This is a genomic window from Streptomyces sp. NPDC037083 (assembly GCF_055606485.1).
Genome location: NZ_JBVJSQ010000001.1, coordinates 340581 through 397211, shown reverse-complemented (window position 1 = coordinate 397211; position 56631 = coordinate 340581). Strand labels below are relative to the sequence as shown.

Sequence of the window (56631 nt, the reverse complement as noted above, 5' to 3'; positions counted from 1 at the left end):
CGACCACGCCGTTCATCGACACGGTGGAGACGAGCGTGCGCATGGCGCGCACCGCGGCGCCGTCGGCGCCGTTCTTGTCCCCGCGCCCCACCCAGCGTCCCGCGGCCATGGCGGCGGCCTCGGTCACCCTGACCAGTTCCAGGGCGAGGTTGCGGTCGGGGGCCTCGGAAGGGACATCGAGTTCGGACGGCAAGTGATGATGCTCGGTCATCGGAGCGCACCTTTCTGATACGACGACGGCCGGATGAGGGTTCGAGCCCGACTCTATCGTCAGTCCGACAAAATGAGCAGGGGACCCCACGGATGAGCGGCCCGGGCACCTGCGACGATAGGGGGCGTGGCAGGTTCGAACGGCAAGCAGAAGACGGCCCGGGACATGATCCTCTCCCTGGGGCTGATCATGATCGCGGCGTGGGTCATATACCTCTTCGTCCCGCACGAGGACCACGCTCCTGACGTCAAGCGGGTCGACTACCGCGTCGAGCTCCTCACGGCGCGCCGCGCGGCGTCGTACCCGGTGGCCGCGCCCGAGGGCCTGCCCGACACGTGGAAGGCGACCTCCGTGCGCTTCCAGGGTGACGCCTTCGATGCCTGGCACCTCGGTTTCCACGCCCCCGACGGGGAGTACGTGACCATCGAGCAGTCCACTCAGCGGCGCTCGCAGTTCATCGACGAGGCCAGCCAGGGCTCGACCGAGACCAAGGTCACCGAGCAGATCGGCGGCCGCACCTGGACCCGCTACAGCGGCGGCCGCTACGACGCGCTCGTCCTGCAGGGCGCCGAGGGCTCCACCACCGTGGTCGCGGGCACCGGCGGCTTCGGGCAGCTGGCGACGATGGCCGGTGCGCTGAAGCTGGCGTGACCGCCCGCAGACACGTCATGGGAAGGGCCCCCGGCGGTGATCGCCGGGGGCCCTTCCCATGACACGCGCGGGTGACTCACCCGGTCGGTTCGCGCCGTCAGACGGTGGTGACGACGTCGTCGTAGGCCAGTCGCGGGGAGCGCGGGTACCAGGCGCCCTCGCCGGGCCTGCCGATGTTCACGACCATCAGCGGGGTGTGGTCGTCGTCCAGGAACTCCTTGCGGACACCCTCGAGGTCCACGCCGGTCATCGGGCCGGCGGCGAGGCCCGCGGCGCGGACGCCGATGATGAAGTACGCGGCCTGGAGGGCGGCGTTCAGCGCGGCGGCGCCCTCACGGGCCGGACGCTCGCTGAAGAACAGGTCCTTGGCCTGCGGGAAGGCGGGGAAGAGGGTCGGCAGCTCCTCGTGGAACTCGTTGTCCGCGGAGAGGATCGCGACCAGCGGGGCGGCGGAGGTCTTGGCCTGGTTGCCCTCGGCCATGTGCTGCACCAGACGCTCCCGGGCCTCGGCCGAGCGGACCAGGGTGATGCGCAGCGGGGTCTGGTTGAACGCCGTCGGCCCGTACTTGACCAGGTCGTAGATCGCCTGGACCTGCTCGTCGGTCACCGGCTCGTCGGTGAAGGTGTTCGCGGTGCGGGCCTCGCGGAACAGCAGGTCCTGGGCGGCGGGGTCGAGAGCGAGAGACATGCGTGGACTTCCTCGGGTGAGTCGGATCCGCGTACCGGACCGTGGTCCGGATCGGCTGACGGGGTCGACGGTACGCGAGTGAAGTTCAAGGTTCAACAAAGGTCGGGGCGTGGTGATCCGCTTCACATGACCCGGCTTCACAGCCGCTCCGGACCACCGGAGCAGATCACTCCCGGCCCGCGCCCCCCGAGCCTCCCGAGCCTCCCGCGCTCCCCTCGTCCTCCTCGGCCAGCGCCGCGTCCAGCCGCGCCCGCGCACCCTCCAGCCAGCGCCGGCACACCTTGGCCAGCTCCTCGCCGCGCTCCCAGAGGGCGAGGGACTCCTCCAGCGTCGTACCGCCCGCCTCGAGGCGCCGTACGACCTCGATCAGCTCGTCGCGGGCCTGCTCGTACCCGAGCACCTCGTCCGTCCTGCTCGTCATGCAGCCATTCCCTTGCTCGTTCCTGCCTGGTTGCCGGCCCTGCCTAGCCGTCGACGCCGCCGTCCGCACCGCCTCTGCCGTCCGCACCGCCCCCGCCGTCCGCTGCGGCGACCCGGACGGTGAACTCGCCCTCGGCGACCCGGGCGCGCAGCACCTCGTCCGCCGTCACGTCCCCCGGGTCCCGGACCACGTGCCCGTCGGCCCGCTGCAGCACCGCGTACCCGCGCTGCAGCGTCGCGGCCGGCGACAGGGCCACCACACGCGCGCGTGTGTGCGTGAGCTCGGAGTCGGCGCGGTCCAGCAGGTGCCCGAGCGTGCGCCGGGAACGGTCGACGAGCGCGGCGACGTGATCGGCCCGTTCGTCGATCATCCGGTGCGGATCCTGTATCGCGGGCCGGGCGAGGGCGTGAGCGAGCCCGCGCTCCTCCCGCTCCAGATACGACTCCGCGCACCTGCGCGCCCGCCCGCGCAGCATCCGCACCCGCTCCAGCTCCTCGCCCACGTCCGGGACGACCTTCTTCGCGGCGTCGGTCGGCGTCGAGGCGCGCAGATCGGCCACATGGTCGAGCAAGGGGCTGTCCGGCTCGTGCCCGATCGCCGAGACGACCGGCGTGCGACAGGCCGCGACCGCGCGGACCAGCTGCTCGTCGGAGAACGGCAGCAGATCCTCCACGCTGCCCCCGCCCCGCGCGACGATGATCACGTCCACGTCCTCCAGGGCGTCCAGCTCCTTCACCGCCTGGACGACCTGCGTCACCGCGTGCACGCCCTGCACGGCGACGTTGCGCACCTCGAAGCGGACGGCCGGCCAGCGGTGCCGGGCGTTCTCCAGGACGTCCCGCTCGGCGGCGGAGGCCCGCCCGCACACCAGCCCGACGAGCTGCGGCAGGAACGGCAGCGGCTTCTTCCGCGCCGGGGCGAACAGCCCCTCCGCGGCCAGGGACTTCTTCAGCTGCTCCAGCCGGGCCAGCAACTCCCCGACGCCGACCGGCTTTATCTCCACGGCCCGCAGCGACAGCTGCCCGCGCGGCGCGTACCACTCCGGCTTCGCGTGGACGACGACCCGCGCGCCCTCGCCCACGACGTCCGCGACCGCGTCGAACACCTGGCGGTAGCAGGTCACGCCCACGGAGATGTCGTGCGACGGGTCCCGCAGCGTCAGGAAGACGACGCCCGCACCCGGGCGCCGCGACAACTGGGTGATCTGCCCCTCGACCCACACCGCGCCGAGCCGCTCGATCCACCCGCCGATGAGCCGCGAGACCTCGCCGACGGGCAGCGGGGCGTCCGCGGACGTGTTCACAGCCATGCCGACGAGAGTATCGGCCACGACCGACAAGCCCGGTCGGCGTGCGGGCGCCGGGGGTGCGCCCCCCGGTACGCGGGCGGCGGCCGCACCCGGCCTTACGATGGGACGCATGACTGCTTCGCCTGGCCGCCGCCGTGTCCTGCTCGCCGCTCCCCGGGGCTACTGCGCGGGCGTCGACCGTGCCGTGATCGCCGTCGAGAAGGCGCTGGAGCAGTACGGGGCTCCGGTCTACGTCCGGCACGAGATCGTCCACAACAAGTACGTCGTGCAGACCCTGGAGAAGAAGGGCGCCGTCTTCGTCGAGCGGACGGAGGAGGTGCCCCCGGGCAACATCGTCATGTTCTCCGCGCACGGCGTCGCCCCCGTCGTCCACGAGGAGGCCGCGCGCGGTCGCCTCGCCACCATCGACGCGACCTGCCCGCTGGTCACCAAGGTCCACAAGGAAGCCGTCCGCTTCGCGAGCGAGGACTACGACATCCTGCTGATCGGGCACGAGGGGCACGAGGAGGTCATCGGCACCTCCGGCGAGGCCCCGGACCACATCCAGCTCGTCGACGGCCCCGAGGACGTCGCCAAGGTCGAGGTCCGCGACCCGTCGAAGATCGTGTGGCTCTCCCAGACCACCCTCTCGGTCGACGAGACCATGGAGACGGTCGACGCGCTGAAGGAGAAGTTCCCGCAGCTCATCTCCCCGCCCAGCGACGACATCTGCTACGCCACGCAGAACCGTCAGCTCGCGGTGAAGCAGATGGGCGCGGAGGCGGAGCTGGTGATCGTGGTCGGCTCCCGCAACTCCTCCAACTCCAAGCGGCTCGTCGAGGTGGCCAAGCTCGCGGGCTCCCGCGAGGCGTATCTGGTGGACTTCGCCGACGAGATCGACGAGGCCTGGCTGGAGGGCGTCACCACGGTGGGCGTCACCTCCGGCGCGTCCGTCCCGGAGGTCCTGGTCGAGGACGTCCTGGCCTGGCTCGCCGAGCGCGGCTACGGCGACGTCGAGCTCGTCAAGGCCGCCGAGGAGCACATCACCTTCTCGCTGCCCAAGGAACTCCGCCGTGACCTGCGCGAAGAGGCCGCGGCACTGGTCGCCGAGCGCGGCGGAAGCGGAGTCGCGGGCTCCTCGGCTGAGTGACTGTCAGCCGATCGTCGTAACGTGGGGCCATGCAGATCTTCGGCGTGGACATCGGCGGATCCGGGATCAAGGGCGCCCCTGTGGACCTGGACAAGGGCGACCTGGCTCAGGAGCGCCTGAAAGTGCTCACCCCGCAACCGGCGACGCCCGAGGGCGTCGCCGACGGCGTGCAGCAGGTCGTGGAGCACTTCGGCTGGAGCGGTCCCGTCGGCCTGACCTTCCCCGGCGTGGTCACCGGTGGATCCACCATCCGCACGGCGGCCAACGTCGACAAGAGCTGGATCGACACGGACGCGCGCGCGTTGTTCAGCGAGCGCCTCGGCGGCCTGCCCGTGACGGTGGTCAACGACGCGGACGCGGCGGGCGTCGCCGAGATGTCGTTCGGCGCCGGCCGCGACCGCAGCGGCACGGTGATCCTGCTGACGTTCGGCACGGGCATCGGCAGCGCCCTCTTCGTCGACGGTGCCCTCGTTCCCAACACCGAGCTCGGCCATCTTGAGCTGAACGGGCACGACGCGGAGAAGCGGGCCAGCAGCAAGGCCAGGGAGGACCACGAGCTGACGTGGGAGCACTGGGCGCACCGCGTCCAGAAGTACCTCGCCCATGTCGAGATGCTCTTCTCGCCCGAGCTGTTCATCATCGGCGGCGGCGTCAGCCGCAAGTCCGAGAAGTTCCTGCCCTTCATCGAGGACATCAAGGCGGAGATCGTCCCGGCCCAGCTCCAGAACAACGCGGGAATCGTGGGCGCGGCCATGCGGGCGGCGAAGGCGGAGTAGACGCGGCGTGCCCGGCTCGGACCGGCCCCTGCGGTCCGGCGGGGTGGACGGCAGGGCGGCGCAGGTCCGGCGGGGTGGGCAGCCGGGCGCCGCATCCGCCCGGGTACCGGGCGTACCCCGGGCGATGCGGCGCGGATGCGCCGTCACGACGTGGCGAGGCGCGTCGTGCCTGGGTGTGCGCGGCCGGGGCCGCCGCGCGCACCGGCGACCCGAGCGGCGGCCCGCTAGCGGCGGTTCAGGGCTCGTCGGCGGGCCGTGGCGCGGCGAACGCCGCGCGCCAGGATGGTCAGTCCGGCTGCCAGCGTCCCCCCGTACAGCCAGCCGACCTGGGTGGCCAGCGCGGTCACCAGACCCGTCAGCCACTCTCCGGCCCCGTCGCCGCCCTTGGCCACGGGCAGGAGCCCCACGGTGAAGGCGATCGGCACGACCACCGGCGCGGCGAGCAGCTCGGCCCCGCGCACCCAGAGGCCGGTGAGCAGGCACACCGGCAGGAACAGCACGCTGTACACCGTCAGCGAGGCCCCGAACAGCAGCTGGTCCAGGCACCCGAGCACGAACATCAGCCCCGCGCTGAACAGGGCCCCGCCCAGCCCGGTGAGCCGGGGGTTCGGCAGCCGTCGCACGGCCCGCACGGCCCGCAGCACAGGCGGCTCGGGCCGTCGCCCGAAGGGGCCGGCGCCGGGACCGCCGGCGGGACGGGCGGGGTGTGCCGGCATCGGGCCGGGCCCCGTGCCGTCCCCCGCGCCCGGGTGCGCCGGCCTGCGGCTTCTGTCCCGGTCGTGCTGGGACGGCAGGGGCGGTGTGCCGGGTCGGGTGCCTTGGTTCGGGGGGCGCGTCCTGTGTTGCTCCACCGGACCAACCTAGGTCGTTTTATGTGCTGAATCGGGTGTCGGACACGCCGTGGAGCAGCGCTTGGGCGTCCGATCGACAGGTCCGCCGGGCCGCGGCCGGGCACGCCGTAAACTGGTGGACCGGTCAGCCTTCTGGCCCTGGCCCTCTCACTCCGGGAACGGGCCCTTTGGCCCTCTCACCACGGGAAGTCGCAACGTGTCGCTCACGATCGGAATCGTCGGTCTGCCGAATGTCGGCAAGTCGACCCTGTTCAACGCCCTGACCAAGAACGACGTGCTGGCGGCCAACTACCCGTTCGCCACGATCGAGCCGAACGTGGGCGTGGTCGGCGTCCCGGACGCCCGTCTGACCAAGCTGGCCGAGATCTTCAGCTCGCAGCGGATCCTCCCGGCGACCGTCGACTTCGTCGACATCGCCGGCATCGTGCGCGGCGCGAGCGAGGGTGAGGGCCTGGGCAACAAGTTCCTGGCGAACATCCGTGAGTCCGACGCGATCTGCCAGGTCATCCGCGCCTTCAAGGACGAGAACGTCGTCCACGTCGACGGCAAGGTCTCGCCCAAGGACGACATCGAGACGATCAACACCGAGCTGATCCTGGCCGACCTCCAGACGATCGAGAAGGTCCTGCCGCGCCTGCAGAAGGAGTCGCGGATCAAGAAGGACGTCGTCCCGAAGGTCGCGGCGGTCGAAGCGGCGAAGGAGATCCTGGAGAAGGGCGACACCCTCTTCTCCGCGGGCATCGCCCAGGGCTCCGGCAAGGAGGAGCTGCTGCACGACCTGCACCTGCTCACCACCAAGCCGTTCCTCTACGTCTTCAACGTCGACGAGGACGAACTGGTCGACGAGGACTTCAAGGCCGAGCAGCGCGCCCTGGTCGCGCCCGCCGAGGCGATCTTCCTGAACGCCAAGCTGGAGGCGGACCTCGCCGAGCTGGACGAGGACGACGCGATGGAGCTCCTGGAGTCGGTCGGCGCCGAGGAGCCCGGCCTCGCCACCCTGGCCCGCGTCGGCTTCAACACCCTCGGCCTGCAGACCTACCTCACGGCCGGTCCCAAGGAATCCCGCGCCTGGACGATCAAGAAGGGCGCCACCGCCCCCGAGGCCGCCGGTGTCATCCACACCGACTTCCAGAAGGGCTTCATCAAGGCGGAGGTCATCTCCTTCGCCGACCTGGTGGAGACCGGCTCGGTCGCCGAGGCCCGCGCGAAGGGCAAGGCCCGCATGGAGGGCAAGGAGTACGTGATGCAGGACGGCGACGTCGTGGAGTTCCGCTTCAACGTGTAGCCGCTCCGCTATCGCACGCTAAGTGATCCGTCAAGCGTGCAGGTGGGAATCCGTCAGAAGTGTGCAGGTGGCAAGGGGTCGGCTCCTCCGGGAGTCGACCCCTTCGTCTTCACCGTGCTGGATGGGTGCTGAATATTCTGACGCCGGATCAGCCGGCGTCAGGTGTCGTAAACGGTGGAGCGATGCCCGACGTGTACGACCCACACCACGAGCTCCCCGTTGTCGATCGTGTAGACGACGCGGTAGTCGCCGACTCGCAGTCGACGGCGTTCCGGCTGCGACACGAGCGCAGTGGTGTTGAAGCCGAGGGGATCGCTCTCCAGCTCGGTCAGCTTGGCCAGGATGCGCAGGGCCATGTCGCGAGGGAACTTCCGGAGCTCGGCCTGCGCCTCGGGGCGGAAGACGGTTCGGTACTCACTCACCGCGTGCCAGCGTCTCCCTCATGATGTCCTCGATCGGGATGCCGGGTGCGGGGTTGGCCATGCGCTCGTCGATGATCCGGTTGATCTCGCGCTCTTCCCACTCCTGGTACTTGCGCAGCACCTCGATGGAGACGACGGCGGCGACTTCCTTGCCTCGGCGGGTGATGACTGTGGGTACGTCGTCGCGGTCCGCGCGCTCCACGACTTCCGCCAAGTGGGCGCGCACGTCGCGGATGGACTCTGTGGGCAGCGGCTGCGTCATGCGTACAAGTGTACCGAGTGTCCCATGTGTACACAGCGGCTGGAATCCGCAGTGGCCCTCCGCTCGCGCTGGATGAACTCGCACCGTGCTGGATTGGTGCTGGGTGAGAGCGGCGGGAACCACATTTCCGCAGGTGGGGGTACTGCACTAGAGATCCCGCTTCAACGTATGGGCGCGTATCCACCACGTCGCCATTGTTGACTGCGCAGGCCAGAGGGGCTCGACTCGTCGGAGTCGAGCCCCTGCCTCTTTCCCGGGCCGGGATGGCGCCGGGATGTCTGATGGGTTGTCGCTTATTCGGCCCCGCTTCGGCGGCCACCCGTGGGCAGTTCGAGCATCGGCTCGAAGGAGGAGTCCTCCTCAGCGGGCGCGTACGGGAGGAAGCCGTCGGGGACGGTGCGGGCGGCAGTGGCGAGGAGGCGGTCCAGGACCTCCCGGTCGGTGGCCGGGGGAAGCCCCAGGGCGGCGAGGAGACGGTCGCGGACGACGGGGTGGCCCGGGTGGTCGTCGAGATAGTCGGAGTTGAGGACCGGAGGCCGGAAGCCGGCCAGGGCGTCGTGCCAGGACGGGAGGGCGATGGCGAGCGTCAGGGCCTCGGCCAGGGACTCGGCGATCAGGGAGGCCTGGCCCTCGGAATCGGTGTAGAGGACCGGGCGGGGGCCGCCCGGGGACACCGGGCCGCAGAGGTAGTGGGTGCCGCCCGCGTTGCAGCCGGCGACGGGCTCCACCGGGAGGCCGTTGGGCAGGGCGATCGGCTCGATCGGGTCGGTGCGGGCAAGGTCGAACTCGCCGTCGCAGGCCAGGAAGGCGGCGACCTCGGGATGCGCGGCGATCCTGCGGAGCAGGGCGTCGTCCGAGAGGGCGTCCGGGTTGAGGGCCGCGACGATCGCCGGGGTGAGGGGTTGCCCGGCGAGGACGTGACGGACGGCTTCGAGGGGGACGGGGCGCTCGTAGTAGTCCTCGAAGTGGGCCCGGACAGCCTCGGGGGAGCGGTCGGTGAGGAGGCGGAAGAGGAAGCCGGAGCCGTCCGGGTCCTCGCTGCCGGAAGGGAAGGCGATGGCCGAGCCGGTGCGCCAGGCTGTGTCGCCGGTCTCCCGCCACAGGCAGGCGGTGACGCGAGTGGCGTCGATGTCCTCGTCACGGAAGGCGGGTGCGTCCAGGAGCGGGCTCAGCGAGGCGGGCACGTCGTCGATGACACCGGGCCAGACCTCCTCGTCGTCCGTCCCATACGGACTCATCTCCGACTCGTGGTCGAAGCCGCGTATGAGCACGCCGGCCGGCGCGAAGACGACGGAGAAGTCGTCCCCCGAGCCGTTCTCCATCAAGGCCGCTTCCTCGCCGGGGCCCCAGGCGGCGTCGAAGGTGTGGCGGCAGAACCGCGGATCGTCGCCGATCGTGGCGTCCAGCACTGCCAACGCGCGCACATGGGTGCGGAGTTCGGCGGGCTCCGGGAGGAGGGCGGCGGTCTCGTGCACAGTGCTCATGAAGTCATGAAAGCAGCCACCACCGACAACCGTGCACGGCCGGTCCGGACGGGGGCGCCGCTCCCGTCCGCGGCGGCTGCCGGGGCCGCCGCGGAGGTGGAGAGCGGGGTGCTCCGTCGCGCGGCTCGCGTCCCGCTTACGATGCGCCCAGTCGAATTCCGGTCGTTCGCCGGTCGAGCACCGGACGCGCATTCGCCGTGCGCAGGTTCGATCCGCTGTCAGAACCCCCTGCCAGACTGACCGGAACGCCTGAGCGGTCGGGTGCGCGACCTCCCGGGCGACCGCCTCGACGCCTGCCCGACCGTCCGAACCGCATGTCAACCGCCCGAGCCGTCCGCACCGCGTCCCGACCGCCCGAACCGCGCCCGAACGGCGTCTGAAAACCGACTGATCCGTCTGAACCAGGAGCACGGTACCCGTGTCCATACCTCCGCCGCCCGGGCCCCAGCAGCCCCAGGACCCGTACCAGCCTCCGCAGCCGCAGAGCCCGTTCCCGCAGGACCCGTTCGCGGCGCCCGCGCAGGACCCCTACGCGCAGGGGCCGTACGGCCCGCAGGGCTTCCAGGGGGCTCCGGGCCCCCAGGGGCCGTACCCGCAGGCTCCCTACGGGGCGGCCCCCTACCCCGCCTGGGGGCAGGGTTACAGCCCCTACGGCCGGCCCTCGCCGGTCAACGGTGTGGCCATCGCCGCTCTCGTGCTCGGCATCCTGTGCTTCCTGCCGGCCGTGGGTCTGGTCCTCGGGATCATCGCGCTGGTGCAGATCAGGAAGCGGGGGGAGCGCGGCAAGGGGATGGCGGTCGCCGGCGCGATCCTGTCCTCCGTCGGGCTCGCGCTGTGGATCCTGCTCCTGGCCACGGGTGGCGCGTCCGACTTCTGGGAGGGGTTCAAGGACGGCGCGCGCGGCAACTCCAGTTTCTCGCTCGCCGAGGGCGACTGCTTCGACGTGCCCGGTGACACCTTCGACGAGGACGTCTACGACGTCGACGAGGTGCCCTGCTCCGGTGAGCACGACGCCGAGGTGTTCGCGACGGTCCCGCTGCCCGGCAGCAGCTTCCCGGGCGACGACCGCGTCACGGAGGTGGCCGACGACAAGTGCTTCCAGCTCCAGGACGCCTACGCGATGGACCCGTGGGCGCTGACCGAGGAGGTGGACGTCTACTACCTCACGCCCACCTCGGAGAGCTGGAACTGGGGCGACCGGGAGATCACCTGCGTCTTCGCCAACGTCGACGAGAAGGGGACCCTGACCGGCTCGCTGCGCGCCGACGAGACGACCCTCGACGCCGATCAACTGGCCTTCCTGAAGGCGATGGCCGCCCTCGACGACGTCCTGTACGAGGAGCCGGAGGACTACGCCGAGGAGGACCTGCAGACCAACCGGACCTGGGCCGGGGACGCGGGGGACGCCACCGGTGAGCAGGCGGCCGCGCTGACCGCGCACACCTGGTCCGCGCGGGCCCGGGGGCCGGTCGCCGCCCTGGTGAAGGACCTGCGCAGGGCGAGCGCGGAGTGGGCGGCGGCGGAGAGGGCCACCGACGCCGACGGCTTCTACGAGCACTACGACGCCGCCTACGGATACGTCGACGGCGACTCCACCGTCACCGCCCGCGAGGCTCTGGGCCTGGCCACCACGCCGCCCACGTACGACGAGGACTCCGGCAGCGGGGACAGTGGCCCGGGCGAGGGCGACAGTGACAGCGGCCTCGATGTGTGATCACGCGCGCAGCGGGGAGAAAGTGCCTGGGTAAAGCGTTTCGCGGGCCGATGTCATCACATCGAGTGATTCTCTGGCCTTTGCTTGCATGGCACAACCCACGGTTGCCAGGCTGTAGCTGTCTGTACAACCTGATGGGAGTGGCCAGTGACATTCGGTGAGCAGCCGGCGTATCTGCGTGTCGCGGGTGATCTCCGCAAGAAGATCGCCGACGGATCGCTGCCACCGCACACTCGCCTCCCCTCCCAGGCGCGGATCCGCGAGGAGTACGGCGTCTCGGACACCGTCGCCCTCGAAGCGCGCAAGGTGCTGATGGCCGAGGGGCTGGTCGAGGGCCGATCCGGTTCGGGGACGTACGTGCGCGAGCGGCCCGTGCCCCGCCGGATCGCCCGCTCCGGCTACCGTCCCGTGAGCGGAGCGACGCCGTTCCGCCAGGAACAGGCCGAGGCGCACAGCCGGGGGACGTGGGAGTCCAGCAGCGAGCAGGTCGAGGCGGGCGTCGCCGTCGCCGAGCGGCTCGGCATCCAGCCCGGCGACCGCGTCATGTGCACCAAGTACGTCTTCCGGGAGGCGGGCGAGGCGATGATGCTCTCCACCTCCTGGGAGCCCCTCGCCGTCACCGGCCGCACCCCGGTCATGCTGCCCGAGGAGGGCCCGCTCGGCGGCATGGGGGTCGTCGAGCGGATGCGGGCCATCGACGTCATCGTCGACAACGTCACCGAGGAGGTGGGGGCCCGCCCCGGTCTCGCGGAGGAATTCCTCGCCCTCGGCGGCGTCCCCGGGCATGTCGTCCTGGTCGTGCAGCGCACGTACTACGCCTCGGGCCGCCCGGTCGAGACGGCCGACGTGGTGATCCCGGCCGACCGCTACCGGGTCGCCTACCACCTGCCGGTGAAGTAGCCGCGCCGAAGCGGGGGGAGGGGGGCACGGAAGGCCGAGGGGGCCGGCGGAGGCGGTGAGGCCGGGAGGCGGGGCGGCGGCGGGGCGCGCGCCCGGGCGGTGTGGGGGAGCGACGGCGGCGGGGCGCGGCCGGGGGCGGTAGCGCATTCGCTCGGGCGGCGCACACCCTTCCGGCAGTTGCCGCCGGAAGTCGCCCGCCCGGAACGCGCCCGCACAGCGTCGGAATCCGGTCGTTTCCGGTCGTTCCCGCAGGTCGCCCGCTCTGTGTCCCGAACCCCGCCGACCGGACGCGTTGTCGCGCACGTACGGCGCGTTCGGTCTCGTGCGCCCCCTGCGTCTTGGCTGGTTGCGTACCTCTTTGTGTAAAGCCGTGTTCGGTGCGTAAAGGTAAGGCGTACGCTCGGGCATATGCGGATTGCGGTTTCCTTGGCAGGCGGGGCGCGCGGCGCGCCGCGGACGGGATCCGGGCTGGGCGGGGCGGGAAGGGGGCGTGGGGCGCGATGAACGACAGCACCATCTCTCTGCCCTGGCTCGTCATACGGCAGGACGACAACGGCAACCGCTACCGCGTGGGCCGGTACGCGACCCGGGCCGAGGCCCAGAAGATCGCGGACAGCCTCGACGGTCGCGGGCACAAGCAGCTCTACTGGGTCGAGCGCGTGGGCCAGGCCCCGGCTCAGACCCAGGTTCAGGCGCAGGCGCAGAACGGAGAAGGCACCCTGAACTGACCTGCCCCCGGGTCCCGTAGGCTCCGCCGCATGACGGAACGGATCGTGGTGGTCGGAGCCGCCCTGCTCGACGGCGGCCGCCTGCTCGCCGCGCGGCGCAGCGCGCCCCCGGAACTCGCCGGACGCTGGGAACTGCCCGGCGGCAAGGTCGAGCAGGGGGAGAAGCCCGAGGCGGCCCTCGTGCGCGAACTGCGCGAAGAACTCGGCGTCGAGGCCGAGACCGTCGAGCCCGTCCCGGGGGAGTGGCCCCTGCGGCCGCCCTACGTCCTCCAGGTGTGGACCGCCCGCCTCCGTCCCGGCTCCGCCGCCCCCGAGCCCCTCCAGGACCACGACGCGCTGCGCTGGCTCACCCCGGACGAGATCTGGGACGTCGACTGGCTCGACCAGGACGTGCCCGCGGTCCGCGAGACGCTCGCGAAACTGGCCGCTGACGCCCGCTGACGCCCGCTGACCCCGATGGACGCCCGCTGACGCTTGTTGACCCCGACCGATGCCCCGCTGAACAGCGGCGGCCGGGCCCGAGGGCGTCGGTCGGACGGGCGGTGACACGGAGCGGGCGGGGGTACGCCGTTCGTGCCACTGTGCGCCCTGCGGAGCGGTACTGGCTCCTGCATATCGGGTATGTGCCCATTAACCCCACGAAAACGGACATGGGTGTACTTGCTGGGCTGGGAAGTGATCGGCGTGATCGACACCGAAGGCGACTGCGCCGAGTGGTCGTTCCCGGCTGAGCCCGGTGCGGTGCGCACGGCCCGCGGCGCCGTCCGCGCCCAGCTGCGCCGCTGGGACCTCGACAGCCTGGCCGACATCGCGGCCCTGCTGGTCAGCGAGCTGGTCACCAACGCCCTGCGCCATGCGACCGGTCCCATCGGTGTTCGTCTGGTACGCCCGGCCCGGCTGGAGGGCGTGCTGCTGGTCGAGGTGTCCGACCCGCTGCCCGATCCGCCGCGCGAGCGGATCGCCCGGCCCGAGGACGAGAGCGGGCGCGGACTGCAACTCGTGGCCTTTTCCTCGCGGCGCTGGGGTACCCGGCCCGGGAGTGACGGCAAGACGGTGTGGTTCGAGCTCGCGGTGCCCGGTTGACGTGACATGGCGCGGGGATGACCCCGGTGTACAGCACAGGTTCCGGTGTCGCTCTCCCGCCGCCCGTATCCGACCGGTGTCAGAAGGTGTGGTTCGACCATGTGTCCGCTGGTTAGAAGACTGGAAGTGTTGTCACGGGACGGGCCAAAAAACGCCTGGACCGTGCTGTGATCGTGAACATCGTGTCGTGCGGACCCGTAGTGCTGGATACTGCGGGCATCCGCCGCCGGTGACCGGTGCCGGACGCGGTGAGCTGGAGGGGACGGTTCGCGTGAGCGAGATACCAGCGAAGGCCACGGAGTCCGAGGACCCGTCGGGCGGCGCGAGGGCGAAGGCCACGGGTGCGCTCGCCGGCGACGCCGTGCACGGCCGCGCCGAGGACGACTACGAGGCGGAGCCGCCCGGTGACGCCATGTGGCAGAGCAGCCCGCCCGGCTCCATCTACGACTACATCAAGGTCGCCTCGTTCTCGATCGGCCCCGACGGCCTCGTCGACCAGTGGAGTCTGCGCGCCGAGCAGATCTTCGGCATCTCCGCCGAGCGGGCCGTCGGCATGGACCCCATCGACGCCTTCATCGACCCCGACCTGCGCGAACGCGGACAGCGCAAGATGGCCGAGATCCTCGACGGCCGCGAGTGGACCGGTGTGGTGCCCTTCCGGATGCCCGACCCGGTGCCCGGCGGCGGACGCGGCGAGAGGGGCCTCGCCGAGGTGTACGTCATGCCGACGCGCAGTCTGGACGGCGAGAAGGCCGCCGTGTGCATCGTCGTCGACGTCCGCACGCTCCGCAGCATCGAGACCGACCTCGCCGCCTCGCAGGCGATTTTCGGTCAATCCCCGTTCGGCTTCCTGCTGATCGACCCCGACCTGCGGGTCCGCCGCGCCAACCACCGGTTCGCGTCCATCTTCGGCGGCACCCCCGGCGATCACCGCGGCAAGGGCGTCCACGACTACCTGCCCCGGCCCGAGGCCGAGCGGGTCACCGCGACCCTGCGACGGGTACTGGAGACCGGCGACTCGATCACGGACATGCACGTCACCGGCTTCGTCCCGGGCTCCGACGAACGCCGGCACTGGTCGATCAACCTCTACCGCGTGCACAGCGGCAGCGGCCGTCCCATCGGCGTCGCCTGGCTCGGCACCGACATCACCGCCCGCCGCGCAGCCGCCCGGGAGGCCGCCGCCGCACGGCGCAATCTCGCCCTTCTGAACGAGGCCGGAGCCCGCATAGGGAACTCCCTCGACCTGGAGACGACCGCCCGCGAACTCCTCGACGTCGTCGTGCCCGGCTTCTGCGACCTGGCCACCGTCGACCTCTACCAGGGGCTCCTGGCCGGCGACGAGACCCCGCCCGGCCTCGCCGACGGCAGCGCCGAGCTGCGCCGGGTCGCCTTCTCCTCCGCCGTCTCCGACGCCCCCTTCGCCGGCGCGGGCGCGCCGGTCGCGGTCGGCGCGGTCCACCACTTCCCCTTCAACTCGCCCTGCGCGGACGCCCTGCGCACCGCCCGGCCGCAGACCATCCCCGGCGAGGAGGGCGGCCTCGTGCAGTCCACCCTCGCCGTCCCGATGGTCGCCCACGACACCGTCGTCGGCCTCGCGCAGTTCTCGCGGACCAAGGGCAGCGAGCCGTTCGGGGACCGCGACCGTGACCTGGCCGTGGAACTCGCGGCGCGCGCCGCGGTCTGCATCGACAACGCGCGCCTGTACCGGCGCGAGCACGAGCGGGCGTTGATACTGCAACGGTCGCTGCTGCCGCCCGGCGACCCGGTGGCGTCCGGTCTGGACATCGCCTGCCGCTACCTCCCCGGCAACGCCTCCACCGGACGCCCCAGCGAGGTCGGCGGCGACTGGTTCGACGTCATCGAACTGCCCGGCCACCGTACGGCGTTGGTGGTGGGCGACGTCATGGGGCGGGGACTGCGCGCCGCGGTCGCGATGGGCGAACTGCGCACCGCCGTCCGCACCCTGGCCCTGCTCGACCTCGAACCGGCCGAGGTCCTCTCCGCGTTGGACGAGATCGCGCGCGGCCTCGGCACCCCCGGCGGAGTCCAGCAGGCGACCCGGGCCGCCCGCCGTCCCCGCGAGGCCGACCTGTCCGAGGTCTACCTGGCGACGTGCGTGTACGCGGTCTACGACTCGGTGACCCGTCGCTGCACCTTCGCCAACGCCGGCCATCTGCCCCCGGTCCTCGTCGAGCCCGGCGAGCCCGCCCTCATGCTCGACGTGCCGCCGGGCATGCCGCTCGGCGTCGGCGGCGAACCCTTCGAGGAGGTGGAGGTCGAACTTCCCGAAGGCGCACTGTTGGCGCTCTACACGGATGGACTGGTCGAATCGCGCGACCATCCGCTGGACGAGGGCCTCAACGCGTTCGTCGGGGCGCTCACCGATCCCGCGAGGCCCCTGGAGGATGTCTGCGACCACGTCCTCAACACCCTCGACTCCCACCACGGCGAGGACGACATCGCGCTGCTGATGGCGCGGGTGCAGGGCCTCCCCGCAGACTCGGTCGGCGACTGGACGCTGCCGCGCGAGCCGCGCAGTGTGGGACGCGCCCGGGAGTACGCCCGCGGCCAGTTGCTCTCCTGGGACCTGGAACCCCTCGTCGACACGACGGAACTGCTGGTCAGCGAGCTGGTCACGAACGCGCTGCGGTACGGCGAGGGCGAGATCAGGCTCCGGCTGCTGCTGGACCGCACCCTGGTCTGCGAGGTCTGGGACGCGGGCCTCGTCCAGCCGCGCCGCCGCCGCGCCCGGGACACCGACGAGGGCGGCCGGGGCCTGCAGCTCGTGGGCCTGCTCTCGGCGGCCTGGGGCTCACGCCGCACCCCGCGCGGCAAGACGGTGTGGTTCGAACTGCCCCTGCCGGACGGCACGACGGCCCTGGCGGACCCGGCGGAGGCCCTGCTGAGCCTGTTCTGACGGAGGCTCACCCATGGGCGGGGGAGGGGCCGGCCGGGCCGCCGAAGCCCGCGGGCGTCCCGCCGTCCGGGTCCTCGGCCGGGACGACGCCGCCGAGGACCGCTCCGCCCACGCCCGCCGTGTGATCCGCCCCCGCGTAGGGGTTCCCGTGCGCCCGTACGTCGAGCTCTGCCAGCTCCCGGGCCTGAACGGCGAGGGCGTCGGCGGGCAGGCGGTCCGCCGGATCCTCCGTCGCGAGGAGCCGTCGCGCCTCCGCCAGCCGGGTGCGCGCCGTCGCGCCCACCGCGCCGCGGTGCGTCTCGACGTAGTCGTCGGCGGCGGCCGTGGCGGTGCGGGCGGTGAGAAGAGCGGCGGCCTGCAACACCCCGGCCGCCCGCCCCGAGGCGATCGGCACGATCACCCGCACGATCCGCCGCAGCACCCCGAGCGGGTCGTACGCCGCCCCACCGACCGCCTCTTCACCCGACTGCTCGCCGGAAGGCTGCGCGGGCTGTTCGACCGGGGCGTGCGGGACAGGGCGGCCGTCGTAGGGCGGTCCGCCGGTCCCCCCGCCGGAGGGCTGCCGGCCGGTCAGTTCCTGGCGCACGGAGTCCAGCACGGCGTCGGCGTGCAGCAGCCGGGCGTGCAACTCCCCCGGGGAGGCGTCCGGCGGCGGCACATCGGCCACCTGCCCCTCCGCCGGCTTCCCGACGCCTGCCCCTGCCCCCGCCCCTGCTTCTGACCCTGCTCCACCTCCTGCCGCTACTCCTGCTCCCGCCCCTGCCTCCGCCCGGGTCTCCGTCCCCCTTCGTTCCCGTTCGCCCTTCCCTCCTCGTTCCTGGTCCCGGGCCCAGGACACCTCCGCCTCCGCGCCCGCGAGGACGTCCGGCACCATCTGCTCGGCCGCTCGCAGCTCGGCGGCCAGCCGGTCGACGCCCTCGACGAGGACGGCGGCCTGGGCTGTCGCACCCTCGGCGGCGCGCAGTTGCCGGGCCGCCCGCTCCGGCTGCCCCGAGTCGGCGGACTGGCGGGCCTCGTTCAGTCGGACGGTGGCGAACAGGAGCCGGTCCTTGGCCTGTTCCACGTTCCCGGTGACGCAGGCGGTGGCGGTGGGCGCGTAACGGGCCCGGAGCCCGGCGAGGACGGCCTCCGCGGTCCCCACCCGTCCCGTCAGCTCCCGGAAGCGGCCCTCGGCGACCACCAGGGCCTCGCCCGACGCCCGTCCCGGTTCCCGCAGCCGTTCGAACGCACCGGACGCGGAGTCCAGCCGACGCTCCGCCTCGTCGCACCGTCCGACGATCCCGGCGAGCGCGTGCCCCCGCGCCGCCTCCTCCCGCGGCACCCCGTCGTCGTACCGCTGCCGCATCCGGAAGGCGGCGGCGAGTTCGGCCTCGGCCTCGTTCAGCGTGCGGCGGAAGGCGGCCTCGTCCTTCTCCTCGAACAGCTCCTTGGCGAAGCCGAGTTCGGTCCGCGCCGCACGGATCCGGTCGTCGGCCGTGACCAGCGCCGCGCAGGCCTGCTCGTCGAGGGCGGCGAGCGGCGGCGACGACTTCGGCGGCGGCGGGCTGCTCGCCCCGCCGGGGGTCGTCCGGCCCCGGGTGCGCCGGGCCCGGCGTATGTACCCGTAGCCGGCCAGCGCGCCGGCCGCACCGACGGCCACCAGCGGCAGCACGAGATCGACGGTGGACCTGCCGTCCGCGGTGACCGGGGCCGCCGGCACGGCCGCGGGGGAGCTCGCTGCGGGCGTCGGCTTCTTGATCGCAACCGGAACGTCGTCACCCGACGTCATCCCTGGCAACACCAGCCACACGACCCCGACCACACCGCCCAGCACGGCATGAGCCACCCGCACGGATATGTGCGGCCCGGCTCGCCGGGGCCGGCCTCGGAGCAAGGAAGAGGTCACATTTGGGAGCGTATGGCCGCGAATACGGCCACGCGAGCGGGATGCACCCGACATGGGGACCGTGGGGCGGAACGACACGGGAGGGGGAACCCCGATGGAACGAGCGCCGGGGCAGACGGCCGGGGACACCGAGGCCGACGCGGAACACGGGACGGCTCCCGCGGTCACCGAGGGGGGTGCGGGAGGGAGCCGGCCGGCGGTCACCGACGGTGACGCACCAGCGGGTTCGTCCTCGGTGGGCCCGGAGGGTACGCCCGCCGACGACACCGACGACACCGACGACACCGACGACACCGACGACACCGAGGGCGTCTCGGGCACCCGGGTCGCGAGCGGGCCGGCGGTCGCCGAAGCCGACGCGGGCGCCGACGGGGGCGGGGGAGAGCCCGTGGACGCGGGCGGCGAAGGAGACGGCGAAGGAGACAGGGGAGGGGAAGGGCGCGGAAGCGGGAAGCGGGGCGGGCGGTGGGTGCGGTGGGTGCGCCGGGGGGTCCTCGTCGCCGTGCTGCTCGTGCTCGTTCCGGTGCTCGCCGCCCAGGCCGCGCTGCGCGTGAACTACCTGGGCGACCCGGCCGACGGCACGTACACCCGCGGCAAGGACGCCGTCTGGCTGGGACACGCCTGGGTCGACGGCCGCAAGACCGACGCCGACGTCGAGGCCCTGGGCCGCCGTCTGCGAGACACCGGCATACGGGACCTCTATGTGCACGCCGGCCCGCTGGAGCACGACGGCACGTTGCCGGCGTCCGCCTATGCGAAGGCGCGCTGGTTCATCGACGCCGTGCACCGCGAGGCTCCCGGGCTTCGCGTCCAGGCGTGGCTCGGCGACGTGCTCGCCAGTGAGAGCCCGAACGGCATGCGGCTGGAGCGCGCGGCGACCCGGGCCGCCGTCGTGCGGTCCACCCGCGAGATCCTCGCGGCCGGCTTCGAGGGCGCGCACTTCGACCTCGAACCCCTGCACTCCGACGACGCCGACTACCTCACCCTCCTCGACTCCCTGCGCGCCGTCACCCGCGCCCGCGACGCCCAGCTCTCCGTCGCCGCCCACCAGATCGACCCGGTCCCCGGCTTCCACTCCTTCTGGAAGGCGACCACCGGTCACCCCAAGTGGTGGTCGCAGAGGTTCTTCGGCCAGGTGGCCCGCCGCGTGGACCAGATCGCCGTGATGTCGTACGACACCATGCAGCCGCTCGAGAGCACGTACGGCGGCTATGTCGCCCAGCAGACCTCCCTCGCCCTGGAGGTGACCCCTCCCTCCACCGACCTGCTGATGGGCCTGCCCTTCTACCACGAGAACCGGTTCGGCCACTGGGCGCACGCCGAGACCGTCGCCGCCGCGGTCCGGGGCGTCCGGCTGGGCCTGTCGCGGACCGACGCGGACCGCGCGAACTTCGGCGTCGCGGCCTACGTGGACTTCGCGGCGACGGAGACCGACTGGACGTCGTACGAGGAGGGGTGGGTCCGGTAGCCCCTGCCGGCCCGCCCGTCGGCCGGGGATTTCAGGTCGCCCCCGGCCGCACACCCCGCCCCGCCGCGCCGGCTACGACGACCGTCTCCTGATCTTCGACCCCAGCCACACCAGGGGGTCGTACTTGCGGTCGACCGCCCGCTCCTTCAGGGGGATCAGCGCGTTGTCCGTGATCCTGATGCCCTCGGGGCAGACCTCGGTGCAGCACTTGGTGATGTTGCAGTAGCCGAGACCGTGTTCGTCCTGCGCCGCGCGTTTGCGGTCCAGGCCGGCCTCCTCGGCCCCGTCCAGCGGATGCATGTCCAGTTCGGCGACCCGCATGAGGAAGCGCGGGCCCGCGAACGCCGTCTTGTTCTCCTCGTGGTCGCGCACGACATGGCAGGTGTCCTGGCACAGGAAGCACTCGATGCACTTGCGGAACTCCTGCGGCCGGTCCACGTCCTCCTGGAACATCCGGTACTCGCCGGGCGCGACCCCGTCGGGCGGCACGAACGCCGGCACCTCCCTCGCCTTCTGGTAGTTGAAGCCGACGTCCGTGACGAGGTCGCGGATCACGGGGAAGGCCCGTAGGGGAGTGACGGTGATCGTCTCCGCGCGGTCGAAGACCGACATGCGGGTCATGCACATCAGCCGGGGACGCCCGTTGATCTCCGCCGAACACGAACCACACTTGCCCGCCTTGCAGTTCCAGCGGACGGCGAGATCGGGGGCCTGCGTGGCCTGGATGCGGTGGACGATGTCCAGGACCACCTCGCCGTCGTTGACCTCGATCTTGAAGTCCTCCAGGTCCCCGCCGCGCACGTCGCCCCGCCACACCCTGAAGTGGGCGTCGTAGCTGCTCATTCGTACAGCTCCTCTTCGGTGAGGTACTTGACCAGCTCCTCCTTCTCGAACAGGGCGAGCAGGTCGGGGCGGATGGGGTCGGTGGTCTCGCGCACGAGGTGGATCTGGCCGCGTCCTGGGTCCCCGGCCGGGAGGCCCCCCGCCGCCGGGTTCCCGGCCGGATCGGCGAGCCGGCACAGCAGATTGACGTTGCGCCAGGCCCGGTCCATCGACGGGTGGTCCTCACGGGTGTGGCCGCCGCGCGACTCGGTGCGCTCCAGAGCCGCCCGTGCCACGCACTCGCTGACCAGCAGCATGTTCCGCAGGTCGAGGGCCAGGTGCCAGCCCGGGTTGAACTGGCGGTGGCCCTCGACGCCGGCCCGCCGGGCGCGTGCCCGCAGCTGCGCGAGCTTGTCCAGGGCCAGCTCCATCTCGCCCTCCCGGCGGATGATGCCGACCAGGTCGTTCATGGTCTGCTGCAGCTCCTGGTGAACGGCGTACGGGTTCTCCGCGGGGCCGGCCGCGGGCTCCTCTCCGGCCGTCTCGGCGGAGAAGGGGCGCAGGGCCTCCGCGGCCGCCGCGTCCACCTGGACGTCGTCCACCGGCGCACGCTCGTACGCCGTCGCCGCCGCGTGCTCGGCCGCGTGCAGGCCCGCCCGGCGGCCGAACACCAGCAGGTCGGACAGCGAGTTGCCGCCGAGCCGGTTGGAGCCGTGCATGCCGCCGGCCACCTCGCCGGCCGCGAACAGTCCCGGCACCCCGCGGGCCGCGGCCGTGTCGGACTCGACGGCGATGCCGCCCATCACGTAGTGGCAGGTCGGTCCGACCTCCATCGCCTCGGCGGTGATGTCGACGTCGGCCAGCTCCTTGAACTGGTGGTACATCGAGGGCAGCCGGCGCCGGATGACCTCGGCGGGCATCCGCGTCGACACGTCCAGGAAGACCCCGCCGTGCGGGGAGCCGCGGCCCGCCTTCACCTCCGCGTTGATGGCGCGGGCCACCTCGTCGCGGGGGAGCAGTTCGGGGGGACGCCGGTTGTGGTCCGGGTCCTCGTACCAGCGGTCGCCCTCCTCCTCCGACTCGGCGTACTTCTCCTTGAAGACGTCGGGGACGTAGTCGAACATGAACCGATTGCCCTCGGAGTTCCTGAGCACCCCGCCGTCCCCGCGCACCGACTCGGTGACGAGGATGCCCTTGACCGACGGCGGCCAGACCATGCCCGTCGGGTGGAACTGCACGAACTCCATGTTGAGCAGGGGGGCTCCGGCGAGCAGGGCCAGCGCGTGGCCGTCGCCGGTGTACTCCCACGAGTTCGACGTCACCTTGAAGGACTTGCCGATGCCGCCGGTCGCGATCACCACGGCGGGCGCCTGGAGGACGAAGAAGCGGCCGGTCTCGCGCTCGTAGGCGAAGACGCCGCTCACCCGGGAGCCGTCCTTGAGGATCCGGGTGACGGTGCACTCCTGGAAGACCTTCAGCCGGGACTCGTAGTCGCCGGTCTCCTTGAAGTCCTCCTGCTGGAGCGCGACGATCTTCTGCTGGAGGGTGCGGATCAGCTCCAGGCCGGTGCGGTCGCCGACGTGCGCGAGGCGTGGGTACTCGTGGCCGCCGAAGTTGCGCTGGGAGATCCGGCCGTCCTTGGTTCGGTCGAACAGGGCGCCCCAGGTCTCCAGCTCCCAGACCCGGTCCGGGGCCTCCTGGGCGTGCAGCTCGGCCATCCGCCACTGGTTGAGGAACTTGCCGCCGCGCAGGGTGTCGCGGAAGTGGACCTGCCAGCTGTCGTGCTCGTTGGCGTTGGCCATGGCCGCCGCGATGCCGCCCTCGGCCATCACCGTGTGCGCCTTGCCGAACAGCGACTTGCAGATGACGGCGGTGCGGGCGCCGCGCTCGCGGGCCTCGATGGCGGCGCGCAGCCCGGCGCCTCCCGCTCCGACCACGACGACGTCCCACTCCTGGCGGTCGACCACGGTCATCGGCGGGCCCCGCTCATCAGGTTCGGCAGCATCTAGAAAAACCTCGGATCGTCGAAGACACCGGACGCGACGAGATACACGTAGAAGTCGGCGAGCGCCACGCTCACCAGCGACGCCCAGGCCAGCAGCATGTGACGGGCGTTGAGCCGGCCGACGAACTGCCACGCCCGGTAGCGCACGGGGTGCCGGGAGAAGTGCTTCAGCTTGCCGCCGACGATGTGCCGGCAGGAGTGGCAGGAGACCGTGTACGCCCAGATCAGGATGATGTTGAGCAGGAAGACGAGGGTGCCCAGGCCCATGTGGCCCCACGCGTAGTGCTCGTCGCGGAACGCGAGCACGGTGTCGTACGTCAGGATCCCGGCGACGACGATCGCGGCGTAGAAGAAGTACCGGTGGACGTTCTGCAGGATCAGCGGGAAGCGGGTCTCGCCGGTGTACTTCGCGTGCGGCTCGGCCACCGCGCAGGCCGGGGGCGAGGCCCAGAAGCCCCGGTAGTAGGCCTTGCGGTAGTAGTAGCAGGTCAGCCGGAAGCCGAGCGGGAAGATCAGGATGATGATCGCCGGGGAGATGCCCCACCAGCCGCCGAACAGGTCCGCGTTCGGGCCCGCGTGCATGGGCCGGCAGTTCTCCGCCAGACAGGGCGAGTAGAACGGCGAGACGTACGGCGCCGCGTAGTAGTCCGCGTTCGCGAAGGCCCGCCAGGTCGAGTAGACGATGAACGCCAGCAGGCCGGCGGCGGTGGCGGCGGGGGCCAGCCACCAGCGGTCGGTCCGCAGGTGGGGCGCGGCGATCGCGGCGCGGCCGGCGCCGCGTACGCCGCTCGGGGGATGGGGGTCGGTGGGTGGAGGTTCCGTACCAGTGGCCAACGCAGGACTCCGGTCGGGTCAGGGGCTCGGGTCAGGGTGCGTGCCGGTGCCGGGCGCCGAGTCCCTCGTCGTCGGTGTCGATCCACAGGGAGTCGTCGTACGGGGTGTCGGGAATGGTGACGAGCTCGGGCCTGCGCGGCGCGCCGGGCTGGGACGCGGCCTCGCGCAGCAGCTCCACGCTCTCCTTCAGGTGACTGGCGTCGGCGCGGACGCGGCGCATCTCCAGGCCGCCGCTGCCGAGCTGCTGTTCCAGGCGGCCGACGGACCGGGAGAGGTCGTCGAGGCAGCGCTGGACCGCTGTCAGGTCGTCGTGCACGGACATGACATGACCTCGCTTCCGTGGGCGCGTGCGCCCGGGACGGCAACGTTCATGCGCCTGCGAGTGTTGCGCGTCACACCGGTGGATGTGAAGGCGTGTGCGGCGATTGGCGGATACGGACCGGGGGTGTTGCTCCGCTCGGGTGGCCTTGGGCCGCCCCGCCGCCGTGTCGCCGTCGGCAGGCGAACCGTTTCCCTTTCAGTGGGCCGTAGATCTGATCAACACCAAAATACCGCCAAATGTGATCAGAACGCACCGCCAGCGGCTCACCGGAGGTACCAGAGATGTCCCACGACGGCGTCGGCCCGCGCGCGGTGACGCGCTCGGTCGCCTTCCTCACCGCGGGTGTGCTCGCGGTGCCCCTGCTGGCCGGCTGCGCCTCCTCGGACGAGGCCGGCCGCCCCCTGGCCCGCCAGGACATCGCCCGTGCCGCCCGCGCCTCGGTCACCGAGGGCGGCACGCTGCGCTGGGCCGTGGACGCGGTGCCGGAGACCTTCAACGCCTTCCAGTCGGACGCCGACGCCACGACAGCCCAGGTCGCCCAGGCCGTGCTGCCGTCGATGTACCGCATCGACGCCAACGGGAGGCCGCAGCGCGACCCCGACTACCTGGAGTCCGCGAAGGTCGTCGACACCGAGCCCAAGCAGGTCGTGCTGTACAAGCTGAACCAGCAGGCCGTCTGGAGCGACGGCCGGGAGATCGGCGCCGCCGACTTCGCCGCCCAGTGGCGGGCCCTGGCCGGAAAGGACAGCGCGTACTGGACCGCTCGCAACGCCGGCTACGACCGCATCGAGAAGATCGAGCGCGGAGCGAACGACCTGGAGGTCAGGGTCACGTTCAGCCGGACCTACGCCGACTGGAGGTCGCTGTTCTCCCCGCTGTACCCGAAGGAGGTCATGGGCACGCCCGACTCGTTCAACGACGGGGCGCGGCGCAAGCTGAAGGTGACCGCCGGGCCGTTCGCCGTCAAGACGGTGGACCGCAAGAAGGGCCAGGTGCGCCTCGCCCGCAACCCCCGCTGGTGGGGGAAGCCGGCCAAGCTGTCCGAGATCGTGCTGACGGCCGTCCCGAGGAACGAGCGGGCGTCCGCGCTCGCCGCCGGGAAGATCGACCTGGCCGAGATCGACCCGGCCGCCGCACAGCAGGTCGACGGCGCGGCGAAGGGCACGGCCGGACCCCCCGCCGGCCCCGGTTCCGCGCACGCCGACCTGAAGACGCTGCGGGCCTGGGCCCTCGCCCACGGCATCGACGCGGGCGAGGTCGAGACCGACGACGATGACGACGACGAAGAGGACAAGGGCGAGACGAAGGCCCGCGCGAAGCTGATCAAGGCGATCGCGAAGTGGGAGAGCGGGCAGAAGGCGCTGCGCGGCTTCGAGGTGCGCAGATCGCTGGAGCCCGCGTACACGCAGCTCGCACTGAACGGCGCGGAGGGACCGCTGGCGGACGAGCGGGTGCGGCGGGCCGTGGCCCGGGCACTGGACCGCAAGGAGCTGGCCAAGGTGGTGCTGAAGCCGTTGGGTCTGCCCGCGGAGCCCGTGGGCAGCCATCTGGCACTGGCCGGGCAGGACGCGTACGCCGACAACAGCGGTGCCCTCGGCGGTCAGGACACGGCCGAGGCGCAGGCGCTGCTGGCGGACGCCGGCTGGGTGCTCGGGGGCCCGGTCAAGGACAAGGGCGAGAAGGCGGCCGGATCGGCGGGGAAGAAGGCCGACGGATCGGCGGGGAAGAAGGCCGACGGATCGGCGGGGAAGAAGGCCGACGACGACTCCACGGACGGCGACGACGGCATGTACATCGTCGGCGAGGACGACAAGGCGCCGGCCGAGACCGCTCGCGCGGACGGGCAGCACGCTCTGAGGAGCGACAGCGTCCGCAGGAGCGCGGCGAAGAGCATCGCGAAGAGCGGGAGCGGCGGGCGGCAGCTCGCCCAGGACGGCAAGCAGTACAAGCAGCTGCACCAGGGCGGCGCCCCCGGCGCCTACGCCCCGCTGGGCACGGCCGCCCCGAAGGAGGGCGCCGCGGAACCGAAGGCCGGCGCGGCGTCGAAGGGCGCCGGGGCCGCGAAGGCCAGTGCCGTGCCGGTCGTCGTCCCGGCCAAGGCGCTGGCCAAGGACGGCAAGGCGCTCAACCTGCGGTTCGTGCTGCCGTCCGGGCCGGGGTCGGAGCCCCTGGGGGCGGTCGCCGCACGGATCACGAGGATGCTGGCGAAGGTCGGCATCGGCACGGAGATCACCAGGGTCTCGGACGAGAGCTACTTCAAGGACCACATCGCGTCCGGCGAGTACGACCTCGCCCTGTATTCCTGGCCGGCGTCCGCCTTCCCGGCCACCGACGCCCGGCCGATCTACGCCAAGCCCAAGCCGGCCGCCGACGGCTCCCTGAGCGTCGAGCAGAACTACACCCGGGTCGGCACCGACCAGGTCGACCAGCTGTTCGACCAGGCGCTCGCGACCCTGGACCAGGACGAGGCCCGCTCCCTGATCCGCAAGGCCGACTCCCGTATCTGGGCGGCCGCCGGATCGATCCCGCTCTACCAGCGGCCCCAGCTCACGGCCGTGCGGAAGAACGTGGCGAACGCGGGCGCGTTCGGCTTCCAGACGCCCGTCTACGAGGACATGGGCTTCCTGAAGAAGGGCGCGAAGGCCTCCGCGGGCCCCTCGCGGAAGTGAGCCGGAACCGGGTGCGGGAAGGAGCCCGGAAGCGGCCCGTGAAGGAGCCCGTGGACGGCCTCGGAAGCGGGTCCGGAAGTGAGCGACAGGTGATCGCCGGATGAACCGTGTGGCCCTGCGGAGGCCGTCCCCCGCCGGGCCACGTACCATGGGGTGAGGCCGTGGCGTGTCAAGCCCGGCAGGGCCCGCGTAACACGGACGTACGCAGCAGGGTCGCCCTCACACTCCGGGAGAACGCCGCTTTATGGCCACGCGCCACGATATTCGCAACGTAGCCATCGTCGCTCACGTCGACCACGGCAAGACGACTCTTGTCGACGCCATGCTCAAGCAGGCCGGCGCCTTCGCCGCGCACGCCGCCGAGTCGCTCGACGACCGCATGATGGACTCGAACGACCTGGAGCGTGAGAAGGGCATCACGATCCTCGCCAAGAACACGGCGGTGAAGTACCACCCCAAGGACGGGGGGGACGTCGTGACCATCAACATCATCGACACCCCCGGCCACGCCGACTTCGGCGGAGAGGTCGAGCGCGGCCTGTCGATGGTCGACGCGGTGGTGCTGCTGGTGGACGCCTCCGAGGGCCCGCTTCCGCAGACCCGCTTCGTGCTGCGCAAGGCGCTGCAGGCCCGCCTGCCCGTCATCCTGTGCATCAACAAGACGGACCGCCCGGACTCGCGCATCGACGAGGTCGTCAACGAGGCCTACGACCTCTTCCTCGACCTCGACGCCGACGAGGACCAGATCGAGTTTCCGATCGTCTACGCCTGCGCGCGGGACGGCGTCGCCTCGCTGACCAAGCCGGAGGACGGCACGGTCCCGAAGGACAGCGACAACCTGGAGCCCTTCTTCTCCACGATCCTGTCGCACGTCCCGGCCCCCGAGTACGACGAGGAGGCTCCGCTCCAGGCGCACGTCACCAACCTGGACGCCGACAACTTCCTCGGCCGTATCGCGCTGCTGCGCGTCGAGCAGGGCGAGCTGCGCAAGGGCCAGACCGTCACGTGGATCAAGCGCGACGGCACGATGTCCAACGTGCGCATCACCGAGCTGCTGATGACCGAGGCGCTCACCCGCAAGCCCGCCGAGGTGGCGGGCCCCGGTGACATCTGCGCCGTCGCCGGCATCGCGGACATCATGATCGGCGAGACCCTCGCCGACCCCGAGAACCCGATCGCGCTGCCGCTCATCACGGTCGACGAGCCGGCGATCTCCATGACCATCGGCACCAACACCTCGCCGCTGGTCGGCCGTGGCGGCACCGGCAAGGGCGCCGACAACAAGGCCGCGGTCAAGGACCGCAAGGTCACCGCCCGCCAGGTCAAGGACCGCCTGGACCGCGAGCTGGTCGGCAACGTCAGCCTCCGCGTCCTGGACACCGAGCGCCCCGACGCCTGGGAGGTGCAGGGCCGCGGCGAGCTGGCGCTGGCCATCCTGGTCGAGCAGATGCGCCGTGAGGGCTTCGAGCTGACCATCGGCAAGCCGCAGGTCGTCACCAAGCTCGTCGACGGCAAGGTGTACGAGCCGGTCGAGCGCATGACGATCGACGTGCCCGAGGAGCACATGGGCGCGGTCACGCAGCTCATGGGCGTCCGCAAGGGCCGGATGGACAACATGTCCAACCACGGCTCGGGCTGGGTCCGCATGGAGTTCGTCGTTCCCTCCCGCGGTCTCATCGGCTTCCGTACCGAGTTCCTGACCGGTACGCGCGGCACGGGCATCGCCCACTCCATCCACGAGGGCCACGAGCCGTGGTTCGGCACGCTGACGACCCGTAACAACGGTTCGCTGGTCGCCGACCGCGCCGGCGCCGTCACCGCGTTCGCGATGACGAACCTCCAGGAGCGCGGCGTGCTGTTCACCGACCCCGGCACCGAGGTGTACGAGGGCATGATCGTCGGCGAGAACTCGCGCTCCGACGACATGGACGTGAACATCACCAAGGAGAAGAAGCTCACGAACATGCGGTCGTCCTCGGCCGACTCGTTCGAGGCGATCGTGCCGCCGCGCAAGCTGTCGCTGGAGCAGTCGCTGGAGTTCTGCCGCGACGACGAGTGCGTCGAGGTGACCCCGGAGGCGGTGCGCATCCGCAAGGTCGTGCTCGACCAGCGCGACCGCGCCCGCACCGCGAGCCGCGCCAAGCACAGCTGATCCGCGGGTAGTTCGCAGCCGGGCACACGTGCTCGAAGGCCCGGGCGCCCCCTTCGCGGGGGAGCCCGGGCTTTTCGCCGCCCGTCTCCGGCCGGCACGGCCAGGGTGATCATCTCCGGGCTCGTCCGTCCGGCCCGCCGCCGGAGCGAGACCCCGGAATTCCCTCGACAGGGGGAGGTGCGGCCGGACACTCTCTCCGCGATGACAAGAACAGACGACATGCCCACCGCCTGGGACGAGCGCACCCAGCTCGTCGCCTTCCTCGACTACACCCGGGCCACCGCCCGCGCCAAGTGCGAGGACCTCTCCGACGCGGACGCCCGCCTAGCCCCCCTGTCCAGCTCGCCGCTGATGACCCCCAGCGGCCTGATCAGCCATCTGCGCTGGGTCGAGTACTACTGGTTCCAGGTCATGTTCCTCGGCGAGGAGGACGAGGGCCCGTGGACCGAGGAGGACCCCGACCGCGAGATGCGCATCGCCGTCGACCTCCCGCTCGCGCAGCTGCTCGACGAGTACGCCGCACACGCGGAGACCTACCGCGAGCTGGTCGCCGCGCACGACCTCGACACCAAGGCCCAACGGCCGGCCCGGGACGGCCGGCACGTGGACCTGCGCTGGATCCTCCTGCACCTGATCGAGGAGACGGCCCGCCACAACGGTCACCTCGACATCCTGCGCGAACTGATCGACGGCACAACCGGCGTCTGAGCACCCGGCCGCGCGCCGGTCCGGGCCTGTCCGGCCGCGCGCCGCCGGGGTGGAAGACGGATGAAAGATCGTCGAAGGAGACGCGAAAGGCGGCTCTCGGAGACTGGTGGTGCGGGGCGGGCGACCGACGGGGGACACGCGGCGCCCGCCCCCGCCTCACCCCTGGGCGCGTCGCCCGGACCACGCCCCGCCCGGGCGCCCGCAGTTGGCCGGATCCCGGCCCCCGGGCGGCCCGAGGTTCACACGGGCGAAGCCCGGCGTTGCCCGGGCCGTCGACGCTGGACTACGTTCTGTGAATGCTCACCCCACGGCCCCGGTTCCGCCTGCTCGGACCCCTGGACGTCGAGATCGACGGACGGGCCGTCTCCCTCACCGGCCGGCAACGGGCCCTGTGCGCGGTTCTGTTGCTCCACGCCAACCAGGTGGTCTCCGTCGACCGGCTCATCCAGTGCCTGTGGGACGACCGCCCGCCCGGCGCCGGCGCGGCACGCGTGAGGGCCCTCGTCGCCGAGGTGCGGCGCGCGCTCGGACCGTCGGGGCCGGACCTGCTGTCGACCCGGCGGCCCGGCTACGTCATGCACGCGGGCCCGGCCGAACTGGACCTGCTGGCCTTCGAGAACCTCATCAGGGACGGTTCGCGGGCCGCGGCCGACGGTGACTGGCGGACGGCCCGGCGCTGCGGCGAACAGGCCCTCGCGCTGTGGCGGGACGAGCCCCTGGCCGATCTGTCCGACGTCGCGGTGCGCGAGGCCGAGCGTCAGCGGCTGGGCGAACTGCACCTCGCGGCCCGTGAGGGCATGGCCGAGGCGGAGATCGAGACCGGCCGGCACCGGGAGGCCATCGCCGAGCTCCTCCGGCTGACGGCCGCCCACCCGCTGCGCGAGCGCCCGCACGGCCTCCTCATGCGCGCGCTGCAGCAGGACGGCCGCAGCGCCGAGGCGCTGGAGCTGTACTCCGCGTTGCGCCGCCGCATGGTGGACCAACTGGGCATGGAGCCCTCCGACGACCTGAGGGACCTGCACCGGCGCCTGCTGGGCGGCGGCAGCGCCCGCGGCGCCCTGGGCGGCGGACCCGGCGTCCGCCCCGCGCAGCCGTCGGCAACCACGCCCGAACGGCCCGTGCCCCGCCAGCTCCCGCCCACGCCACGGCGTTTCGTCGGCCGCGACCGGGAACTCGACCGCCTCGACTCCTGCCTGCGCACCGCCGAACCGCTCGCCCTGATCGTGGGACCGGCCGGCGTCGGCAAGAGCGCCCTGGCGCTGAACTGGGCGCACCGGGTCGCCGACCGCTTCCCCGACGGCCAGCTCTTCCTCGACATGCGGGGCTTCGACAACGCCGAGCCGATGACCCCGGACGAGGCCCTGCCGTTGCTTCTGCAGGGCTTGGGCTGCGCCCCGCGCGACATCCCGCTGGGCGCCGAGGCGCAGACCGCGCTGTACCGGACGCTGCTGGCGGAGCGCCGGGTGCTGGTCGTCCTCGACGACGTGGCCGACGCCTCCTACGTACGACGGCTGCTGCCCGCCTCCACCGGCTCGCTCACGCTGGTCACGAGCCGCGACAAGCTCAGCGGCCTGGTCACGTTGGACGGCGCCTACCGGGTGTCCTGCGACGTCCTCGACAGCGCGGCCGCACTGGAGTTGATCAGCGGCGCGGTCGGCGAGGAGGCCGTGGCCGCCGACCCGGAGGCCGCGGCCCGGCTGGTCGAACTCTGCGACCACCTGCCGCTCGCCCTGTGCGTGGCCGGCTCCTGGATCGGCGACCGGCCGGGCAGTATCCGCAACTACGTGCGCGACCTCGCCGACCGGGGCCGGCTGGCCCGGCTGCACGTCGAGGGCGAGGAGTCCGTCGCCGTACGGGCCGCGCTCGACCTGTCGTACGGGACGCTGCCGGACGAGGCCCGCCGGGCCTTCCGCTGTCTGGGTGCGCTGCCCGGCACCGGCCGGTCGGTCGCGGCGGCCGCCGCTGCCGCCGGGCTCGACGAGCGACGCCTGGCCGACCTGCTGCGGATGGCCCAGCGCGTGCACCTGCTGCGCGACGTCGAGTACGGCCGCCCGGCGTGGCACGACCTCGTGCACGAGTACGCCCGCGACCGCACGGCCGCGGAGGACGCCCCCGAGGAGCGCGCGGCCGCCGTCACCCGGGTCCTCGACCACTATCTGCAGAGCGTCGTCAACGCGGCCGCCAGGGCGGGCCTGTACGTCATGCGGACCCGTCCGGGCGCCGTCGAGGGCTCGCTGCAGCGGGAGTTCCGTACGGCCGAGGAGGCGTACGCCTGGTTCGACGGCGAGTGGGACGACATCGCGGCCGCCATCGGGCACGCCGCCGAGCACGGCCCCGCACCGTACGTCTGGTGGCTGGTGGACGCGCTGCAGGACCTCTTCCACCACCGCCGTCCGCTGTCGGACTGGATGCGGCTGGCCACCCTCGCCCGGCAGGTGGCCGCGCGCCACGGGGACGAGGTCGGCCAGGCCTCCATGTGCCTGTCCCTGGGCAGCGCCCGCTGGCGCAACGGAGACCTGCGGGGCGCCCTGGCCGAGTACGAGGAGGCGGAGGAGCTGGCGCGGCGGGCCGGCTGGGCGTACGGCGAGGCCGGCAGCCTCCAGGGCAAGGGCGTCACCCTCAAACTCCTGGGCGAACTGCGCCGCGCGCTGCCCTGCTACGACCGCGCCCTCGCGCTCTACCGCACCCTGGGGAACGTCAAGAACGAAGAGATCATGCTGATCAACACGGCGTCCCTGAACCTCGCCCTGGGCCGGCTCGACGCCGCCGAGGAGGCGGCGTGCACGGCCCTCGACCTGATCGGCGACACGGTCCACCACAACCGGGCGATGGCCCTCGTCAGCCTTGCCCTGGTGCGGCAGCGGCAGGCCCGGTTCGACGAGGCCGCGGCGGCGCTGCGCACCTGCTTCCTCGTCTCCCGCGACTCCGGATCCACCTACACCGAGGCGGTGGCCCTGGAGGCGCTGGGCCGGGTCCGCGCCGACGCCGGCCGCGACGACCGCGCGCTCCTCGCCTACGAGGACGCCCTCGCCGTCTCCCGCCGGGTGGAGAACCGCAACTGCCAGGTCGACAGCCTGGTCGGGATCGCCTCCGTGAAGCTGCGCGCGGGCCGCCTCGAGGAGACGGCCGAGCACCTCGACACCGCCTTCGAGACGGCCGAGCGCACCGGCCATCGCGCGGGCCTGGTCGAGGTGTTGCTGGCCCGTGCCGACCTGGCCCGCGCCCAGGGCCGTCCCGCCGAGGCCCTGGACTGCCTGGCGCGCGCCGAAAGCCTCGCGACCGACGGCACCCCCCTCGCCCTCCCCCGCATCCACCTCACCACCGCCCTGACCCTCCTGCCCACCGAAACCGCCCCTGGCCCCGACACCCGCCCCCGCACCGCCCCCCACACAGGCACAGCCACCGGCACCGACCCCCACGCCGGCACCCGCCCCCACCCCGAAACCGGCCCCGGCACCGGCCCCCGCACCGGCACCGGGACCGGCGTCCCCACGGGCGCCCCCGAGTTCGCCCCCGCCCCCGAGCCCGACCCCTCGTCCGGTCCCGACCCCTCCCCGAGCGCCCGGGCTCTCGTCGAGGCGGGCCGGGCCGTCGCACTGGCCGAGGCCTCCGGTCAACGCCTCCTGCTCGCTCGCGCCCTCGCGGCCCTGGCCGCCGCGCACGAGGTCCACGGCGACACCGAGTCGGCGCGGACCGCTCGGGCGCGGGCCGAGGCGCTGTACGGCACGCTCGGCGTCCGGACCGGTGACGGCGTTCCGCCCGGCCCCCTGGCCGGTCACCGGCACCGCGAGCTCCCCCCCGACGCGGAGTCGCGCCTCACCCTCTATCTGAGGGAGCACTTCGAGGGCTGACCGGGACCGGCGGGCCGCTCAGGCGGACGTCGCGTACGCGCTGCCGAGCTGCAGCCGGGGGTCGCGGGCCAGGATGCGTTCCTGCAGGGACCGCAGCTCCGGACCCGGCTCGCAGCCCAGGAGGTCGATCATCCGCATCCGCAGCAGATGGAAGCAGTCCAGGGCGTCCGCCTGGCGTCCGCCGCGGTGCAGGGCGAGCATCAGCAGCCCGGCGACCTTCTCGTCGAAGGGGTGCATCTCGGCCAGCCAGTGCAACTGCGGAAGGCACTCCTCGTGCCGTCCCGCGCGCAGGTACAGCTCGGTGCTGCCGATCAGCGCCTCGCGGTGCTCGCGCCGCAGCGCCACCCGCGCCGACTCCGCCCAGGGCGTGCGCACGTCGGACAGCGGTTCGCCGCGCCACAGCTCGAGAGCCTGTCCGTACACGCAGAGGGCCGATTCGGCGTCCCCGGCGCGGGCGGTGTGACGAGCCTGCCGGACGAGGGCGCGGAACCGTGCCGTGTCCACGCAGCGCTCGTCGATCGTGAGGAGGTAGCCGCCCCGCCTGCGGGCCAGTTCGAAGTCCTCGTCCCGCAGCCCGTCGGCCCGCAGCGCCTTCCGCAGCCGGGTGGCCTGGATGTACAGGGCGTCCCGCGGATGCTGGGGCCGGCGGTCCTGCCACACCCGCTCGATCAGCGTCTCGTCGGCCACGAAGACGCCCGGGGTCCAGGCCAGCGCCGCCAGCAGCAGCTTGGTGCCGTGCGGGAGCGGCAGCTTGTCGCCGGACCGGGCGCGGGCCTCGACGCAGCCCAGCAGCTGGATTTCCATGCCTTACCCCCGTACCTCGAACCACTCGAACCACTTGGGTCACCACTGTGCGCGCGGGGTGTTCGGGTGGCGCATGGATGCTGCACGGAAGCGGCGACCGGCCCCGAGCGGCCGTGGACGCGATGTGGCCGGGAGTTAAGGAGCACGTAGGGAAAACCCTTCATCCTGGCCGTGAAGTCCGCTCCGAGCCCTTTTCCCCACTAGCCTGCTCTGTGAACGGATGGATCGCGCTCGAAGCGCGCGTCCGTGGAGCTCGGACGCCCTGTCGTGGGTGTGACGAGCCGGCCGAAGCACACGGCCTGTCCGGAGGCAAGTGATTTTCCACTCCCCGGTGTCCGCAATACGGACAGTCGATCCCGATAGATGTGTAACAAGTCCGTTTCGCAGGGATCTTTCTGCTTGCTGTTTGTCCGGATTTTGGAAGAAGTACACGTCAGGTGTGATCGAACCGAGACCTTGTGAGTGTGGTTTGGTCAGATTCCATGCCAGATAGTTAGGCGCGTAGAGCTCGGGGTTGACGGGTCATGCGTTGCAGGGGGCGCCCGCTCGCGAGCCTGCGGGGGCATTCGACCTTCTCCGTCCTTACCGACCGGTAAGTGCTGTGTGCCCCCATATGTGTTGAACAACAGGACTCTTGAGGAGGAACCCATGCGCGGTGCCAGAAGCGCCAAGTGGGCTGCGGGGGCGATAGTCATTGCTCTCGCCGCGACTGCCTGTGGTGGCAGCGACGACGACAGCAGCGGCAACGGCGGTGGCTCGGGCAAGGCCGGCGGCACCTTCCGGATGGGCATCACCGAGCCGGTCGCCATCGACCCTTACAACTCCCAGGAGTCCGAGGGCATTCTGGTCACGGACAACCTCTTCACGGGGCTGTACGAGCCGACCGCCGACGGCAAGGTCATCCCGGCCCTGGCCACCTCCAAGGAGGTCAGTGCGGACGGCAAGACCTGGACCTTCAAGATCAAGCCGGGCACCAAGTTCTCCAACGGCGACCCGGTGGACGCCGAGGCGTTCATCCGCGGTTGGAACCGTGTGGCGCAGAAGACGGCCGCGTCCGACGTCGCCTACCACCTGGCCGGCATCGCGGGCTTCGAGGACGTCCAGTCGGGCAAGGCTCCCAGCATGTCCGGCCTCAGCGCGCCGGACGCGAACACCCTCCAGGTGAAGCTCTCCGCCCCGGACTTCGAGTTCTACGTCAAGACCACGCACACGGTCTTCAGCCCCGTTCCCAAGGTCGCGGGCGACGCCAAGAACAAGACGTACAACGAGGCGCCCATCGGCAACGGCCCCTTCAAGATGAAGGGTTCCTGGCAGCACAACAAGTCGATCACGCTCGTCCGCAACGACGACTACGGCCTGACCAAGGCCAAGCTCGACGAGGTCAAGATCGACATCCTGAACTCCAACAACGGCGTCACGCTGGAGTACCAGGGCTTCGAGGCGGGCAGCTACGACTGGGCCCGCATGCCCACCCCGCAGCTGCCGGCCGCCAAGGCCAAGTACGACGCGCAGGGTGAGTGGATCTCCGAGGACACGAACGGGATGAACTACCTCCTCCCGATCACCGAGAGCGGTCCGCTGAAGGACCCGAAGGCGCGCGAAGCCGTCTCCTACGCGATCGACCGGGACGCCATCGTCAAGGGCGTCTTCCAGGGCATGCAGACCAAGTCGACGACGATCCTGCCGCCCGCCTTCAAGAGCGTGTACACGAAGGACCTGTGCCAGTCCTGCATCAAGCAGGACCCGGCCAAGGCCAAGCAGCTCGCGAAGGAGGCCGGCCTCACCCCCGGCTCCACCATCGAGCTCGGCTACAACACGGGCGCGGGCCACGAAGAGTGGATCCAGGCTGTGAAGCAGCAGCTGGAGAAGGTCCTCGGCGTGAAGGTGAAGACGACCGGCAAGCCGTTCGCCGAGCTGCTCGCCGACCAGCAGAAGCCGAAGGCCACGGGCCTGTACCGCTTCGCCTGGGGCGCGGACTACCCGACGCCGGACAACTTCCTCTTCCCGCTGCTCGACACCGCGTCCATCAACAAGGACGCGTCGGGCAAGGTCACCGGTGACAACCGCGGCCGCTACAGCAACAAGGCGTTCGACGCCCTGCTGGCCAAGGCCCGCGCCACCGAGAGCGAGGCCGGCCGCAACGAGCTGTACAAGCAGGCGGAGAAGATCGCCATGGACGACATGGCCCTGATCCCGCTGTGGAACCGCACCCAGCTGCGTCTCGCCAACACCAAGAAGTTCGCCGACATCAAGATGGACTTCCACGAGAACCCGAACCTCGCCGAGATCAGCACGAAGTAACCGGGCGCCGCGTGACGCGGTGTCTGGAGACGGGGGCCGTGGGGACCGAGACGCACTCGGACGCCACGGCCCTCGACGACCGTCGGGAGCGGTGTGATCCACTCTCCCGCCCCTTACCCCTACCGCCCCACCAACCTGGGGGGAGGGAGCTGCCCCGAAACGGCAGCGAGGCAGAGAGGCAAGTCATGGGAAGGTATGTGGTCCGCAGGCTGGGCCAGTTGGTCGTCGTCGTGCTCGGCGCGACGATGATCCTGTTCGCCTGCCTGTTTGTGCTCCCGGGTGACCCGGTCGGGCAGATCGCGGGCAGCGACAAAGCACGCGACCCCGCGGTGATCGCGCAGCTGCACAAGCAGTACGGACTCGACGACCCGCTGATCGTGCAGTACGGCAACTACGTGGGCAAACTCGTGCAGGGAGACCTGGGCGAGGACTACACGCAGAGCCGGCCGGTCTCCGAGATCCTCGGTCCGAAGCTGGCCAACACGGCCAAGCTGGCCACGGCGGCGATCGTGCTCGACATCATCATCGGCATCTCCGTCGGCGTGCTGGCGGCGATGCGCAGATACTCGATCTGGGACGTGTCGGCGACGTTCGTCACCACCCTGGCCATCGGTGTCCCCTCCATCGTGCTCGGCATGATCATGCAGCGCGTCTTCGTCATCGAGCTGGGTTGGTTCCCGCTGATCGCCGACGACAGCTTCAACTCGATCGTCCTGCCGGCCGTGACGCTGGCGATCATCGACGCGGCACTCGTCGCCCAGCTCGCCCGCAGCACGATGCTCGAGGTCCTGGGCGCCGACTACGTCAAGACGGCCGTGGCCAAGGGGCTTCCGCGGCGGACCGTGCTCTCGCGGCACATCCTGCGGAACTCGGTCATTCCCGTGATCACCTACCTGGGCATCTCCTTCGGTGGTCTCCTCGGCGGCGCGATCATCACCGAGACGATCTTCAACTGGAACGGCATCGGTCTCGCACTGATCCAGGCGATCCAGCAGAACAACAACCCCGTCATCGTGGGCGTGGTGACCATCAGCGTGGCGATCTTCGTCGTGCTGAACCTGGTCGTCGACCTGCTGTACGCCGCTCTGGACCCGCGTATCCGACTGGCCTGACCCCCAGGGTCGCCCCCATCTAGGAGTCACACCATGACCGAACTCGCCACGGGCGCGGGCGAGCCGAAGACGGCGGACCCCGTCTCGGCCTCCAAGGGCGCCGAACCCAGCGTCGCCAGGGTCAGCCAGTGGTCCGACATCCGGCACCGCTTCGTGCAGAACAAGCTTGCCGTGCTCGGCCTGGCCATCATCGTCGTACTGATCCTGATGGCCGTGTTCGCGCCGTTGATATCACCGCACGACCCCCTCGAGCAGGACCTGAACGCGACGCTCCAGTCCCCGGGCGCGGGCCACTGGCTCGGCACCGACTCGCTCGGCCGCGACCAGCTCTCGCGTCTCATCTACGGCAGCCGCATCGCGATGATCGTCGGCCTCGCCTCCATCGTCGTCGCGTTGAGCATCGGCATTCTCTTCGGCGCGCTGGCCGGCTACTTCGGCCGCTGGGTCGACACCGTGATCATGCGCGTGGCGGACATCTTCTTCGCCTTCCCGCTGCTGATCGGCGCCATCGTCATCATCCTGCTGATGGGCCGTGGCGTGATGCCGGTGGTCCTCTCGCTCGGCATCTTCTCGTGGGCGACGTTCGCCCGGCTGCTGCGCAGTCAGATCCTGTCGGTGCGTGAGATGGACTACGTCCACGCCGCCAAGGCGCTCGGCGCGAGCCAGGGCCGGATCATCCGCAAGCACATCCTGCCCAACTCGCTGACCTCCGTCCTGGTGTACGGCACGAGCAACGTCGGCATCGCGATCGTGGCCGAGGCGTCGCTGTCCTACCTGGGCGTCGGCGTGGACCCCGAGGTCGCGGAGTGGGGGAACATGATCGCCGCGGGCCGCGGGTTCATGGGAGTCAAGGACTTCATGTGGACGTACCCCAGCCTCGCGATCGTCATCACCGCGCTGGGCTTCATCCTGCTGGGCAACGGTCTTCGCGACGCGCTCGACCCGAAGCTCCGGTGATCCGCAGCCATGAGTCGAACCCCCCTGAGCAAGCAAGACGAAGGTGATGGCATGACCACCCTGGAGCAGGCCCCCTCGAACGCCGGGCCGGACGGGTCCGCGCCCCTTCTCGAAGTCCGCGACCTGCACGTGGAGTTCAAGATCCGTGACTCCGTGACCAAGGCGGTCAACGGCGTCAACTACAGCGTCAACGCGGGCGAGACGCTCGCCGTGCTGGGCGAGTCGGGATCCGGCAAGTCCGTGACGGCGCAGGCCATCATGGGCATCCTGGACAGCCCTCCCGGGCGGATCAGCAAGGGCGAGATCTTCTTCCAGGGCCAGGACATCCTGAGCCTGCCGGAGAGCGAGCGGCGCAAGCTGCGTGGCGCCAAGATGGCGATGATCTTCCAGGACGCGCTGTCCTCCCTCAACCCCGTGCTCTCCGTCGGCTTCCAGCTGGGCGAGATGTTCCGGGCCCACCAGGGAATGTCCCGCAAGGACGCCAAGGCCAAGGCCATCGAGCTGATGGACCGGGTGCGCATCCCGGCCGCGCGCCAGCGCGTCGGCGACTACCCGCACCAGTTCTCCGGCGGCATGCGCCAGCGCATCATGATCGCCATGGCGCTGGCGATGGAGCCGGACCTGATCATCGCCGACGAGCCGACCACGGCCCTCGACGTGACGGTCCAGGCCCAGGTGATGGACCTGCTCGCCGAGTTGCAGCGCGAGTACCAGATGGGTCTGATCCTCATCACCCACGACCTCGGTGTGGTCGCGGACGTCGCCGACAAGATCGCGGTCATGTACGCGGGCCGGATCGTGGAGACCGCGCCGGTGCACGAGCTGTACAAGCGCCCCGCCCACCCGTACACCCGCGGTCTGCTGGACTCGATCCCGCGCCTGGACCAGAAGGGCCAGGAGCTGTACGCGATCAAGGGTCTGCCGCCCAACCTGCTGAACATCCCCACCGGTTGCGCCTTCAACCCGCGCTGCCCCAAGGCACAGGACATCTGCCGTACGGAGGTCCCGGCCCTGCTTCCGGTGACCGAGCAGGACGGCACCGAGCTGGTCGGCCGAGGTTCGGCATGCCACTTCTGGAAGGAGACGATCCATGGCTGAGCTCAGCAAGAACGACGAGCGCCCGGACGCCACACCGAACGTCTCCGAGGTGGAGACCGCCGAGGTGCACTCCGAGACGGAGGCGGTCGCCGCGATCGAGGCGCCCGTGGAGCGCGGTGAGCCCATCCTCCAGGTCCGTAACCTGGTCAAGCACTTCCCGCTGACGCAGGGCATCCTGTTCAAGCGTCAGGTCGGCGCGGTCAAGGCCGTCGACGGCGTCTCGTTCGACCTCCACCAGGGCGAGACCCTGGGCATCGTCGGCGAGTCGGGCTGCGGCAAGTCGACGGTCGCCAAGCTCCTGATGAACCTGGAGCAGGCCACCGCCGGCGAGGTCTTCTACAAGGGCCAGGACATCACCAAGCTGTCCGGGCGCGCCCTCAAGGCCGTCCGCCGCAACATCCAGATGGTGTTCCAGGACCCGTACACCTCGCTCAACCCCCGTATGACGGTGGGCGACATCATCGGCGAGCCGTACGAGATCCACCCCGAGGTGGCCCCCAAGGGCGACCGGCGTCGCAAGGTGCAGGAACTGCTGGACGTCGTCGGGCTCAACCCGGAGTACATCAACCGGTACCCGCACCAGTTCTCCGGCGGCCAGCGCCAGCGCATCGGCATCGCGCGCGGTCTCGCGCTCAACCCGGAGATCATCATCTGCGACGAGCCGGTCTCGGCGCTGGACGTGTCGGTGCAGGCACAGGTCATCAACCTGATGGAGCGGCTGCAGGAGGAGTTCAACCTCTCCTACCTCTTCATCGCGCACGACCTGTCGATCGTCCGGCACATCTCCGACCGCGTCGGCGTGATGTACCTCGGCAAGATGGCCGAGATCGGGTCCGACGAGCAGATCTACGACCACCCGACGCACCCGTACACCCAGGCGCTGCTGTCGGCGGTGCCGGTGCCGGACCCGGAGGCCCGTGACCACCGCGAGCGGATCATCCTGACCGGTGACGTCCCCTCGCCGGCCAACCCGCCGTCCGGCTGCCGCTTCCGCACGCGCTGCTGGAAGGCCCAGGACAAGTGCGCCGAGGAGGCCCCGCTGCTCGCGATCCCGGAGCGGTTCAGGGGAGTGGACTCGCCGGCGGCCCACGAGTCGGCCTGCCACTTCGCCGAGGAGAAGGACGTCGTCCACGCGGTCTGACGACAGGTGCTGTCCACCGACTCCGGCCTCCGGCGGCTTCGCGCTGCGGGAGGCCGGAGTCGTTGTACGGGGGAGGGCCTGCCGAGTCCCTCCTCACCTGGAAGGTGTCTTCGGGCGGAGAGGGAAGGGGCTGGAAATCCTTGTTGCATCACGTTGAGCTGTGGGTGCCCGATCTGGCACGGGCGTCACGGGAGTGGGGCTGGCTGCTGGGCGGCCTCGGCTGCGAGCCGTACCAGGAGTGGGAGCGGGGCCGCAGCTGGCGACTCGGCGCGACCTACCTCGTGATCGAGGAGTCCCCGGCGATGAAGCGCGACGGCGGCCACGACCGGCTGCGCCCCGGCCTCAACCATCTCGCCTTCCACGCCGGCAGCGCGTCGGATCTCGACGCGCTCGCGGCCGAGGCCCCGGCCCACGGCTGGGCGCCGCTGTTCGCCGAGAGGTACCCGCACGCGGGCGGCCCGGAGCACTACGCGGCCTACCTGGAGAACTCCGACGGCTTCGAGGTCGAGCTGGTGGCCCGTCCCTGAGCACCGCCGTGCGGCCGCGGACGACGGAGCCCTGCGCGCGCCGCACCGCCCCACGCGAGTCGCGAGCCGACCCGTGCGGCCCCCTCCGTGCCGGCCGATCCGTGCGAGTCGACCCGTGCACCGAACGGGCATGTGAAACGTCCGTTCGGTCGACGCCTGCCTTCTGACGCCCATTGAGCCCATGTGGATGGGTGAAAGTGCGAAGCATCGCCTTTGTGTAGATATTGACCGGTATAAGGATCGGGACACCAGGGTGACAGACGCGCAGTCATGAGGAGGCATCCATGCGTGGAGCCACGCACGCCAAGTGGGCCGCATGCGCGGCGGCGGCAGCGCTCGCGGCGACGGGCTGCGGGGGCGGGGGGAGCGGAAGCGGCGACAGCAGTGCGGTGCTCAGCTCCTCCTGGGGCGACCCGCAGAACCCGCTGGAGCCCGCCAACACCAATGAGGTGCAGGGCGGGAAGGTCCTCGACATGATCTTCCGCAGCCTGAAGAAGTACAACCCGGAGACCGGCGCCGCCGAGGACATGCTGGCCGAGAAGATCGACACCACGGACTCCCAGACCTTCACCATCACCGTCAAGGACGGCTGGACGTTCAGCAACGGCGAGAAGGTGACGGCGAAGTCCTTCGTGGACGCCTGGAACTACGGCGCGAACCTGAAGAACAACCAGAAGAACGCCTACTTCTTCGAGTACATCGACGGGTACACCGCGGTCCACCCCGCCGAGGGCGGCAAGCAGACCGCCGACACCCTCTCCGGTCTCAAGGTCGTCGACGACAGGACCTTCACCGTCAAGCTCAAGCAGAAGTTCTCCACCTTCCCCGACACCCTGGGCTACCCGGCCTTCGCCCCGCTGCCCCAGTCCTTCTTCAGCGACCACGCCGGCTGGCTGAAGAAGCCGGTGGGAAACGGTCCGTACGCGATCGACTCGTACACCAAGGGCTCCCAGATGGAGCTGAAGAAGTGGGACGGCTACCCCGGCGACGACAAGGCGCAGAACGGCGGGGTGACCCTGAAGGTCTACACCGACAACAACACCGCCTACACCGACCTGCTGGCCGGCAACCTCGACCTGGTCGACGACGTGCCCGCGGCCCAGCTGAAGAACGTCAAGAACGACCTCGGCGACCGCTACATCAACACCCCCGCGGGCATCATCCAGACCCTGGCCTTCCCGTTCTACGACAAGAAGTGGAACACCGAGGGCTCGCAGAAGGTCCGCACCGGCCTGTCCCGCGCGATCGACCGCAAGCAGATCACCGAGACGATCTTCCACAACACCCGCACCCCCGCCACCGACTGGACCTTCCCGGTGCTCGGCGAGAAAGGCGGCTTCAAGGCAGGCCTGTGCGGGGACGCCTGCGAGTACGACCCCGTCGCTGCGAAGAAGCTCATCGAGGAGGGCGGCGGCCTCCCCGGCGGACAGATCAAGATCACCTACAACGCGGACACCGGATCGCACAAGCAGTGGGTCGACGCGGTCTGCAACTCGATCAACAACGCCCTCGGCAAAGACAAGGCCTGCGTCGGCAACCCGTTCGGCACCTTCGCGGACTTCCGCACCCAGCTCGGCGAACGGAAGATGACCGGACCCTTCCGGGCGGGGTGGCAGATGGACTACCCGCTCATCCAGAACTTCCTCCAGCCGCTCTACTACACCAACGCCTCCTCCAACGACGGCAAGTGGTCGAACAAGGACTTCGACAAGCTCGTCGACCAGGCCAACGCCGAGACCGACGCCGCCAAGGCCGTGGAGATGTTCCAGAAGGCCGAGGAGGTCGTCCGCGACAACATGGCCGCCATCCCGCTCTGGTACCAGAACGGCAGCGCCGGCTACTCGGAGCGGCTCTCGAATGTCAGGCTCAACCCGTTCTCCGTCCCGGTCTACGACAAGATCAAGGTCGGCTGACCCGCATGGGCCGGTATGTGATCCGGCGTCTGCTCCAGATGATCCCGGTGTTCATCGGGGCCACGCTGCTGATCTTCCTGATGGTGAACGTGATGGGCGACCCCATCGCGGGGCTGTGCGGCGACCGGGAGTGCGACCCGTCCACCGCTGCCCAGCTGAAGAAGGAGTTCGGCCTCGACAAGCCGGTCTGGCAGCAGTACCTGACCTACCTGGGGAACATCTTCACCGGAGACTTCGGGACGGCGTTCAACGGCCAGCCGGTCACCGAGCTGATGTCGACGGCCTTCCCGGTCACCCTCCGGCTGACCGTCGTCGCGATCCTCATCGAGATCGTCATCGGCGTCACCCTGGGCGTCGTGACGGGCCTGCGCCGGGGCCGGCCCGTCGACACCGGGGCCCTGCTGCTCACCCTCGTGGTCATCTCCGTCCCGACCTTCGTCACCGGTCTGCTGCTGCAACTGCTGCTCGGCGTCGAATGGGGCTGGATCAAACCCTCGGTCTCCTCGGAGGCGACCTTCGGCGAGCTGATCGTGCCGGGACTCGTGCTGGCCTCGGTCTCGCTGGCCTACGTCACCCGGCTGACCCGGACCTCGATCGCGGAGAACAGACGGTCCGACTACGTCCGCACCGCCGTCGCCAAGGGGCTGCCCCACCGCCGGGTCGTCACCCGGCACCTGCTGCGCAACTCCCTCATCCCCGTGGTGACCTTCATCGGCACCGACATCGGCGCCCTGATGGGCGGCGCGATCGTCACCGAGCGCATCTTCAACATCCACGGCGTCGGCTACCAGCTCTACCAGGGGATCCTCCGTCAGAACACCCAGACCGTCGTCGGCTTCGTGACCGTCCTGGTCCTGGTCTTCCTGGTGGCCAACCTGCTCGTCGACCTCCTGTACGCCGTACTCGACCCGAGGATCCGCTATGCCTGAGCCGACGCCGCCGGAGTACCCCCTGCCGGGCACCGGCCGAGCCCTGGAGGACGGCGCCATCGCCGACACCGGCATCGGCGGCGTAATGGACCTCGCCACCGCGGAGGTCAGGACCCTCGAGAAGGCGCCGGGCGGAACGCCGGGCACGGGACCGCGGAAGCCGGACGCGTCGGAAGCCTCCGGCGAGCGGGCCCGCTCTCTCGGCTCCGACGCCTGGCGCGACCTGCGCCGCAACCCGGTCTTCATCGTCGCCGGCCTGGTCATCCTGTTCCTGGTCCTCATCTCCCTGTGGCCCTCGTCCATCACCTGGATGAGCCCCCTCAAGTGCGAGCTCTCCAAGGCCCAGGAGGGCTCCCAGCCCGGCCACCCCTTCGGCTTCGACGGTCAGGGCTGCGACGTCTACACCCGCACGGTCTACGGCGCCCGCACGTCCGTCACGGTCGGCGTCCTGGCCACGCTCGGCGTGGCGCTCCTGGGCAGCGTCCTGGGCGGGCTGGCGGGGTTCTTCGGCGGGGCGGGGGACGCGGTCCTGTCCCGCGTCACCGACGTCTTCTTCGCCATCCCGGTCGTCCTCGGCGGCCTGGTCCTGCTCTCGGTGGTGTCCAGCAACACCGTCTGGCCGGTCATCGGGTTCATGGTGCTGCTCGGCTGGCCCCAGATCTCCCGCATCGCCCGCGGCTCGGTCATCACCGTCAAACAGAACGACTACGTCCAGGCCGCCCGCGCCCTGGGCGCCTCCCCCTCCCGGCTCCTGCTGCGCCACATCACCCCGAACGCGGTCGCCCCGGTGATCGTCGTGGCGACCATCGCGCTCGGCACGTACATCGCGCTGGAGGCGACCCTGTCCTACCTGGGCGTCGGTCTGAAGCCACCGACCGTCTCGTGGGGCATCGACATCTCCGCGGCCTCCCCGTACATCCGCAACGCCCCGCACGCCCTGCTGTGGCCCTCGGGCGCCCTGGCCGTCACGGTCCTGGCGTTCATCATGCTCGGCGACGCGGTGCGCGACGCCCTCGACCCTAAGCTGAGGTGACGGCCGGATGCTGCTCGAAGTGCGCGATCTGCACGTGGAGTTCCGCACCCGGGACGGGATCGCCCGGGCCGTCAACGGCGTCAGCTACGGCGTGGACGCGGGCGAGACCCTCGCCGTGCTCGGCGAGTCCGGCTCCGGCAAGTCCGTCACCGCCCAGGCGGTCATGGGCATCCTCGACGTGCCACCCGGCCGGATCACCTCCGGCGAGGTGGTCTTCCGGGGCCGGGACCTGCTCACGCTCAAGGAGGACGAACGGCGGAAGGTCCGGGGCGCCGAGATGGCGATGATCTTCCAGGACGCGCTGTCGTCCCTGAACCCCGTGCTGTCGGTCGGCGACCAGCTCGGCGAGATGTTCGTCGTGCACCGCGGCATGTCGAGGAAGGACGCGCGGGCCAAGGCGGTGGAGCTGATGGACCGCGTCCGCATCCCGGCCGCCCGCGAGCGGGTCAGGGACTACCCGCACCAGTTCTCGGGCGGCATGCGCCAGCGCATCATGATCGCGATGGCGATGGCCCTGGAACCGGCGCTCATCATCGCCGACGAGCCCACCACCGCCCTCGACGTCACGGTCCAGGCCCAGGTCATGGACCTGCTCGCGGAGTTGCAGCGCGAGTACCGCATGGGCCTGATCCTGATCACGCACGACCTGGGCGTGGTCGCGGACGTGGCCGACCGGATCGCGGTCATGTACGCGGGCCGGATCGTCGAGTCGGCCCCGGTCCACGACATCTACAAGGCCCCGGCCCACCCCTACACCCGCGGACTGCTCGACTCCGTCCCGCGCCTGGGCCAGAAGGGCCGGGAGCTCTACGCCATCAAGGGCCTGCCGCCCAACCTGATGAAGATCCCCCCGGGCTGCGCCTTCAACCCGCGCTGCCCGATGGCCCAGGAGGTGTGCCGCACGGAGGTGCCGCCCCGGTACGAGGTCGACGAGTCGGACGCGGACCGCACGAGCGCGTGCCACTTCTGGAGGGAGTGCCTGCATGCATAGCACCTCGGCCGTTCCGTCCGCCTCGTCCGCCCCGGCGGCCGAGCCGCTCCTGGAGGTCAGCGGGCTGCACAAGCACTACCCGCTGACGCGGGGAATCCTGTTCAAGAAGCAGGTCGGCTCGGTGAAGGCGGTCGACGGCGTCGACTTCACCCTCGGCAGGGGCGAGACGCTGGGCATCGTCGGCGAGTCGGGCTGCGGCAAGTCGACGGTCGCGAAGATGCTGGTCAACCTGGAGCGGCCGACGAAGGGTCGGATCCGCTACAAGGGGGAGGACGTCACCCGGCTGTCGGGGCGGGCCCTCAAGGCCGTCCGCCGCAACATCCAGATGGTCTTCCAGGACCCCTACACCTCCCTCAACCCGCGTATGACCGTCGGCGACATCATCGGCGAGCCGTACGAGATCCACCCCGAGGTGGCGCCCAAGGGGGACCGGCGCAGAAAGGTCCAGGACCTGCTCGACGTCGTGGGTCTCAACCCCGAGTACATCAACCGGTACCCGCACCAGTTCTCCGGCGGCCAGCGTCAGCGCATCGGCATCGCGCGCGGGCTGGCCCTGCGCCCGGAGGTGATCGTCGCCGACGAGCCGGTGTCCGCGCTGGACGTGTCGGTCCAGGCGCAGGTGATCAACCTGCTGGACCGGCTGCAGAGCGAGTTCGATCTGTCCTACCTGTTCATCGCCCACGACCTGTCGATCGTCCGGCACATCTCGGACCGGGTGGGGGTCATGTACCTCGGACGGATCGTGGAGATCGGCCGCGACGCCGAGATCTACGACCACCCCACGCACCCCTACACCCAGGCGCTGCTGTCCGCGGTGCCCGTGCCGGACCCGGAGGCGCGGAAGCACCGGGAGCGGATCATCCTGACGGGCGACGTGCCGTCCCCGACCGACATCCCCTTCGGCTGCCGCTTCCGCACCCGTTGCTGGAAGGCCCGGGAGCGCTGCGCGCAGGAGGTGCCGGTGCTGGCCGTACCGGCGGAGTTCCGCTTCGCGACGGGCCCCGCGGCGCACGACTCGGCGTGCCACTTCGCGGAGGAGAAACAGGTGGTTCCGTCGGAGGAGCCACTGGATGATCATGTCAACGACGGTGTATAGCAGCATATTTGCACAGCAACCGCGTTAACACGCAGGCAACTTGGCTGACCCGGTTCCGATATACGGACGCGTCAGTCTGAACAGCGTACGGCCGTGCGGGTGCCGTAAACGGGCCGGAGCGCGCCATGTCGCTCCGGCCCGTTGCCGTGCCCTAGGGCTTGTCCCCGACGAGGCCCAGGGAGCGTCGGAGGAAGTCCAGCTGCAGGCGCAGGAGGTTCTCGGCGACCTGCTCCTGGGGGGTCATGTGGGTCACGCCGGACAGCGGCAGCACCTCGTGCGGCCGGCCGGCGGCGAGCAGCGCCGAGGACAGCCGCAGCGAGTGGGCGACCACCACGTTGTCGTCCGCCAGCCCGTGGACGATCAGCATCGGACGGGCCGGCTCGGCCGCGTCCACCAGACCCTCGTCGTCGATCAGCGAGTTGCGCCGGTAGACCTCCGGCTGCTCCCCGGGGTGGCCGAGGTAGCGCTCCTGGTAGTGGGTGTCGTACAGGCGCAGGTCGGTGACCGGGGCGCCGACCACCGCGGCGTGGAAGACGTCGGGGCGGCGCAGTGCCGCGAGCGCGGCCAGGTATCCGCCGAAGGACCAGCCGCGGACGGCCACCCGGGTCAGGTCGAGCGGGAAGCGTTCGGCGAGCGCGTGCAGGGCGTCCACCTGGTCCTCCAGGGTCACCGCGGCCACGTCGTCCTTGATCGCCTTCTCCCAGGCGGGCGAGCGGCCCGGCGTGCCCCGGCCGTCGGCGACGATCACCGCGAAGCCCTGGTCGGCGAACCACTGCGACGTCAGGTGCGCGTTGTGCGCGGCGAGTACCCGCTGTCCGTGCGGGCCGCCGTAGGGGTCCAGGAGGACGGGGAGTGGGGAGTCACCGGGGTAGTCCGTAGGCATAAGCACGGCGCACGGGATGCGTCGTGCGCCCCCTTCGACAAAGGACACGCGGGGGGTCAGGCCGGGATCCTCCGCATGGGACCGGACGGTCGCCACCGGCTTCCCCTCGCGCAGCACCCGCGCCACGCTCCCGGGCCGGTCCGGGACCGCCGACACCAGGACGGTCACGGCGCCCGAGCGCACCGCCGAGTGCACTCCGGGTTCCTGCGAGAGGCGCTCCACGCCGAGCTCGTTGACCCGGTAGACGTGCACCTCGCCGATTTCCGGCGCGGCCGCGGCCTCCCCGGCCGAGGCGGACACCAGCACATCGTCGGCCGTGACGTCCAGCACTGCCCGCACGTGCAACTGGGCCCCGGTCAGCGGCCGTTCGCCGACCGCGAGTACCCGGGCGCCGCCCTCGTCGGCGATCCTGACCAACTGCCCGGAGGGGCTCCAGCAGGGCACTCCAGGGAAAAGATCCAGCCAAATCCGATCTTCGTCGGCATGCACCATCCGGGTCGCCCCGGAGTCGGTGTCCACCGCCAGGAACAGCTGGCTGCGCTGGTCGCGCGCCTGTACGAGCAGCAGCGGCGCCCCCGCTCCTGACCAGTGCACTCGCGCCAGGTACGGATAGCGCGAACGGTCCCAGGAGACCTCCGTGCGCACCCCGTCGAGCCCGAACACGAACAGCCTGACGTCCGCGTTGGCCGTCCCGGCAGCCGGATAGGGCACGTGTTGTGGGTCACGTTTCGGCTGGGCCGGATCCGAGATCCACCAGCGCTCCACCGGCGTGTCGTCCACCCTCGCGACCAGCAGACGGTCCGACTCCGGAGCCCACCAGAAGCCGCGCGAGCGCCCCATCTCCTCGGCCGCGATGAACTCGGCCAATCCATAGGAAACCGTGTCCGATTCCGGTTCCACCACCGCACGGTCGTCCCCGCCCTCGGCGCCCACCACCCGCAGGGCGCCACCCGTGACGTACGCGACGAGCCGCCCGTCGGGGGACGGCCGGGGGTCGATCACCGGCCCCGGGACCGGCAGCTCGGTGGCCGTGCCGGCCCGCAGCTCGGCCGTGAAAAGCCGCCCTGACAAGGCGAAAGACGCCAACTCCACGGCCTCGTCGGTGGCATAGCCGACGATCCCCGCGCCGCCCTCGCGGCTGCGTTCGCGGCGGGCCCGTTCCTGGGGCGAGAGGTCCTCGCGGGCGCCGCCGAGCAGGGCGGCCGGGTCGGCGGCCAGGCGCTCCGTGCCGTCCGCCGGATCGAGGACCCACAGGGCGCCCGCACGGTCCGTGCCGGAACCGGACCGCAGGAACACCACCCGGGAGCTGTCGGGGGCCACCGTGAACGAACGCGGCGCGCCGAGGGTGAAACGCTGGGTGCGGGCGTGCCTGCGGGGAAACGAGTCGGAGTCGGTCGTCATCCCCCGACCATATTGGCCATGCGACCCCCTTGTGCGGCTGTGCGCCGAGAGATGCGCGCCCACACATAGTTATGATCACTAGCGCTGTGTGGGTATGAACCTGCTGGCTGATGTATGGATGTACGAGTTCCCTCGCTCTGTTTTCCCCCACGTTTCCCGGGTCCTTGGAGGTGAGCCGCCGTGGCACTCTCGATTTCGGCGGTGCTGCTGCTGGCGATCGTCGTCTTCTTGTTGATCAAGAAGTCGGGACTGAAGGGCGGTCACGCTGTCGTCTGCATCCTGCTCGGCTTCTACCTCGCCTCCTCGACGATCGCGCCGACCATCAGCGATCTGACGACGAGCGTGGCGAGCATGATCGGCAGCATCAAGTTCTGACGCGTGGTGAGACCGGGCTCCGGCGGGCGACCGACCGGAGCCCGCCACCGGCTGCCTTGTCCTGCACCCGCCTCGCATCCTGATCCGTCAGCCCGACGGATACGAGAAGTGGCAGTGCTGGGGGCCGGGGCGCGTGGACGGACGCAACGCTGACGATCGGCTGCGCCGGCCGGCGAAGGCATCGCCCGACTTCGGCGCCTGTAGGGCTGCCGGCCCCTCCTGGCCATCTACGGGGCGCAGGCGGAACTCACCGTCCTGACCCACCCGAACGCCGCCTGTGTGAGCGCCGGGCGGTCCGGCGAGGTGCCGGCCGAGGGGTTCGTCACCCGCACCGGCACACGGGTCGAGGGAACGAGCCGGTTCGACCGCCTGAACGCGCTCACGCGCGCGGGCGTGCTCGTCGGTTGGGGCCGTGATCCCGCCCTCCACGACGCCGACAGCGGAGTGTCGCCCGAGAAGATCGCCGAGGAGGTCGTCCGCGACCTCCAGCCGGCGTTGATCGAGTTCACGGCCATCGCCCGCTCTCTGGGCGGCGAGGCCGACGTACCGGAGGGCGAGGTCGAGCAGACCGTCAGCCCTCGGACGCGTACGGCACGAAGTCGGCCCAGGCTTCCGGCGAGAGTCGGAGTCGGGGGCCGGCGGTGTGCTTGGAGTCGCGGACGTGGATGGTGGCGGGGGTGATGGCGATCTCTACGCAGGAGTCGCCCTCGGTGCCGTCGCTGTAGCTGCTCTTGAACCAGGCCAGCTCGGAGGGGGCTCCAGCGGAGTACTTGCGGATCATGTTTCTCCCAGCAACTGCTCGATGAAGACGAGTGACTCCCCGGGCGTGAGTGCCTCGGCCCGGATGGTGCTGTAGCGCAGTTCCAGGATGCGGAGTTCTTTCGGCTCCGTCGTCGGGCGGCCGTTGAACGCCCCGTCGGAACGCCCCACAGCCGTACCGTCTGCGAACTTCAGCAACTCGATCTTGCCATCCACTCCGGGGTGAGCGCCGCTCTCCGTTGGCATGACCTGGAACGTTACGTTGCGCAACCGTGCCACCTCCAGCAAGTGTTCGAGCTGTCGGCGTCGCACCATTGTGCCTCCGATGCGACGACGTAGTGCCGCCTCTTCCTGGACGAAGCTCAGCGCAGGCACGGGTGACTTGTCGAAGACTGCTTTCCGGGTCATGCGAGCAGCAACCAGACGCTCCACTTCCTCCTCTGAATACGGTGGTTGTCGAGCCTCGAACAAGGCCCGCGCATGCTCCGGCGTCTGCAACAACCCATGCAGGCTGAGCCCGACGTACACCCCAAGCTCGACTGCCTGCGCTTCCAACTTGGCGATCTCGCGGACGTTCTTGGGGTACCGGACCTTCTTCACGTCCTCCTTCATCGCCGAGAGCAGTCCACCCGCCCCCAACACCTTGTCGGCCTTGTCCAGGTACTCGGGGCGGGGGATACGCTTCCCGCTCTCGATCTTGTAGACGAGGTCCTCGCCGTACCCGACCGCCAGCCCGAAGTCGGCCGCGCGCATCCCCACGGCCTCTCGCCGCAGCTTCAGCTGCCGCCCCACCGTCTCCACGACGGCGATGCCCCAGTCGTCGTCCGGGTCCACCTCCCAACCCGGTTCGTCCGCCTCCTCCTTGAGCTGGACGGCCTTGCCGTTCACCTGCGTCATTCGCACCCCTCCGTCACCCGGACCGACAGTCCGGACACGACCGGACAACGCCCGGACAGTCACCGTACGCAACGGCTCCATCACTGTTCACGGTAGGCGTGAGTGGCCACTCTGAGTGACGTGATCCAGGAATCCGTCTCCTCCGGGACCCGGCCCGGCCGGCACTTCCGCAGCTTCAGCGTGCGGTTGTCTCCCACGCCTCGCGGAGCGCGCCTCGCCCGTCTGCTGACCGCCGAGCAACTGCGCTCCTGGGGAATGCCGGTGGACCCGGCCGGCCAGATCGTCGCCGAACTCGCGGCGAACGCGGTGACCCATGGGCGCGTACCGGGCCGGGACTTCAGACTCACGCTGTACGTCATCGCGCACACACTGCGCATCGAAGTGACCGACACGGCGGGGGACCGCCCTCCCCGCCCACCGCATCCGGGCCGCGACGCCGAATCCGAGTCCGGCCGTGGTCTGCTCCTGGTCGAGGCGCTCGCCGACCGGTGGGGGTGGGGCCCGGAGCTGCGCCCGCGCAAGACGGTCTGGGCCGAGGTCGTACCGCCGACGGATGACGTTCGGAGCCGCCACAACTCCTGACCGGCGGAAGCCCCGGACGAGGCGACGCGCGTCCGTCACCGGAACCCGGATCCTCAGGCTTCGGGGCAAGTGGCGCTCATTCCAAAGAACCACCACTGCGGAGAAAGAACCCGACCGAGCCCCACCCCTCCCGCCCGTCGAGCAAACTCACTCCCGCGAGTGAATATGCCCAACTCGGCTGGATTCGTGACGGGTTGCCTGCCTTACGCTCAGCGCAAAGCAGGACCCCGACGCAGCACCACAACCCCAGACATGCGACGGCCCCCGCCGGGACGGCAATCCCAGTGCGAGGGCCTGACCACCGAGGAAGTAGGAGCTTCCCGATGGACACCCAAAACCCTAGCGCGCCCCCATGCGCCGAGTCCCGTAACGCGGGCAAAAACCACTCTCGCGCGGGCGGACTCACCCACGACAACGCCCGCCACACCACCCGCTTCACGGTGATCGGCAACCACCTCGCCCAGCACCGGGAGCTGTCGCTCCTGGCGATCGGGCTGGGCGTGCACATCCAGTCGCTGCCGCAGGGCGCCCGCGTCGACATCAAGTCCCTCACCGCCCGCTTCCCCGAGGGCGCCACCCGTATCGCCGCCGCCCTGCGCGAACTGGAGTCCCACGGCTATCTGCGCCGCGAACGCTCCCGCATCCCGGGCGGCCGGATCGTCACCCGCACGGTCTCCTGCAACCAGCCCGGCCGCCACGACCGCCGTCCGGCTGCCGTCGATCAGGCTCACGACCGCCGCCCAGTAGCCGTCGATCACGCCCACGACACCGCAAGCCCCGCCAAGCCGAAGAAGCGCACACCCCTCAAGCCACTCCCCGTCGTCCCGCGCCCCGGCTACCCCGCCCCCGCTTTACTCCAGGCGGCCACCGACCTCCTCGCCGGCCTTCACCGTCACGATCCCCGCCTCCTCCTCTCCGCCTGCGACACGGCCCATCTCGCTCCCGGCGTCGCCGCCTGGCTGGAACGGGACGTCAGCCCCGTTGCCGTACGCCAGGCCCTCACGGCCGACCTTCCGCCCGAAGGCGTCCGCCGCCCCGCCGCCCTTCTGGCCCACCGGCTCGCAGCCCTGCTGCCACCACCGCCACCGTTCCGTGGGCCCGCGGCCCCACCGTCGGCTGCCCCGCACCGGATGCGGAACTGCGACGGCTGCGACCGCGGCATCCGCTCACCCGAACCGGGCGCCCGCTGCCGCGACTGCCGCTAGCGATCGGCAGCGGTCCTTTGAAGATCCGCAGGCAAAGGAACCGCATGGTCAACTCGTCCCACGAGGCGATGCACCGCATCTTCCAGGAGTACCCCGGCCTGTTCACCGGCGTCTCCAAAGTGCTCGGCCTCCCGTTCGTCCCGCCCAAGTGCGTGACGGTTCTGCCGACCGACCTCACCGAGATCCAGCCTGTGGAACGTCGTGTCGACACTCTGCTGCGTTTCGACGGTGAGGAGTCGTTCTTGCTGGCTGTCGAGGCACAGAGCGCGAAGGGCCCGGACAAGCCCGCCAGCTGGGCCTACTACCGGGCTCAGCGAGGCGCCGAGGACATCGTGCTCGTCCTCGAGGCACGTGGCCTCGACGTCTCCGACGAGGTCCGCGAACGCGTCACCGGCTGCGACGACCCCGACCTCCTGCGGCACTGGCTCCCCCGAGCCGTCACCGCGTCGTCCGGCGAAGCGATCTTCACCGGCGACCGAGAAGACGCCTGAGCCCTGCCGGGAGTCGTCGGCGAGGTGACGCAACTCTCCCCGAGGCTGTTATCGAACATCAGTGCGACAGGCTTGCCGCCTCACTCTCTCCGCACCCTGGATCGAGCGCATCGCCCTCGCCGTCGCCCACGTGCGCGACGAGGAGGGAGTGCAGACGGGCGGGTAGGTGGCCGGGGAAGGGATCTCGCCTCGTAGGGTTGGCGGTATGACGGAACTGCCCTCCCGGCGTCTGCTGCTGGTGCACGCGCACCCGGACGACGAGTCGATCAACAACGGCGCGACCATGGCCAGGTACGCGGCCGAGGGCGTCCACGTGACCCTGGTCACCTGCACCCTCGGCGAGCGCGGCGAGGTCATCCCGCCGGAGCTGCGGCACCTGACCGGAGCCGCCCTGGGGGAGCACCGCAGACGGGAGCTCGCCGCCGCCATGGCCGCACTCGGCGTCGACGACTTCCGCCTGCTCGGCGGCACGGGCCGCTACGGAGACTCCGGAATGATGGGCCTCTCCGACAACGACGACCCGGCGTGCTTCTGGCAGGCCGGCGTCGACGAGGCCGCCGCGTCCCTCGCCGAGGTGATCCTGGAGGTGCGCCCCCAGGTCCTCGTCACCTACGACGACAACGGCGGCTACGGCCACCCCGACCACATCCAGGCCCACCGCGTCGCCATGCGCGCGGCGGAGCTGGCCGAGGCCGCCGGGTGGCGCATCCCCAAGGTGTACTGGAACCGCGTCCCGCGGTCCGTCGCCGAGGAGGCCTTCGCCCGGCTCCGGGACGAGCTCCCGGCGCTCCCCTTCACCAGGAGCGCCGCCGTCTCCGACGTGCCGGGCGTCGTGGACGACGACCGCGTCACCGCCGAGATCGACGGCTCCGCCGTCCATGCCGCCGCCAAGGCCGCCGCGATGCGCGCGCACGCCACCCAGATCGAAGTCGCCCCGGGGGACCGGCACTTCGTCCTGTCCAACGAACTCGCCCAGCCCCTGTTCACCACCGAGTACTACGAACTCGTGCGCGGGGAAGCGGCGCAGGAGCGGGAGACCGACCTGTTCGCGGGCACGGGCGACGCGGGGGAGGCGGCCTGATGTCCGACCGTGGCTCGATGCTCGCCCAGCCGCTGCGCATGCCCTCCGCCGGACGGGCCGCCGCCTATGCGGCGCTCCTGCTGCTCGGGGCGGTCGCCGGAGTCGCCGGCGGGCTCGTCCAGGCCGGCTGGTTCCCGGGCGGGCTCCTCCTCGCGCTCGCGGGCGCGGCCGGGCTGTTCGTCGGCGGTGCGCGCGCCCTCGGCACCCGCGCCGGAGCCGTCGCCCCCGCCGTCGGCTGGATGATCTCCGTCGTCCTGTGCACCGCGGGCCGTCCCGAAGGGGACTTCCTGTTCGGCGCGGGAGGCGGCTCGTACCTCTTCCTGCTCGGCGGCATGGCACTTGCTGTGATCTGCGCCACCCTTGGTTTGGGGCGGCAACCGGTCGGCGACGACGTCCGACTTGGCAAGTGACGTACCACTTCACCCTGGCGTGCCCGTGGGAGTCCCGTGCGGGTTTCCCCGGCGGTCGTGGGATACGGGCCAGAAGTGGCCAGTATGGTGGTGCGCGCCGCCGAGCTGCCCGTGAGGTCGTGGCGGGCGGTGGAGCCAACCTGGAGAACCTGCCTTGAGTCGTGAAACTGACAGTCCGTCCTCCGGGCCCAACGGGTCCAACGGGCGCGGCGGAGCCGCATACCCCTCGGGCACGCCGCCGTACGGCACCCCCGTGGTGTCCGACGGCGGTGCGGACGCGGGCCGTTCGACCGCCCGGCCGGAGGAACGCAAGACCGAGACCACGCTGACGACCCGGATCCGCATCAACATCCCCGGGTCGCGGCCCATTCCGCCGGTCGTCGTGCGCACGCCCGTCGGCGACGCCGAGAGCGCGGGCGACGACAGCCCGGGCGGCAAGGCCGACGCCGGTGTCGACGCGCAGCAGGCGGCGCCCACGGGCGCCGTCGGCCCGGCCTCGTCCGACACCGGTTCGTTCGAGCTGCCCGCCGAACCCGCGTCCGCGGGCGATGAGAAGACGAGCGACTGGTTCGCGCCACGCAAGTCCTCGCCCGGCAAGGGCGGTCAGGGCGGTGGCGGCACCAACGGAGCCGGTCTGCCGGGCGGTTCGGCCGCCGGATCCGGTGCGCCCGCGAGCGCCCCCGGCGCGGCGGGCCCGAGCGCGGGCACCGGCGCAGGCGCGCCGGGCGGCGCGCGGCCGGGCGCCGGGCGTCCCGGCGGGGTGGTCGGCTCCATGAGCGTGCCGGGAGGCGCCCGCTCCGGCGGCACCAACGGCGCTGGGCTCCCCGGTGCGACCGGCGGTCCCGTGGCTCCGGGACACGGCGGCGGCACGGGCTCCTTCGACGTGACCGAGGCACTCGCCGGCGGTCCTCTGGGCAACGGCCCGCGTCCGGGCCAGGAGCCGGGCCAGGGCCGCCCCCAGGGACCGGCGCAGGGCGGCGCCGAGTCGCGCCGTGACAACCTGCCGTACTTCTCCGACAACGGTCAGAACGGTCTCCCCGGCCCGAACGACGGGCCCGGCGTCGGCGGCGGCTCCCACGGCCAGGGCGGTCTCCC

50 protein-coding genes (2 of these 50 running past the window's edge) are annotated in these 56631 nt (G+C 71.1%); 33 read left to right on the top strand and 17 right to left on the bottom strand.

The genetic code is table 11. From position 1 onward, the window contains the following. Positions 1–211 carry the start of a class II fructose-bisphosphatase gene (gene glpX / locus ACZ7DE_RS01845; RefSeq protein WP_470756852.1) on the bottom strand. 824 nt of this gene lie to the left of the window's left edge, so only the first 211 of its 1035 coding nucleotides appear in the window; its start codon is at positions 209–211; its stop codon lies beyond the left edge, outside the window. A 126-nt stretch (positions 212–337) separates the two neighbouring features. Here glpX and ACZ7DE_RS01840 point away from each other — a divergent pair, with 126 nt between their 5' ends. Beyond that, on the top strand, positions 338–862 hold the full coding sequence (locus ACZ7DE_RS01840; protein WP_470756850.1) for a DUF4245 domain-containing protein: 525 nt from the start codon (positions 338–340) through the stop codon (positions 860–862). 97 nt (positions 863–959) lie between these two features. Here ACZ7DE_RS01840 and ACZ7DE_RS01835 read toward each other — a convergent pair whose 3' ends face one another. The 3 genes from ACZ7DE_RS01835 to xseA form a co-directional block, all read right to left on the bottom strand. Continuing rightward, entirely contained in the window at positions 960–1550 is a 591-nt protein-coding gene (locus ACZ7DE_RS01835; RefSeq protein WP_470756848.1) for a malonic semialdehyde reductase, read from the bottom strand. A 166-nt stretch (positions 1551–1716) separates the two neighbouring features. Continuing rightward, positions 1717–1971: an exodeoxyribonuclease VII small subunit gene (locus ACZ7DE_RS01830; RefSeq protein WP_470756846.1), complete on the bottom strand. Its 255-nt coding sequence runs from the start codon at positions 1969–1971 to the stop codon at positions 1717–1719. Between the two features lie 43 nt (positions 1972–2014). Then, entirely contained in the window at positions 2015–3280 is a 1266-nt protein-coding gene (xseA, locus tag ACZ7DE_RS01825) for an exodeoxyribonuclease VII large subunit (protein ID WP_470756844.1), read from the bottom strand. A gap of 100 nt (positions 3281–3380) precedes the next feature. On the opposite strand from xseA, the gene ACZ7DE_RS01820 reads away from it, so the two are divergent. Both ACZ7DE_RS01820 and ppgK read left to right on the top strand, forming a co-directional pair. Then, positions 3381–4409: a 4-hydroxy-3-methylbut-2-enyl diphosphate reductase gene (locus ACZ7DE_RS01820; RefSeq protein ID WP_470756842.1), complete on the top strand. Its 1029-nt coding sequence runs from the start codon at positions 3381–3383 to the stop codon at positions 4407–4409. A gap of 29 nt (positions 4410–4438) precedes the next feature. Beyond that, positions 4439–5185 carry a polyphosphate--glucose phosphotransferase gene (gene ppgK / locus ACZ7DE_RS01815; protein ID WP_470756840.1) on the top strand — a complete coding sequence of 249 codons (747 nt, stop codon included), beginning with the start codon at positions 4439–4441 and terminating at the stop codon, positions 5183–5185. A gap of 224 nt (positions 5186–5409) precedes the next feature. On the opposite strand, the gene ACZ7DE_RS01810 is transcribed toward ppgK, so the two are convergent. Beyond that, a complete protein-coding gene (locus tag ACZ7DE_RS01810; RefSeq protein WP_470756838.1) occupies positions 5410–5901 on the bottom strand; it encodes a DUF6542 domain-containing protein in 492 nt (163 codons plus the stop codon). A gap of 331 nt (positions 5902–6232) precedes the next feature. On the opposite strand from ACZ7DE_RS01810, the gene ychF reads away from it, so the two are divergent. Then, the gene (ychF, locus tag ACZ7DE_RS01805; protein WP_470756836.1) at positions 6233–7321 is read left to right on the top strand and encodes a redox-regulated ATPase YchF; all 1089 of its coding nucleotides are present in this window, start codon (positions 6233–6235) and stop codon (positions 7319–7321) included. Between the two features lie 158 nt (positions 7322–7479). Here the strand turns inward: ychF and ACZ7DE_RS01800 are convergent, their stop codons facing one another. The 3 genes from ACZ7DE_RS01800 to ACZ7DE_RS01790 form a co-directional block, all read right to left on the bottom strand. Beyond that, the gene (locus ACZ7DE_RS01800) at positions 7480–7743 is read right to left on the bottom strand and encodes a type II toxin-antitoxin system RelE family toxin (RefSeq protein ID WP_470440718.1); all 264 of its coding nucleotides are present in this window, start codon (positions 7741–7743) and stop codon (positions 7480–7482) included. Beyond that, the gene (locus ACZ7DE_RS01795) at positions 7736–8005 is read right to left on the bottom strand and encodes a type II toxin-antitoxin system Phd/YefM family antitoxin (RefSeq protein WP_055621811.1); all 270 of its coding nucleotides are present in this window, start codon (positions 8003–8005) and stop codon (positions 7736–7738) included. Before ACZ7DE_RS01795 ends, ACZ7DE_RS01800 begins: the two co-directional genes overlap by 8 nt. A gap of 293 nt (positions 8006–8298) precedes the next feature. Beyond that, the gene (locus ACZ7DE_RS01790; RefSeq protein ID WP_470756833.1) at positions 8299–9489 is read right to left on the bottom strand and encodes a hypothetical protein; all 1191 of its coding nucleotides are present in this window, start codon (positions 9487–9489) and stop codon (positions 8299–8301) included. Positions 9490–9907: 418 nt separating this feature from the next. Between ACZ7DE_RS01790 and ACZ7DE_RS01785 the strand changes: the two genes are divergently transcribed. The 6 genes from ACZ7DE_RS01785 to ACZ7DE_RS01760 all read left to right on the top strand — a co-directional run bounded on the left by ACZ7DE_RS01785 (position 9908) and on the right by ACZ7DE_RS01760 (position 16834). Then, positions 9908–11203, top strand: coding sequence for a DUF4190 domain-containing protein (locus tag ACZ7DE_RS01785; protein WP_470756831.1), 1296 nt, complete (start codon positions 9908–9910; stop codon positions 11201–11203). 147 nt (positions 11204–11350) lie between these two features. Then, positions 11351–12103 carry a GntR family transcriptional regulator gene (locus ACZ7DE_RS01780; protein ID WP_470756829.1) on the top strand — a complete coding sequence of 251 codons (753 nt, stop codon included), beginning with the start codon at positions 11351–11353 and terminating at the stop codon, positions 12101–12103. Positions 12104–12603: 500 nt separating this feature from the next. Further along, complete coding sequence (locus ACZ7DE_RS01775) at positions 12604–12831, top strand: SPOR domain-containing protein (protein ID WP_470756827.1); 228 nt, start codon at positions 12604–12606, stop codon at positions 12829–12831. A 30-nt stretch (positions 12832–12861) separates the two neighbouring features. Continuing rightward, positions 12862–13272: a (deoxy)nucleoside triphosphate pyrophosphohydrolase gene (locus ACZ7DE_RS01770; protein WP_470756825.1), complete on the top strand. Its 411-nt coding sequence runs from the start codon at positions 12862–12864 to the stop codon at positions 13270–13272. A 180-nt stretch (positions 13273–13452) separates the two neighbouring features. Next, complete coding sequence (locus ACZ7DE_RS01765) at positions 13453–13914, top strand: ATP-binding protein (protein ID WP_470756823.1); 462 nt, start codon at positions 13453–13455, stop codon at positions 13912–13914. Between the two features lie 271 nt (positions 13915–14185). Beyond that, positions 14186–16834, top strand: coding sequence for a SpoIIE family protein phosphatase (locus tag ACZ7DE_RS01760; protein ID WP_470756821.1), 2649 nt, complete (start codon positions 14186–14188; stop codon positions 16832–16834). A gap of 7 nt (positions 16835–16841) precedes the next feature. Here the strand turns inward: ACZ7DE_RS01760 and ACZ7DE_RS01755 are convergent, their stop codons facing one another. After that, positions 16842–18719 carry a hypothetical protein gene (locus ACZ7DE_RS01755; protein WP_470756819.1) on the bottom strand — a complete coding sequence of 626 codons (1878 nt, stop codon included), beginning with the start codon at positions 18717–18719 and terminating at the stop codon, positions 16842–16844. A gap of 94 nt (positions 18720–18813) precedes the next feature. Between ACZ7DE_RS01755 and ACZ7DE_RS01750 the strand changes: the two genes are divergently transcribed. Then, the gene (locus ACZ7DE_RS01750) at positions 18814–20187 is read left to right on the top strand and encodes a hypothetical protein (RefSeq protein WP_470756817.1); all 1374 of its coding nucleotides are present in this window, start codon (positions 18814–18816) and stop codon (positions 20185–20187) included. Positions 20188–20259: 72 nt separating this feature from the next. Here ACZ7DE_RS01750 and ACZ7DE_RS01745 read toward each other — a convergent pair whose 3' ends face one another. The 4 genes from ACZ7DE_RS01745 to ACZ7DE_RS01730 are packed head-to-tail and all read right to left on the bottom strand — an operon-like array spanning position 20260 to position 24170. Next, positions 20260–21030, bottom strand: a complete 771-nt coding sequence (locus ACZ7DE_RS01745) for a succinate dehydrogenase/fumarate reductase iron-sulfur subunit (protein WP_470756815.1) — start codon at positions 21028–21030, stop codon at positions 20260–20262. Beyond that, entirely contained in the window at positions 21027–22982 is a 1956-nt protein-coding gene (locus ACZ7DE_RS01740) for a fumarate reductase/succinate dehydrogenase flavoprotein subunit (RefSeq protein ID WP_470756813.1), read from the bottom strand. Before ACZ7DE_RS01740 ends, ACZ7DE_RS01745 begins: the two co-directional genes overlap by 4 nt. Before the next feature lie 32 nt (positions 22983–23014). Beyond that, complete coding sequence (locus tag ACZ7DE_RS01735; protein ID WP_470756811.1) at positions 23015–23848, bottom strand: hypothetical protein; 834 nt, start codon at positions 23846–23848, stop codon at positions 23015–23017. Between the two features lie 31 nt (positions 23849–23879). Then, entirely contained in the window at positions 23880–24170 is a 291-nt protein-coding gene (locus tag ACZ7DE_RS01730) for a hypothetical protein (RefSeq protein WP_470756809.1), read from the bottom strand. A 281-nt stretch (positions 24171–24451) separates the two neighbouring features. Here ACZ7DE_RS01730 and ACZ7DE_RS01725 point away from each other — a divergent pair, with 281 nt between their 5' ends. From ACZ7DE_RS01725 to ACZ7DE_RS01710, 4 genes are all read left to right on the top strand, one after another. Continuing rightward, positions 24452–26839 (top strand): ABC transporter family substrate-binding protein, encoded by a 2388-nt coding sequence (locus ACZ7DE_RS01725; RefSeq protein WP_470756808.1) that lies wholly within the window; start codon positions 24452–24454, stop codon positions 26837–26839. Positions 26840–27083: 244 nt separating this feature from the next. Beyond that, positions 27084–28991, top strand: coding sequence for a translational GTPase TypA (gene typA, locus ACZ7DE_RS01720; RefSeq protein ID WP_470756806.1), 1908 nt, complete (start codon positions 27084–27086; stop codon positions 28989–28991). A gap of 201 nt (positions 28992–29192) precedes the next feature. Next, positions 29193–29699 carry a DinB family protein gene (locus tag ACZ7DE_RS01715; RefSeq protein WP_470756804.1) on the top strand — a complete coding sequence of 169 codons (507 nt, stop codon included), beginning with the start codon at positions 29193–29195 and terminating at the stop codon, positions 29697–29699. A 296-nt stretch (positions 29700–29995) separates the two neighbouring features. Continuing rightward, positions 29996–33550: an AfsR/SARP family transcriptional regulator gene (locus ACZ7DE_RS01710; RefSeq protein WP_470756803.1), complete on the top strand. Its 3555-nt coding sequence runs from the start codon at positions 29996–29998 to the stop codon at positions 33548–33550. An 18-nt stretch (positions 33551–33568) separates the two neighbouring features. Here the strand turns inward: ACZ7DE_RS01710 and ACZ7DE_RS01705 are convergent, their stop codons facing one another. Beyond that, positions 33569–34354 (bottom strand): AfsR/SARP family transcriptional regulator, encoded by a 786-nt coding sequence (locus ACZ7DE_RS01705; protein ID WP_470756801.1) that lies wholly within the window; start codon positions 34352–34354, stop codon positions 33569–33571. Between the two features lie 648 nt (positions 34355–35002). On the opposite strand from ACZ7DE_RS01705, the gene ACZ7DE_RS01700 reads away from it, so the two are divergent. The 11 genes from ACZ7DE_RS01700 to ACZ7DE_RS01650 all read left to right on the top strand — a co-directional run bounded on the left by ACZ7DE_RS01700 (position 35003) and on the right by ACZ7DE_RS01650 (position 47452). Beyond that, positions 35003–36655, top strand: a complete 1653-nt coding sequence (locus ACZ7DE_RS01700) for a peptide ABC transporter substrate-binding protein (protein WP_470756799.1) — start codon at positions 35003–35005, stop codon at positions 36653–36655. A 185-nt stretch (positions 36656–36840) separates the two neighbouring features. Continuing rightward, positions 36841–37767 carry an ABC transporter permease gene (locus ACZ7DE_RS01695; protein WP_470756797.1) on the top strand — a complete coding sequence of 309 codons (927 nt, stop codon included), beginning with the start codon at positions 36841–36843 and terminating at the stop codon, positions 37765–37767. Positions 37768–37800: 33 nt separating this feature from the next. Then, positions 37801–38724, top strand: coding sequence for an ABC transporter permease (locus ACZ7DE_RS01690; protein WP_470756795.1), 924 nt, complete (start codon positions 37801–37803; stop codon positions 38722–38724). A 51-nt stretch (positions 38725–38775) separates the two neighbouring features. Next, entirely contained in the window at positions 38776–39822 is a 1047-nt protein-coding gene (locus tag ACZ7DE_RS01685) for an ABC transporter ATP-binding protein (RefSeq protein ID WP_470756793.1), read from the top strand. Then, on the top strand, positions 39815–40963 hold the full coding sequence (locus ACZ7DE_RS01680) for an ABC transporter ATP-binding protein (RefSeq protein ID WP_470756791.1): 1149 nt from the start codon (positions 39815–39817) through the stop codon (positions 40961–40963). The genes ACZ7DE_RS01685 and ACZ7DE_RS01680 overlap by 8 nt, the downstream gene beginning before the upstream one ends. Before the next feature lie 140 nt (positions 40964–41103). Beyond that, positions 41104–41490, top strand: coding sequence for a VOC family protein (locus ACZ7DE_RS01675; protein WP_470756789.1), 387 nt, complete (start codon positions 41104–41106; stop codon positions 41488–41490). Between the two features lie 284 nt (positions 41491–41774). Continuing rightward, on the top strand, positions 41775–43403 hold the full coding sequence (locus tag ACZ7DE_RS01670; RefSeq protein ID WP_470756787.1) for a peptide ABC transporter substrate-binding protein: 1629 nt from the start codon (positions 41775–41777) through the stop codon (positions 43401–43403). Between the two features lie 5 nt (positions 43404–43408). Next, positions 43409–44332: an ABC transporter permease gene (locus tag ACZ7DE_RS01665; RefSeq protein ID WP_470756785.1), complete on the top strand. Its 924-nt coding sequence runs from the start codon at positions 43409–43411 to the stop codon at positions 44330–44332. Beyond that, on the top strand, positions 44325–45365 hold the full coding sequence (locus ACZ7DE_RS01660; RefSeq protein ID WP_470756776.1) for an ABC transporter permease: 1041 nt from the start codon (positions 44325–44327) through the stop codon (positions 45363–45365). The genes ACZ7DE_RS01665 and ACZ7DE_RS01660 overlap by 8 nt, the downstream gene beginning before the upstream one ends. A gap of 7 nt (positions 45366–45372) precedes the next feature. Then, positions 45373–46356: an ABC transporter ATP-binding protein gene (locus ACZ7DE_RS01655; RefSeq protein WP_470756774.1), complete on the top strand. Its 984-nt coding sequence runs from the start codon at positions 45373–45375 to the stop codon at positions 46354–46356. After that, on the top strand, positions 46349–47452 hold the full coding sequence (locus ACZ7DE_RS01650) for an ABC transporter ATP-binding protein (RefSeq protein WP_470756772.1): 1104 nt from the start codon (positions 46349–46351) through the stop codon (positions 47450–47452). Before ACZ7DE_RS01655 ends, ACZ7DE_RS01650 begins: the two co-directional genes overlap by 8 nt. 151 nt (positions 47453–47603) lie before the next feature. Here ACZ7DE_RS01650 and ACZ7DE_RS01645 read toward each other — a convergent pair whose 3' ends face one another. Beyond that, positions 47604–49736, bottom strand: a complete 2133-nt coding sequence (locus ACZ7DE_RS01645; RefSeq protein WP_470756770.1) for a S9 family peptidase — start codon at positions 49734–49736, stop codon at positions 47604–47606. Between the two features lie 180 nt (positions 49737–49916). Between ACZ7DE_RS01645 and ACZ7DE_RS01640 the strand changes: the two genes are divergently transcribed. Further along, complete coding sequence (locus ACZ7DE_RS01640) at positions 49917–50111, top strand: hypothetical protein (protein WP_470756768.1); 195 nt, start codon at positions 49917–49919, stop codon at positions 50109–50111. A gap of 571 nt (positions 50112–50682) precedes the next feature. Here ACZ7DE_RS01640 and ACZ7DE_RS01635 read toward each other — a convergent pair. Continuing rightward, the gene (locus ACZ7DE_RS01635) at positions 50683–50892 is read right to left on the bottom strand and encodes a DUF397 domain-containing protein (RefSeq protein ID WP_392957379.1); all 210 of its coding nucleotides are present in this window, start codon (positions 50890–50892) and stop codon (positions 50683–50685) included. Beyond that, positions 50889–51767, bottom strand: a complete 879-nt coding sequence (locus tag ACZ7DE_RS01630) for a helix-turn-helix domain-containing protein (protein WP_470756765.1) — start codon at positions 51765–51767, stop codon at positions 50889–50891. The genes ACZ7DE_RS01635 and ACZ7DE_RS01630 overlap by 4 nt, the downstream gene beginning before the upstream one ends. 111 nt (positions 51768–51878) lie before the next feature. On the opposite strand from ACZ7DE_RS01630, the gene ACZ7DE_RS01625 reads away from it, so the two are divergent. The 6 genes from ACZ7DE_RS01625 to ACZ7DE_RS01600 all read left to right on the top strand — a co-directional run. Next, a complete protein-coding gene (locus ACZ7DE_RS01625) occupies positions 51879–52349 on the top strand; it encodes an ATP-binding protein (RefSeq protein WP_470757921.1) in 471 nt (156 codons plus the stop codon). Positions 52350–52672: 323 nt separating this feature from the next. Then, positions 52673–53554, top strand: coding sequence for a helix-turn-helix domain-containing protein (locus ACZ7DE_RS01620; protein ID WP_470756763.1), 882 nt, complete (start codon positions 52673–52675; stop codon positions 53552–53554). A gap of 44 nt (positions 53555–53598) precedes the next feature. After that, complete coding sequence (locus ACZ7DE_RS01615; RefSeq protein WP_470756761.1) at positions 53599–54045, top strand: hypothetical protein; 447 nt, start codon at positions 53599–53601, stop codon at positions 54043–54045. A 205-nt stretch (positions 54046–54250) separates the two neighbouring features. Further along, a complete protein-coding gene (mshB, locus tag ACZ7DE_RS01610) occupies positions 54251–55126 on the top strand; it encodes an N-acetyl-1-D-myo-inositol-2-amino-2-deoxy-alpha-D-glucopyranoside deacetylase (protein WP_470756759.1) in 876 nt (291 codons plus the stop codon). Further along, a complete protein-coding gene (locus ACZ7DE_RS01605) occupies positions 55126–55536 on the top strand; it encodes a DUF6113 family protein (protein ID WP_470756757.1) in 411 nt (136 codons plus the stop codon). The genes mshB and ACZ7DE_RS01605 overlap by 1 nt, the downstream gene beginning before the upstream one ends. A gap of 154 nt (positions 55537–55690) precedes the next feature. Then, a protein-coding gene (locus ACZ7DE_RS01600) for a hypothetical protein (RefSeq protein ID WP_470756755.1) crosses the window boundary here: on the top strand, positions 55691–56631 show its start. It continues 1504 nt past the right edge of the window; 941 of the gene's 2445 nt are visible here — the first part of the coding sequence; it begins with the start codon at positions 55691–55693; the stop codon falls past the right edge of the window.

What these genes read in the sequence shown, in the direction of transcription:
- ACZ7DE_RS01835 (WP_470756848.1), bottom strand. Translation starts at nt 1,550, where the DNA reads ATGTCTCTCGCTCTCGACCCCGCCGCCCAGGACCTGCTGTTCCGCGAG.
- ACZ7DE_RS01830 (WP_470756846.1), bottom strand. Translation starts at nt 1,971, where the DNA reads ATGACGAGCAGGACGGACGAGGTGCTCGGGTACGAGCAGGCCCGCGAC.
- xseA (WP_470756844.1), bottom strand. Translation starts at nt 3,280, where the DNA reads ATGGCTGTGAACACGTCCGCGGACGCCCCGCTGCCCGTCGGCGAGGTC.
- ACZ7DE_RS01820 (WP_470756842.1), top strand. Translation starts at nt 3,381, where the DNA reads ATGGGACGCATGACTGCTTCGCCTGGCCGCCGCCGTGTCCTGCTCGCC.
- ppgK (WP_470756840.1), top strand. Translation starts at nt 4,439, where the DNA reads ATGCAGATCTTCGGCGTGGACATCGGCGGATCCGGGATCAAGGGCGCC.
- ACZ7DE_RS01810 (WP_470756838.1), bottom strand. Translation starts at nt 5,901, where the DNA reads ATGCCGGCACACCCCGCCCGTCCCGCCGGCGGTCCCGGCGCCGGCCCC.
- ACZ7DE_RS01795 (WP_055621811.1), bottom strand. Translation starts at nt 8,005, where the DNA reads ATGACGCAGCCGCTGCCCACAGAGTCCATCCGCGACGTGCGCGCCCAC.
- ACZ7DE_RS01790 (WP_470756833.1), bottom strand. Translation starts at nt 9,489, where the DNA reads ATGAGCACTGTGCACGAGACCGCCGCCCTCCTCCCGGAGCCCGCCGAA.
- ACZ7DE_RS01775 (WP_470756827.1), top strand. Translation starts at nt 12,604, where the DNA reads ATGAACGACAGCACCATCTCTCTGCCCTGGCTCGTCATACGGCAGGAC.
- ACZ7DE_RS01770 (WP_470756825.1), top strand. Translation starts at nt 12,862, where the DNA reads ATGACGGAACGGATCGTGGTGGTCGGAGCCGCCCTGCTCGACGGCGGC.
- ACZ7DE_RS01765 (WP_470756823.1), top strand. Translation starts at nt 13,453, where the DNA reads ATGTGCCCATTAACCCCACGAAAACGGACATGGGTGTACTTGCTGGGC.
- ACZ7DE_RS01750 (WP_470756817.1), top strand. Translation starts at nt 18,814, where the DNA reads ATGGAACGAGCGCCGGGGCAGACGGCCGGGGACACCGAGGCCGACGCG.
- ACZ7DE_RS01745 (WP_470756815.1), bottom strand. Translation starts at nt 21,030, where the DNA reads ATGAGCAGCTACGACGCCCACTTCAGGGTGTGGCGGGGCGACGTGCGC.
- ACZ7DE_RS01740 (WP_470756813.1), bottom strand. Translation starts at nt 22,982, where the DNA reads ATGACCGTGGTCGACCGCCAGGAGTGGGACGTCGTCGTGGTCGGAGCG.
- ACZ7DE_RS01730 (WP_470756809.1), bottom strand. Translation starts at nt 24,170, where the DNA reads ATGTCCGTGCACGACGACCTGACAGCGGTCCAGCGCTGCCTCGACGAC.
- ACZ7DE_RS01725 (WP_470756808.1), top strand. Translation starts at nt 24,452, where the DNA reads ATGTCCCACGACGGCGTCGGCCCGCGCGCGGTGACGCGCTCGGTCGCC.
- typA (WP_470756806.1), top strand. Translation starts at nt 27,084, where the DNA reads ATGGCCACGCGCCACGATATTCGCAACGTAGCCATCGTCGCTCACGTC.
- ACZ7DE_RS01715 (WP_470756804.1), top strand. Translation starts at nt 29,193, where the DNA reads ATGACAAGAACAGACGACATGCCCACCGCCTGGGACGAGCGCACCCAG.
- ACZ7DE_RS01710 (WP_470756803.1), top strand. Translation starts at nt 29,996, where the DNA reads ATGCTCACCCCACGGCCCCGGTTCCGCCTGCTCGGACCCCTGGACGTC.
- ACZ7DE_RS01705 (WP_470756801.1), bottom strand. Translation starts at nt 34,354, where the DNA reads ATGGAAATCCAGCTGCTGGGCTGCGTCGAGGCCCGCGCCCGGTCCGGC.
- ACZ7DE_RS01700 (WP_470756799.1), top strand. Translation starts at nt 35,003, where the DNA reads ATGCGCGGTGCCAGAAGCGCCAAGTGGGCTGCGGGGGCGATAGTCATT.
- ACZ7DE_RS01695 (WP_470756797.1), top strand. Translation starts at nt 36,841, where the DNA reads ATGGGAAGGTATGTGGTCCGCAGGCTGGGCCAGTTGGTCGTCGTCGTG.
- ACZ7DE_RS01690 (WP_470756795.1), top strand. Translation starts at nt 37,801, where the DNA reads ATGACCGAACTCGCCACGGGCGCGGGCGAGCCGAAGACGGCGGACCCC.
- ACZ7DE_RS01685 (WP_470756793.1), top strand. Translation starts at nt 38,776, where the DNA reads ATGACCACCCTGGAGCAGGCCCCCTCGAACGCCGGGCCGGACGGGTCC.
- ACZ7DE_RS01680 (WP_470756791.1), top strand. Translation starts at nt 39,815, where the DNA reads ATGGCTGAGCTCAGCAAGAACGACGAGCGCCCGGACGCCACACCGAAC.
- ACZ7DE_RS01670 (WP_470756787.1), top strand. Translation starts at nt 41,775, where the DNA reads ATGCGTGGAGCCACGCACGCCAAGTGGGCCGCATGCGCGGCGGCGGCA.
- ACZ7DE_RS01665 (WP_470756785.1), top strand. Translation starts at nt 43,409, where the DNA reads ATGGGCCGGTATGTGATCCGGCGTCTGCTCCAGATGATCCCGGTGTTC.
- ACZ7DE_RS01660 (WP_470756776.1), top strand. Translation starts at nt 44,325, where the DNA reads ATGCCTGAGCCGACGCCGCCGGAGTACCCCCTGCCGGGCACCGGCCGA.
- ACZ7DE_RS01655 (WP_470756774.1), top strand. Translation starts at nt 45,373, where the DNA reads ATGCTGCTCGAAGTGCGCGATCTGCACGTGGAGTTCCGCACCCGGGAC.
- ACZ7DE_RS01650 (WP_470756772.1), top strand. Translation starts at nt 46,349, where the DNA reads ATGCATAGCACCTCGGCCGTTCCGTCCGCCTCGTCCGCCCCGGCGGCC.
- ACZ7DE_RS01645 (WP_470756770.1), bottom strand. Translation starts at nt 49,736, where the DNA reads ATGACGACCGACTCCGACTCGTTTCCCCGCAGGCACGCCCGCACCCAG.
- ACZ7DE_RS01635 (WP_392957379.1), bottom strand. Translation starts at nt 50,892, where the DNA reads ATGATCCGCAAGTACTCCGCTGGAGCCCCCTCCGAGCTGGCCTGGTTC.
- ACZ7DE_RS01630 (WP_470756765.1), bottom strand. Translation starts at nt 51,767, where the DNA reads ATGACGCAGGTGAACGGCAAGGCCGTCCAGCTCAAGGAGGAGGCGGAC.
- ACZ7DE_RS01620 (WP_470756763.1), top strand. Translation starts at nt 52,673, where the DNA reads ATGGACACCCAAAACCCTAGCGCGCCCCCATGCGCCGAGTCCCGTAAC.
- ACZ7DE_RS01615 (WP_470756761.1), top strand. Translation starts at nt 53,599, where the DNA reads ATGGTCAACTCGTCCCACGAGGCGATGCACCGCATCTTCCAGGAGTAC.
- mshB (WP_470756759.1), top strand. Translation starts at nt 54,251, where the DNA reads ATGACGGAACTGCCCTCCCGGCGTCTGCTGCTGGTGCACGCGCACCCG.
- ACZ7DE_RS01605 (WP_470756757.1), top strand. Translation starts at nt 55,126, where the DNA reads ATGTCCGACCGTGGCTCGATGCTCGCCCAGCCGCTGCGCATGCCCTCC.